This window comes from Leptospira perdikensis (assembly GCF_004769575.1).
GTDB lineage: Bacteria > Spirochaetota > Leptospiria > Leptospirales > Leptospiraceae > Leptospira_A > Leptospira_A perdikensis.
On record NZ_RQGA01000014.1, the window covers coordinates 57,672 to 111,723 of the forward strand.

A 54,052-nucleotide genomic window follows, 5' to 3' on the forward strand; every position below is an offset into this window, starting at 1 on the left:
ATTTAACACACTCAGCAGGATTTCCAAAAACAGTGAAGGAAGAGCTTATTTCCTGGAGTGATGAACTCATGATCTCTTCCTGGAATGATCCCTCGGGCCAAATCGATTTTTCGATGATAGGACTCCGAACCGGACCTAAGGCTGGGAAACTTTATCCTGTTTATGGGGGTTCGGCCAAAACGGGGGAGGGTGTTCGGGAGCTTTTGGATTTGGTGCTTTGGACAGAACCCAAAGATCCGAAAGAACTCACATCTTCCTCCTGTCCTCTCCTTGTCCTATCTCGTCGGACAGACCCATCCATCGGACGATATGCGGTAGTCTATCCCACGAAAGACCTGGACCAAGCGGACCTCTCCAAGGTCTCCCGAGTCTTGAACAAAGCCGATGCCGATCGAACAAATACAGATCCACCACTCCAATTTCTTAATCCCGACACAGAAGAGGAAATCTCGGAATTGCAAAAAGGAAAACTTGTCCTCCTTAAAAACAACGAAGGTTTGATTTTGCTTCCGGGAGGACCAGTGAGTTCACTGCTCCATTTCGAGTCGGAAGGGGAAAACCTTTCGGCGGATCGTTCCCCGAGTCCTTTTTCCGTTGTGATGGAGCCGGAAGAATCAATAGATAAAGAGTTTTGGTTATGTCGCTTGGAAGGGCTTGTTTGGGAAGATCCAGGTTACAAACTAACAAACAAAGAGGATACCGGACAGATGGTACTCCTGGGGCGAGGCGAGCTCCATTTGGAAATTGGGATTCGAAGGGTCATGGAGAGAACGGAAAAAAAACTCCGGTTTAGTTCGATAAACATTGCCAAAATAGAGCTTCTTAAAAAAATGTCTCATAAGGTTGCCCTAGAGCATCGTGCCTTTGAAGACCAAAAATCAAGCGGCGCGCTCATCGCAGTCCTGGAAGATACTGCCGACTTTTCGAAGCAAATTGCCTTCGAGGTAAGTCTTCCGGAAGAAGTAAAAAATTCGATAGAAACATCCTTTTTGGAAGCCTGCTTACACGGGTTTTACGGTGAGGAAGTTACAGGTCTCAAACTTAGAGTTCTCTCCTATGAGATGCCTAAGGGAGATTCAGTAATCACTTTAACGCTTTTGAAAGTAGCAATACTTGCGGGCGTAAAGGAATTGTTTGCTTCAAACACATACTTGGTCGGACCCCTCACGGAAGTAGAAGTGATGGTGGACGCAGACCACTTAGGTGTAGTTCTTTCTGATCTAAGTCGCAGAAGCGCTAAGGTGGTATCCATCGAGGAAGCTGTGGCAGGGAAGAGTCACTTAAAAGCCAATGCACCGGCCCAAAACCTGCTTGGCTTTTCAGGGGCTCTTAGAAACATGACCAAAGGGATTGGCATTTCTTGGGAAAGGACTGCTTTTACCTATGAATTTCATGCAGTTTTAAAGGAGTAAAGAACCGAGGATCGGGTCTTGCACCACGATTGAGGAGTAGATTCTAACAATGGCTAAAGAAAAATTTGACCGTTCAAAACCACACTTAAACATCGGAACAATTGGTCACGTTGACCACGGTAAAACAACCCTAACAGCAGCGATCACAACAACGCTTGCGAAGTTAGTGGGTGGAAAAAACAAAGCGATTGCTTACGACCAAATCGACAACGCGCCCGAAGAAAAGGCTCGTGGGATTACTATTGCAACGTCTCACCAGGAGTATGAAACTCCTAACCGTCACTACGCACACGTAGATTGCCCGGGACACGCGGACTATGTTAAAAACATGATTACTGGTGCTGCTCAGATGGACGCTGCGATTCTCGTAGTATCTGCAACTGACGGTGCTATGCCACAAACTAAAGAACATATCCTTCTTGCTCGTCAAGTAGGGGTTCCTTACATCGTGGTTTACCTAAACAAAGCGGACATGCTCGCTGCTGATGAAAGAGACGATATGGTTGAGATGGTTAAAGAGGAAATCAAAGACCTTCTTAACAAATACAACTTTCCTGGTGATAAAACACCTTTCATCTCTGGTTCTGCATTAAAAGCTCTTGAAGGTGAAGATTCTGACCTAGGAATGAAATCCATTCTTAAACTTATGGAAGCTGTTGATACTTACGTTCCAAACCCTACACGTATTGTTGATAAACCTTTCCTTATGCCAGTTGAGGACGTATTCTCAATCACTGGTCGTGGAACTGTTGCAACTGGTCGTGTGGAGCAAGGTGTTCTTAAGATCAACGACGAGATCGAGATTGTTGGTATTCGTGATACTACAAAATCAGTTGTTACTGGTATTGAAATGTTCCGTAAACTACTCGATCAAGCAGAAGCTGGAGACAACATTGGTGCTCTTCTTCGTGGAACTAAAAAAGAAGACATCGAAAGAGGTCAAGTTCTTGCGAAACCGGGTACTATCACTCCACACAGAAAATTTAAAGCGGAAGTTTACGTTCTTACTAAAGACGAAGGTGGACGTCATACTCCATTCTTTAACAACTACCGTCCTCAGTTCTACTTCAGAACTACAGACATCACTGGTGTTTGTAACCTTCCTGGTGGAATGGAGATGGTTATGCCGGGAGATAACGTTACGATGTCAATCGAACTTATCCACCCAATTGCTATGGACCAAGGTTTGAAATTTGCTATCCGTGAGGGTGGACGAACTATCGGTTCTGGTGTTGTTGCGGAGATCGTTGAGTAATCGCAATGGCTGGACAAAGAATTCGCGTTAAGTTAAAAGCTTTCGATCATCGGTTGATTGACCAATCAACCTTTGAAATCGTTGCGACTGCGAAGAGGACCGGAGCTACTGTCTCCGGTCCAATCCCACTTCCAACGAAAAAAGAAATCTACACGGTATTACGTTCTCCGCACGTGAATAAAAAAGCTAGAGAACAATTTGAAATGAGAACTCACAAGAGACTCATCGATATTTTAAATACGAATGAAGATACGGTAGAAGCCCTGATGAAGCTTCAACTCCCTGCTGGAGTTTCCGTAGATATTAAATCCTAAGGATAGGATCCATGGCTAAAGGTTTAATCGGCGAAAAATTGGGCATGGCCCACATATTCAATAACGAAGGTAAAATGGTTACTGTAACTGTTTTACGCGTGGGTCCTTGTTTTGTGTCCCAGGTAAAAACATCTGCGAACGATGGCTATGAAGCTGTTCAGTTAGCATTTGGTGATGCCAAGGAAAAACACATGACGAAGGCCGAAGTTGGACACATTAAAAAAGCAAACATTGCCGCTCCTAAAAAAACTCTGATTGAATTCAAAGGTTTTGAAGATGTAGCAGTAGGTGCTGAGGTAAAACTCGCAGATGTGTTTGCTTTGAATGACACGGTGAAGGTAACCGGAACTTCTAAGGGTAAGGGAACTCAAGGTGTTGTGAAACGCCATGGTTTTGCTGGCGGTCCTGCTGGACACGGTTCCAGATTCCAAAGACACCCTGGTTCTATTGGTTCCAACACAACTCCTGGACGTGTGTTCAAGGGTTTGAAAATGGGCGGAAGAATGGGTTCTGAACAGAGCACTGTTCGAAACCTAAAAGTAGTAAAAATTGATGCAGACGCCAACTTGGTATTTGTATCCGGTCCGGTTCCAGGAAGAGAACGCGGTATCGTTACGATAGAAAAAATCGGATAGATAGGTAGAACATGAAAGCGCGTAAATACAATAAAGAAGGCGTATTCGTAAGCGAAGTTGAACTTCCGGCAGAATTATTTGCTACCGGCATTTCGCTTGGAGCCATCTATGATGCGGTTAAAGCTGAAAATGCGAACAATCGACAAGGAACACATTCTACTAAGGATCGTTCTGAAGTTCGCGGTGGGGGAATCAAACCTTGGGCTCAAAAAGGAACTGGTCGTGCAAGACAAGGATCCATCAGGGCACCTCATTTCGTTGGTGGTGGTATCATTCATGGACCAAAACCAAGAGATTATTCCTCTAACTTGTCACGCAGCGTAAAGAAAAAGGCTGTTCTCTCCATCCTTAACAAAAAGGCAGAAGAAAACAGAATCGCGATCATAGAAGACGTAGAACCTTCTTCTTACTCCACAAAGTCCATCTACAACATTTTGAAGAACATGGACATTGCAGAGAAGGGTAACGTGGGTTTTGTGGTAGCTGGTGAAAACCAATTCCTCAAAAAATCCACTCGCAATATAGAGAACCTCAAATATGTGAACAGCAAACGAGTCGTTTGCCGAGACATCCTCTATAATAACAATTTAGTAATCTCTGAAAGCGCTTTAAAAGAGCTTCAGGCTCAGTATTCTAAGAAAGGATAAGACAGTGAACCTAGAGAATGTAATCTTATCACCAGTTGTTACAGAAAAGTCGCAAGACCTTCAATCAATTGGAGAACGTATGGGAAAAAGAACTGTCAAGTATACGTTCAAAGTCCACCCGGATGCGAACAAAACTTTGATCAAACAAGCCCTGAAACAAATGTATAACGTAGTTCCAACAAATGTAAACGTAGCCGTTTACCGTGGGAAAATGAAACGTTTTAGAAACATGCCGTCCCCAAGACCTCACTACAAAAAAGCTGTAGTGACGTTTGCTGACGGAGCAAATTTGGATTTTGCTAAGGTTTAATTATGGGAATTAGAAAACTTAAACCCACAACACAATCTAGCCGGTATTATTCCGTTTTAGATTTCAAAGAAATCACTGAAGTGGTTCCTTACAAACCGCTCACTGCCAACATTTCTTATAAAGCTGGTCGTGACAACAAGGGACGTATCGCTGTTAGACGGAAAGGTGGACGTAACAAAAGAAAGTTCCGGATCATCGATTTCAAACGTAATAAATTTGGAATCCCTGCGACTGTAAAAACAATCGAATACGATCCAAACCGTTCTGCTTTTATTGCTCTCATCTGTTACGCAGATGGAGAATACCGTTACATTTTAGCTCCTAACGGACTAAAAGTTGGTGATAAAATTGAATCTGGTGCCAATGCAGAAATCAAACTAGGGAACACACTTCCTTTAGATAAAATCCCTGCTGGAACTAACGTTCACAACATTGAACTACATATCGGAAAAGGCGGTCAAATCGCTCGCACAGCAGGATCTTTTGCTGTGATCTCCGCTAAAGATGGTGACTATGTATCTCTCAAACTTCCTTCTTCGGAAATCCGTAAGGTTCGTAAAGAGTGCTTAGCAACGATCGGAGAACTTTCCAATAAAGACCACAACTTAGTGATCATTGGAAAAGCGGGACGTAACCGTTGGTTAGGAAAAAGACCGAAAGTAAGAGGGGTCGTTATGAACCCTGTGGACCACCCACTCGGTGGTGGTGAAGGTAGAACTTCCGGAGGTCGTCACCCTGTGACTCCTTGGGGTAAACCTACGAAAGGATTTAAAACACGTAAGACTAGACCGTCTGACCGTTTTATTGTCCAAAGACGTAAGAAAAACAGGAATAGGTAGGGTCTAGATAATCATGGCTAGAAGCTTAAAAAAAGGTCCGTTCATTGACGACCACCTCATGAAAAAAATTACCAAGTTGAACTCTGAAGGGAAAAAAACTCCCTTCAAGTCTTGGTCCAGAAGAAGTACCATTTATCCAGACATGATCGGTCACACCGTAATGATTCATAATGGCAAAGCGTTTGTTCCTGTTTATGTTAACGAAAACATGATCGGTCACAAACTCGGTGAATTTGCTCCCACTAGAACCTTCAAAGGTCATGGTGGAGACAAAAAAGTAGCGAAGAAATAGGTAGAGAGATGGAAGCAAAAGCAGTAGGAAAACACCTCAGAATTTCTGCCAGAAAAGCTCGCCTGGTTGCTGATGAAGTTCGTGGATACGATTATAAGGAAGCAATTGATATCTTGCGTTTTACAAACAAAGCAGCAAGTTCAATGATCATCAACCTTTTGAATTCGGCAGTGGCGAACGCAGTCCAAATGAACGAAAGTTTGGATCCAAGTTCACTTTATGTTAAAAAAATCTATGTGGATGACGGCCCTATCATGAAACGTTTCCGCCCAAGAGCACGAGGACGTGCCTCTAGGATCCGTAAACGCCTAAGCCACATCACTGTTGTCGTATCTGAAATCGAAAAGAAGGTTAGCTAAACTATGGGTCAGAAAGTAAATCCAATCGGACTACGAATCGGAATCACACGTAATTGGGATTCAGTTTGGTTTTCCAAACAAGATTACATTAAAAATCTTCACGAAGATATCAAGATCCGTAGATTCCTTCAGAAGAAATTCAAAAACGCTTCCGTTGTTAAAATCGTAATCGAAAGATTCCCTGAAAAAATCAACGTGAACCTCCATACTTCTAAACCAGGTATGGTGATTGGTCAAAAAGGCCAAAACATTGAAGCGGTAAAACAAGAACTAAAAAAATACGCTGATAAACCGATTGGGATGAACATCATCGAAGTGAAAAAACCGGAAGTGATTGCACAAGCAATTGCTGAAACGGTTGCCCTTCAAATCGAACAAAGGATGCCATTTCGTCGAGTGATGAAAGCAGAACTTCGTCGTGCGATGCGCGGTGGGGTAGAAGGCGTAAAAATCCAAATCTCCGGACGATTAAACGGAGCTGATATGGCAAGAACAGAAAAGTATATGGAAGGACGAGTTCCTCTTCATACTCTTCGTGCTAAAATCGACTTTGGATTCAAAGAAGCTCTCACGACTTTCGGACAAATCGGTGTGAAAGTATGGACTTATACAGGTGACTACTTCCCAACTAAGGAAGAGTCCGATGAAGATAAATACGCTGTAAAACGTAGAACTAGTTAAGAAGTACTAAAGAGAAACGATCATGTTAGCACCTAAACGAGTAAAATTTAGAAAACGCCAAAGAGGGCGCTTGAAAGGTAAGGACGAAAGAGGTTCTTACGTTGCGTTCGGTGAGTATGGTTTAAAAGCCATCTCTTCCGGTCGTATCACAGCGCGACAAATCGAAGCTGCAAGGATTACTATTAACCGCCAAGTAAAACGAGGTGGGAAATTGTGGATCAGGATCTTCCCTCATCTTCCTATCACTAAAAAACCTGCCGAAACTCGTATGGGTAAAGGTAAAGGTAACCCAGAATTCTGGATTGCTGAGATCCGTCCGGGCCGTGTTCTTTTTGAAATGGCTGGAATTGATGAAGAAACAGCAAGAAAAGCCCTTCATTTGGCGGCTTTCAAACTGCCAGTAGAAACTTCATTTGTTAAGAGGAACGTTCTATGAAAGACGATTTCAAATCACTATCTCCAGAAGATTTGAAGAAAGAAATTCTTTCCTCTTCCGAAGAAGTAAGAAAAGCAAGATTCCAGTTTGGTGTCACAAGATCTCTTGAGAACCCAAAACTAATCCGCAATCATAAGAAGAGAATTGCTCAAGCGTTAACTGTCCTTCGTGAGAAGGAACTAACCGCACAGGGCAAACTCAAACAAATCGCACCAAAAGCTGGTTCAGCTCCTAAAGCTGCCAAAACTAGCAAAGGTAAGAAGAAGTAGGTTATGGAAGATAAAAACTCTAAAAAGTCTTTAACCATTCAGGGTGTAGTAGTGAGCGATGCTATGGATAAAACTGTAGTGATCGAAATCATCACAAGAAAAGTGCACCCACGGTTTAAGAAGATTATGACCAGAACTTCTCGTGTGAAAATTCACGATGAGAAGAACGAGTGTCAAGTTGGTGATCGAGTCATCGCTGTGGAAACAAGACCACTTTCTAAACAGAAACACCATAAACTTGTAAAGGTAATTGAGAAGGCGAAATTAGTATGATCCAACAAGAAACTATTTTACAAGTAGCCGATAACTCGGGTGTGAAAAAAGTCATGTGCGTTAAAGTGCTTGGCGGTTCCAAAAAACGCTACGCTACGCTTGGTGACGAAATCATCGTCGCTGTTAAGGAAGCACAACCTGCCTACGGTCTTCGTGACGGGCAAGGTAAAAAAGTGCATAACAAAGCAGTTCAAAGAGCCGTTGTTGTGAGAACGAAAAAAGAAGTTCGTCGTCCAGATGGAACTTACATTCGTTTCGATGACAATGCCGTTGCCATCATTGATGACAAAGGGAATCCAAAAGGAACCAGGATCTTCGGACCTGTAGCTCGTGAACTTCGCGATAAAAAATACATGAAAATTATATCTCTCGCTCCGGAGGTTCTCTAGAATGGCAGCTAAATTAGCATATAGAGGCTCCGAGCCCACTAAATTCAAAAAAACGAAAATCAAAAAGGACGATGAAGTTCTTGTGATTTCCGGAAAAGAAAAAGGAAAAAAAGGGAAAGTTCTAGCAATCGACAAACGCAAAGATCGCGTTTATATCGAAGGTGTGAATAAGAGAAAAAGATTCGTGCGCCCAACCCAAGAGAACCCTCAAGGTGGAGCGATCGAAATCGAATTCCCAATCCATATTTCCAATGTGATGTTTCACGACGCAAAAGCAGAGAACAAAGCGAAGCCTAAGAAGAAAATTAAGGCTGTACGCTTGGGCTTTGCCAAGAAGGATGGTAAATCCGTACGAGTGACTCGACCTGAAGGGAAAGAAGTATAGTTATGGTACCTAGGCTTAAATCAAAATACGAGAAGGAAATTCGTCCTACACTCCAAAAGTCACTCGGCTTTCAAAGTGTGATGCGAGTTCCCAAACTAGAAAAAATCGTGATCAACGTTGGTATGGGTGAAGCCCACACAAACCCAAAAGCGATGGAAGCTTGTTTGGTAGAAATTGGCCAAATCACAGGCCAAAGACCGGTGAAAACATTCGCTAAGAAGTCCATTGCGGGTTTCAAAGTGAGAGAGGGAATGGTGCTTGGTTGCAAAGTTACCCTTCGTGGTCATCATATGTATGAGTTCCTTGACAGATTCATTAACGTGGCTCTTCCACGGGTTCGTGACTTTCGCGGTGTAAACCCCAAAGGTTTCGACGGTCGAGGAAATTATAACCTGTCCGTAAAAGAACAGATCATCTTCCCAGAGATTCATTTTGATAAAATCAATACTATCTACGGGATCAATATCACTTTCGTAACGAACACGGAAGTGGACAAAGAAGCGTTCGAATTATTCCAAGCCTTCGGTATGCCTTACCGAGCGGCAGGTAAGTAGGAGATTATTCATGGCGAAAAAATCAATGATGGAACGCCACGCCAAAGAGCAAAAATTCAAAGTGAGAGAGTACAATCGTTGCCCTCTTTGTGGTCGATCACGCGCTTATTTGCGCCGCTTTGATATGTGTCGTCTTTGCTTCCGGGACCTTGCTAGCAAGGCTCAGATCCCCGGTGTGAAAAAGTCCTCCTGGTAATTAGGTTAAGGTAAGTATGAGTCTTTCAGATCCAATAGCAGATATGCTAACAAGAATCAGAAACGCACAACAAGCGAAACATGAGCTTTGTGTGATTCCTGGTAGCAAAATCAAAAAGTCCATCCTAGATCTTCTTAAAGAAGAAGGTTTTGTAGATGATGTTCAAACAGTAAAAAACGGAAGTTTTGATGACTTCCAAGTGAAATTAAAATACGACACGGAAAAGAAACCGGTAATTCGTATGATCGAGAGAGTATCCACTCCAGGTCGTCGCGTTTATATCCAATCTGGTGAAATCCGACCGTTCCGAAATAACATCGGAACACTCATCCTTTCTACTTCGAAAGGTGTGATGACTGGTAAACGTGCTCGTAAACTCAGAGTAGGAGGGGAAGTTCTCTGTAAGGTATTCTAGAGAACGATATCACCATGTCTCGAGTTGGAAAAAGTATTATCAAATTGCCTGCAAAGGTAGAAGTGAAAGCAGAAGCTGAAGCCCTTACAATCAAAGGGCCTTTAGGGGAACTAAAAACTCCGCTTTACGAAGGTGTCAGCGCAAATGTTGAAAACGGCGAATTGGTTTTTACTCGTAAAAGTGAAGACCAAAAGACTGTGGCTCTCCACGGTCTCGTTCGTTCCCTTGCGATGAACTGCGTAAAAGGTGTGACAACTGGTTGGGAAAAAAACCTAGAAATTACTGGGGTTGGTTATCGTGCACAAAAACGCGGTAAGGATCTAGTAATGGCTCTTGGATATTCCCACGAAGTGGTTTTCCCTGAACCTACTGGTATCAAAATCGATGTTGCAGATCAGCTAAAAATCAAAGTATCGGGAATTGACCGACAACTGGTTGGACAAGTTGCGGCTGACATTCGTTCGAAAAGACCTCCTGAGCCTTACAAAGGTAAAGGAATCAAATATCAGAACGAATACATCCGTAGAAAGGCCGGAAAAACCGGTAAGAAGTAGAACGTCATGATCAATAAGACAGCTAAAAATACGAAAAGATTGAGACGAGCGGAACGAGTCAGATACAAACTCCGCTCTACATCGGAAAGACCTCGGTTGGTTTTTAATAAAACAAACCGTTACCTAACGGCACAAATCATTGATGATGCAAAAGGTGTAACGATTGTTTATGCAACCACTCTAGAGAAAAATTTTCCGAAACATGAAAATTCTAAGAAGAGTAAATCGGCTGCAACCGAACTCGGTAAAGTAGTCGCTGAGAAAGCGAAAAAAGCAGGAGTTTCCCAAGTGGTTCTCGATAGATCTGGAATGGTTTACCATGGAAAGATCGCTGCTTTTGCTGATTCTGCCCGTGAAGGTGGATTGGAGTTCTAAATGATGTTAGAAGAAGAAACAAAAGAATTTACTGAGAAGGTCGTAAAAATCGACCGAGTTGCCAAAGTAGTGAAGGGTGGACGTCGTTTCTCCTTTAATGCTCTTTCCGTTGTAGGTGACTCTAAAGGAAAAGTAGGGATTGGATTTGGAAAAGCAAATGAAGTTCCAGACGCCATCCGAAAGTCCATTGAATCGGCAAAAAAGAATTTAAAATCCATTCACTATATCGGTCATACCGTTCCTCACGATGTTGTGGGACAGTTTAAATCCGCTCGAGTGATTTTGAAGCCGGCTTCCCCGGGAACGGGAATCATCGCAGGAGCTTCTGTTCGTTCCGTTTTGGAAAGAGCAGGAATTCAAGATGTTTTAACAAAGTCATGGGGATCTTCAAACCCGATGAACATTGTGAAGGCGACTATGGATGCATTACAACAGTTGGAAACTCCGTCAATGGCGGTAAAACGACGTGGTGTTAGCCTCAAACACTTGTTTGGGCAAGATCTATAAGAAGGAATCTGGCTATGGAAGAAGTGATCGTAACGCAAGAAAAAAGTTCTATTGGTATCATTCCGGTACACAAAAAAACCCTAATTGCACTCGGCCTTAAAAAGAAAGGTCAATCCAAAAAACACAAAATGACTCCCCAATTGAAAGGGATGTTACGACAAGTAGGTTACTTGTTGAAAGTGGAAAAGGTATAATTGTATGGCACAAGATAGAATTGAACAAGGTCGTGGATTTGGGGCAAAACGTCCCAAAAAATCCACATCCCTCGGCAACAAAAACTTGGTTCCAGTTCCGGAAGGGGCAAAAACTTCTCCGAAACGGGTGGGTCAAGGTCCAGGATCGGGAATGGGAAAAACTTCCACTCGTGGTTCCAAAGGACAAAGAGCACGGGCCGCTTCGATGAGACGTGGATTCGAAGGTGGACAGTTGCCTCTCCACAGACGTTTGCCAAAACGTGGATTTACAAATATTTTCTCTGTTGAGTTCCAACCAGTAAACTTGATCTCTTTGACAAAAGCAGGTCTTTCTGGGGAAGTAACTCCTGCCATTCTCAAAGCCAAGTCATTGATTAAGTCAGTAGAAGGACCAATCAAATTACTCGGAACTGGAGAAGTGACTGCTGCCATCACCATTACGGTAGATGCTTTTTCTGCCTCTGCAAAAGAGAAAATTGAAAAAGCGGGTGGAAAAGTCATCATTAGAGAAAAGAAAAAAGAAGAGAAAAAAAACTAGATAACCTATGTTTCAAACCATCGCTAACATCTTTCGAATCCCGGAATTAAGATCTAAAATCCTATTTACGATAGGTATGTTGTTACTTTTCAGAATGGGAACTCATGTAACCATTCCGGGTATCAATAGTTTGATTGTAACGGGCATTACTGCCGATCCGAGTGAAGGTTTCCTTGGAATGGTAGATTTGTTTGCTGGTGGTGCTCTTTTAAAATTTTCTATTTTTGCACTAGGGATTATGCCTTATATCTCTTCTTCCATCATCATGCAGTTAGTAATGGTTCTCATTCCTAGTTTGCAAAAGATGCAAAAAGAAGGGGAAGAGGGTAGAAAGAAGATCCAACAGTACACTAAGTACGGAACTCTTATCCTTTGTGCGATCCAATCACTTGCTGTGATCCAACTTGCAAATTCTTGGTCTACTGGATCGGGAACAGCGCAGGCGAAATACCCGGGACTCATCAACCCATCTGTGGAAGGTTACTTCCTACCGATTGCGATGCTCTCCATCACTACGGGAACAGTGCTCCTCATTTGGCTTGGGGAACAGATCACAGAACGCGGAATCGGTAACGGTATCTCTCTCATTATTTTTGCCGGGATCATTGGTCGTATGCCAGAAGCACTCATTGCTATGTTTACTTCTGATACTTCTGACGCTCTTAGTATCCTTATCCTTATCATCATCTTTATTGTTTTGATTTCCCTTACGGTGATTTTAACCCAAGGGGTTCGACGTGTTCCGTTAAATTACGGAAAACAAATGGTGGGAAGAAAGATGGTTCAGGCTCGTAGCCAATCCATTCCTTTCAAAGTGAATAGTGCAAACGTAATGCCAATTATCTTTGCATCTTCACTCATTCTTTTCCCGCAAACAATTGTTCAGTGGTTATCCTCTAAGGGTGGTCAGTGGGCAGGTTGGGCAGTGATTATGGACTATTTCAATCCATTTTCACAAATTTGGTACCATGCCCTTTTTTACTATGTGATTTATACATCTCTAATCATTTTCTTTGCTTATTTTTATACGGCAATCCAGTTCAACCCACAAGAGTTAGCTGATAACCTAAAAAAATACGGTGGGTTTATTCCGGGAGTTCGTCCAGGAAGCCAAACAAAAGATATGATCGAGAAAATCTTGAATCGAATCACCCTACCGGGTGCTCTTTTCCTTGCTGGTCTTGCTCTTGCTCCGTATCTCATCATTAAGTTTTTAAACCTCGGTTCTAACACCGGTGGTGGAACTTTAGTGTATACGTTCGGAGGAACTTCACTTCTCATTATGGTGGGTGTGGCGCTAGAAACGTTGAAACAAATCGAAGCCCAACTCCTGATGAGAAATTACGAAGGATTCATGAAGAAGACTAAAATCAAGGGAAGAGTGTAACGAATGAAGAGACTCATTTTTATGGGGCCCCCAGGTGCTGGAAAAGGGACCCAAGCTGACATCATCAAAGAGAAATACCAAATTCCACAGATCTCTACCGGAGACATCCTCCGTGCTGCCGTAAAAAACGGAACCCCCATGGGAATTGAAGCAAAAAAATATATGGACGCTGGAGACCTTGTTCCAGATGCTGTCGTTATAGGCATAATTCGCGACCGATTGGTCGAAGCTGATTGTGCAAATGGATTCATACTGGATGGATTTCCTAGGACGGTGGAGCAAGCAAAGGCTCTCTCGGAAATCCTCAAAGAGCTCCGCATGGAACTCGACTCCGTTGTCAACCTAGACGTTCCTGACGAAGAACTCGTCAAACGGTTGCTAGGTAGAGCGATCAAAGAAGGACGCTCGGATGACAACGAAGAGACCATCAAAAACCGTCTGCATACTTACAACACCAAGACGTTGCCCCTGATAGACTTTTATAAAGGCTCTGGGATCCTTCGGCAAATCAATGGTTTGGGAAGTATGGAAGAAATCACTAACACTATTTTAAAATCGATCCAGTAGGAGATAGACCCTGGCTAAGGAAGAAGCAATAACTATTGACGGAACCGTTTTAGAACCGTTACCGAACGCTATGTTCCGTGTGGAACTAGAGAATGGTCACAAAGTTCTAGCACATATTTCGGGAAAAATGCGTATGCATTATATCCGTATTTTACCCGGCGATAAAGTTACTGTAGAACTTTCTCCTTATGACCTTACCAAGGGCCGTATCACTTACAGAAAGAAATAGGGAACTATAATGAAAGTTAGAGCATCAGTAAAAAAAATCTGTCCAGAGTGCAAAGTCATTCGCAGAAAAGGTGTAATCCGAGTGATTTGCACGAACCCAAAACACAAACAAAGGCAAAGATAGAAAGATATGGCACGTATCGCGGGTGTTGATTTACCATCAAACAAAAGAATATTGATCGGTCTTACATACGTATTTGGTATTGGTAAGACGTCCTCTCAAAATATCCTGAAAAAAGCAGGAATTGACGAATCTATCCGGGTGAAGGACCTTTCGGACGAACAAGAAGCCGCGATCCGACGAGTCATTGAAGAATCATACCAGGTAGAAGGGGATCTTCGTTCCGAAGTCAACCTTAACATCAAACGATTGATGGACGTAGGCTGTTACAGAGGTTTTCGCCACAGACGCGGGCTTCCTGTTAACGGACAAAGAACAAGAACCAATGCAAGAACTCGCAAGGGTGTCAAGAAAACTGTAGCCAACAAGAAAAAGGCTACGAAGTAGAGGACTTAATCCATGGCTGAAAAAGACGCAAAGAATAAAAAAGATACCAAAAAGGTTAAGAAAAAAGAGAAGAAGAACGTTCCACGGGGTAAGGTTTATATCCAAGCTTCGTTTAACAATACAATCGTATCGATTACAGATATGGCTGGAAACGTTCTTTCTTGGTCTTCCTCTGGAATGATGGGATTTCGTGGATCCAAAAAATCCACTCCGTATGCAGCTCAAGTAGCGGCTACGAATGCAGCAGAAAAAGCTATCGAAGCCGCTGGTCTTTCTGAAGTAGATGTAATGGTTTCTGGTCCTGGAATTGGACGTGAATCAGCCATTCGTTCTTTAACTACGAAAGGCATTGCGATCAAGCTCATTAAAGACGTAACTCCGCTCCCTCACAATGGGTGCCGACCACGAAAAAGAAGAAGGGTGTAGGAATTAGATATGGCACGTTACCGAGGTCCAGTTGTTAAATTGATGAGAAGAGAGGGACTCAACCTCTTTCTCAAAAATAGTCATACTTTACATAAAGAAAAATCTTCCCTAGAAAAGAGAAAGTACCCACCAGGTCTTCCTCCTAAGAAAAAAGGAAAGATTACTGAATACGGAGCTCAGCTTCGTGAAAAACAAAAAGTGAAACGCGCTTACGGTGTTTTAGAAAAACAATTCCGTAGATACTTTGAAGAAGCTTCTCATACTCCAGGAATTCCTGGTGAGAATTTACTCCAATTCCTAGAAAGAAGATTGGATAACGTTCTCTATCGTATGGGTTTTGCTGTAACTCGAAGACAAGCTCGTAACTTTGTAGCACATAGACACATTCTTGTGAATGGCCACCGAGTGGACATTTGTTCTTATCGTGTGAATGTTGGTGATAAAATCGAAATCCGTGAGAAATTCCAAAAATCTGCGTTTATCGAAGAAAATATCAAACTAGCTCAAGCAATCAATCGCACTGCTTCTTGGGTGAGTGTGGATTATACCAAGTTCTCCGGAGAAGTGTTATCACTTCCAACAAGAGAGCATATTGATATCCCTGTGAAAGAACAGGTAATCGTAGAGTTGTACTCGAAGTAAGAATTTAGAGAAGAAGGATACGACATTGTCTCCAAAGAATTTATTAAAAGGTTTTAAAAGACCCAAAAAAATCGAATTCACAACCGATGTGAATACACCAAACTACGGTAAGTTTGTTGCAGAACCTTTCGAAAGAGGAATTGGTACTACGATCGGTAACTCCCTTCGTCGTACGCTCATGTCTTCTATTGAAGGCGCGGCAATTTCCGCAATTCGGATTGAAGGAGTCTCTCACGAGTTCTCTTATATTGAAGGTGTAGCAGAAGACGTAACTCGTATCATTCTTAACTTAAAACAAGTTCGAATTAAATACGAGCCTGAAGACAAAGAAGCAAGCAAAGTAATCCACCTAGAATTAAAAGGTGCCGGTTATTTTCGTGCAGCTGATTTAGCTGTTGATTCTTCTATTGAAATCATGAACCCAGACCTTCATATTGCAACCCTCAACGAGGATGCAAATTTGATTATGGATTTGGAAATTCAAAGGGGACGTGGTTATGTTCCTGCTGAAGACAAAAAGAAAGATATCGAAGTTTTGGGAACTATCCCAATCGATTCTATTTTTTCACCAATTCAAAAAGTATTGTTTGAAGTATCGGAAACTCGTGTTGCACAACGTTCTGATTATGAAAAACTTACTATGGAAGTTTGGACTGACGGTTCTGTTTCTCCAGAAGATGCAGTAGCACAAGCAGCAAAAATTCTAAAAGATCACCTGACTGTTTTCATTAACTTTGAAGAAGAAATTGAAGAAGAAGAAGAAGAGTTGGATGAAGCTGACGAAAAATTAAAAGCAGCTTTATCTAAACACGTAGAAGAATTAGAACTATCTGTTCGTTCTACAAACGTTCTTCGCAGTTTGGAAATTGACTTCATTGGTGAACTCGTTAAGAGATCAGAAGACGAAATGACTAAATCAAAACATTTCAGCGAACAAAGTTTACAAGAGTTGAAAGCAAAACTTTCCTCTATGGGACTTTCGTTCGGTATGAGAGATTTTTAAGATGAATAAACGTAATAAAGTTAAACAACTCAACAGATCCGCAGATCATAGAAAAGCTATGATCCAAAATATGGTAATCTCTTTACTTCGTCATGAAAGAATTGAATCTTCTGTTGCGAAGTTGAAGGTGGCACGTTCTTACGCAGAACGAATCATCACTAGAGCAAAACGCAACTTAGATGCTAACTTAGCAAATTTGGACGAACAAAAGAAAAATGCAGCGATTCTGCACAATACACGATATCTTTATAGCCACCTTGGTGACCAAGAGATCGTAACAAAACTTTTAAAAGACCTTGCTAACCGTTATGCGGAAAGAGTCGGCGGATACACAAGAATCATTCGTTTAGTAAACCGTCCTTCTGACAACACGGCAATGGGAATTTTGGAGCTTGTCGATCGCAAAACTCAAGATGAGTTAAAAGCGGAAGTAAGAGCCAAACGCGAAGAAAAAAAACCGGCTAAAAAGGAAGAAAAACCTAAAAAAGCCAAAAAAGAAAAAGCAGCAGCGAAATAAGCGAAAACTTTTTCCTGGTTTGAAACGAAGCCTACTCGTTCTTGAGTAGGCTTTTTTTTTATTGCAATCGTTTTGCTATCTGATCATATTCTACATTCAAAACGAATGACTCCCTCCCTTTCCATATCTGATTCCATTTGGCATACTGCCTTCAGTTCTAGTCCTATTGGGATGGCGATCACTGATATGCAAACGGGTTTGTATGTTGATGTCAACGATGTATATTGTTCTTGGCTTGGTCGGACAAAGGAAGAGGTGATTGGCAAATCGACTCTTGATTTAGGGATTTATTCTAATTCTGATGACCGGGAGTTTATTTTAGCTGGTTTAAAGAAAGACGGACATGTTCTCAATTTAGAAGTTCCTCTGATCACAAAAACTGGATCTACTGTAACGATTCTTTTCAGCGGTCGTATTGTAGAGAACGGAAAGTATCTTTTATCAGCAGGGCAGAATGTAACTGCATTTAAAGAAAAAGAATACCTCGCTCGTGTTTTACAAAGTGAACTTGTTATCAGTAAGGAACTTTTTGAAAGTGTATTTCGTCTCAATCCTGCTGCCGTGAGTTTATCTAATGCAGAAACAGGTAGGTATGACGACATCAACGAAGCTTATTGCCGGTTAATTGGATACGAACGAGAGGAGATTATCGGAAAAACTTCTCATGAATTAAATATTTGGATCACCAAGTTGGACCGCGCTCGCCTTTTGGAGGAAGTCCAAAGAAAAGGTTGGAGTACGGGGATGGAAGCCAGTGTTCGTATGAAAACCGGTGAAATTCGCCATGTGGTTTCGGGAAATACCATTATCAATAATCATGGAAGACCTACCTTACTTGCGATCCTCATTGATATTACGGAATCAAAACAAAATAAAGAAGCATTAGAATTTGCAGTTAAAGAAAGAACAAAAGAATTAAATCGAATTTTAGAAGATCTACAAAAAACCCAGGATCAATTGATTCTCTCTGAAAAAATGGCCACCTTGGGGCAGTTAGTTGCTAGTGTGGCACATGAAATTAATAATCCACTTGCTGCTATTTCCGCTTTTAGTGAACAAATTTACAACCGTATGGGAAATTTTGGAAGCCGGTTGTTCCAAATTAAAGAATGTTTTTCAAAATATTCAGACAATGAAATCAATGAAGTTATTTCCTTTGTTATCGAATTATTTACAATCAAACCAAAAACCTATGCGTTTGCGGAATCCAGGAAGGCCAAAAAACACTTAGAAGGAGTTTTTGTTGGGCTTGGAATTGATTCTGCTTATGATTTGGCCGATCGTATTGTTGATTTGGGAGTTCCCGATTATTTTCTCGAAAATGAAAGTTTTTTAAGAAATTTTAAATCATCCCCCTTACTTGACTTAGTTCTCTCTGAGTTAAATACCTTAAGAAGTATTGAATCGATTCGATTGGCTGTAGAGAGGACCTCCAAAATTGTATATAGTTTACGGAGTTACGGACGTTATGACCGAAACCAAGCAAAAACAGAAATCAATTTAGTTGATACAATTGAAACGGTCCTGACTCTCTATCAGAATAAAATGAAATCGGGGGTAGAATGTGTTCGGTTGTATAATGCGAAACCATCTATTTCTGGTTATCCGGATGAACTCATTCAAATTTGGACTAATTTGATTTACAATGCTTTACAAGCGATGGCATTTAAAGGAACTCTCACCGTCCAAGTGGACGAATTAGAAACAGAAGTTACCGTACGGATTATAGACAACGGGCCTGGGATTCCTCCTTCTATCCAGAAACGGATTTTTGAACCGTTTTATACTACGAAGGAAAAAGGGGAAGGGACTGGACTTGGCCTTGGGATTGTGAAACAGTCAGTAGAAGAAAGGCACCATGGCCGGATCCAATTCCAATCGGAACCCGGCAATACTGAGTTTATCGTCTTCCTTCCTAAATCCTAGCAAGTTGCATCTGCAGTTTTTCAGCCACTAAATCAAAGTCTTCATTCTGGATTACCGTTCGATAGGCCGCTGTGACTATGGGATGACGTTTTTCGTCTAGTTGGATGAGGTTAGGTAAGACCTTTAATCCATAAAATCCATTCGTAATTTTTTCGGGTCTTGTCCCATTTGCCAGATCATAACCATACTTTCTATCTCTTGTATCCGATCCAAAACAAGCCAACATAAAGTCTGTCATTCCTGACAGTCCATTAAATGTTGTTGGATCTCCACCGAGTAAAACTCCTATCGATACCATTTCATTGAAAAAACGATTGCTCAAATGGAATAGAGTATTATCAACATTGCCACCTAACTCTCGTTTAAAGTAACCTTCCACAAGACCCATTGCTAGAGCATAAATGGTTTTTAAAGCTCCTCCAAGTTGGACACCTTTGGTATCTCTGGAATTAATCGCTGTTCTTGTGAATACGTAATTATTAGAGAGGAGTTCTTGCAATTTGGGAATCAGAGAGTCCTCAAAAGCAGAGATTTCGAATCCGGAAATTTTACGTTCCATAATTTGGTCGGGGTAACAAGCACCGGAGACTACGGCGAGACGGTCTCGTTCAATGAGTAACAATTCATTTAGATCTTCTAGAATGAGTCCTTTTTTGGAACCGGTAAATCCTTTGATTACGTTTACCATGGGCGACTTGTTTTTTTGGAGATAAGTTCTGATTTTTGAATAAATGTTATCAAATTCCCAAGGATTTGTCCCTTGGATGAAAAGAGTTGCCGATTCCATAATTTCCGGCTTATCCGAGAATTCAATGTTTGGTGGTAATTTGTAAATGGGATAATGGAGAATATCTCTTTTTTCTTCATTACATTGTTTTACCATTTCCGAATCGGGACTGTAAATGGTTACTTTTACGTTTTTATTTGCCATCACACAGGCAAAGGCTACAGACATATTGGATGAACCAATGATAACCACATGTTCATCTGGTTTTTTAGGAAAAGAAATGAGTTGGTTTGTTTCTCTTATATCTCCTTTGTAAAGGTTACGGTAAGTTCCATGTTTGTGTTTGTTTAAATTACTTCCAACGAGAAGTGCTAAATTATCGATGATGAACTGTTTTTTGTCACCTGTTCCTGGAAATGAAATTTGTTCAATATGAGACGGAAAGGTTTGCATTTCCTTCTTCGTGAGTTCTCCCACAAGTACTGGTTTGCCGATGACAAGTTTACCAACCGCTTGGTTGAAGAGTAAACCTTCTATGGGTAGAATTTTTTCGGTACCTTCCAGTGAGATAGGCAAAATGACTTTGTTGGCAACGTAATGGTACACTGTGTCCACAAAAGGCATAAGTCGTCCATCACGAGATCTGGTTCCTTCAGGGAAAATGGAGATTACTTTTCCATCCGCTTGTAATTTCTGTGAGTTACGGAAGGCCCTCATATTGATTTTGGTCATTACATCAGAAAGAGAAGGATTGTCGGCCATATCCTTTTTAGAACAAACAAGAAGGGTTCCAAACATATAGAGACCGAGTCTAGTAAAGTCTGGTTCAAATGCCAATCGTCCTGCAATGAAAACTAAGGATTCGGCAATCTTTCTTCCTTCAGGGCCAGAGTTGTAAAGTAGGGTAAAGATGGCAGGGGCATCTAAATGGCTAAGGTGGTTTGAAATTAAAGTCACAGGGTATTTGCCGATGACCCCATCTAGTAGTTTTAAGTTCTCGGTTCCCTCTACCTTAAATTTTTTCATAATGGGATCGAGGAACTTTAACATAAAGTCCCGAGGCTCTGGGCGAATGTCAGTATAGACCCCGATTTCTTCCAAACGTTCTGGTTCTTGGAAGATTTCCATGACCTTCGGTTTGGGTGTGCTTTGTGAAAGAACTAAAAACTCTTCTAAAATAGACTTTGCTTCGGATTCGGTGAGACCCGATTTTACAAATAGGTGAATGTTCTCAAAAAATTCTTTATGCCAGCGTCCCAAAGTGGCTTCTTTTTCTGTCATGTATGCCTCTAAACCGACATTAAATTACTGAAAACTTTCGATTTGTCTATTCGATTTTTACAATTGATTGCGTAAATCCAGGATTTCTCTAAGCTGACTTCTTGGGTGATCGAGATCCCGGTATGAATCAAAAAAACAAATCAATTTCCTCGGAACAAAAATGGATTCCCGATGGATTTCATTTTTTAGGCCCCGAAGAAAGCAAAAACCGGCGGATTTTACTACAAACATTTTCGGAACTCTTTGAAAGAGAAGGGTATTCTGAAATCAGCCTTCCTTCCTTTGACTATTCGAATTCGTTTCGTTCCCATTTGGATCACGGAGTAGAAAGTTTGCTTGTGGCAAAAGACTGGGATGGGAATGAACTTTCTCCTGGTGTTGACCTAACACTACAAGTTGTGAAGGGAATGGCCGCAAGATCCCATTGGGAAGAGAATCAAAATGTATTTTACTTTGCTCGTAAAATTCGTGATCACAAAAAACGCAACGCATCCAGAAGAGAGATCTTACAAATTGGAGTGGAATCTTTAGGAAAAAGCGATACGAACCAAATTGTTTCCCAAATCCAAATATTAAAAAAACTTTGGATGTTATCAGTACCCAAAGTTCCTTTCACCATTGTTTTTGGTCATTCATCATTTTTTAGAACGGTTTTGGAAATCCTCGGATGGAATGAAGAACAAACAAAAGTTTTGCGCCAGTTTTTATACACAAAAAACGTACAAGAACTTATTTCTTTAGCAGCTAGAGAAAATACAAAAGAATCTCATATGCAGATGATCCAACTTTTGCTGCGACCAATTCCAGTGGTCGAAATTGCTAAATTCAAAGAATCCCTCCATCAGATTTTGGAACCTGGGGAATGGGAAAAACTGAAAGGGGATTTAGAATCCATCACTAACTTTTTTACAGAATGGGGAAAGGGGGCTGATGGTGTTCCGAGCATTTGGGATCCGTCGCTTGTTCGAGATCTTTCTTATTATACCGGGTTTATGTTTCAAGGTTATGTAGCGGGAGATCCCGAACCGGTATTTGCCGGTGGCGTTTACAATGAATTGTATGAGAGTTTTACTGGAATTGGCAAGGATGCCTGTGGTTTTGCCCTGCACCTGGATTCCATAGAAGAATTAATAAATAAAGTTAAATGAGGGAATTATGCCTGCAAATTTAGTTGTCGGAGCACAATGGGGTGATGAGGGAAAGGCAAAGGTAATCGATTACCTTTCTAAAGATACAGATATCATTGTTCGATACCAAGGTGGTGCGAACGCAGGTCATACTGTGGTAGTAGGCGGAAAAAAATATATTTTTCATTTAGTACCTTCTGGAATCATCTATGACAATACTACTTGTGTGATTGGAAATGGAGTGGTTCTTGATCCTGAGTATTTCCTAAAGGAATGTGCCGATTTGGAGTCTCATGGATTTCGGGTGAAGGAGAAAGTTCTTATCAGTGATTCTTGTCATATTCTTTTGCCATATCATCGTTTGATTGATGAAGCAAGAGAAGCCGGTTCCTCTCCAGAAAGGAAGATTGGAACGACTAAAAAAGGAATTGGAATGTGTTACGCAGACAAAATGTTACGTAACGGAGTCCGCGCAGGTGACCTTTTAGACAAAGACCTTCTCAAACGAAAACTCACTCATATTTTGGAAGTCAAAAACCAAGAACTCGTAAAATACTATGATTTAGAGCCAGTTAACATCACTGAAATGTATGATTTCCTTTTGGACTTCGCGGATAAAATGGGAAAAAACATTGTGAACACAGTGTACTACCTAAATTCGGAATTACAAAAAGGAAAACGAGTGCTTTTGGAAGGTGCACAAGGTACTGGACTTGATATCGATTTTGGAACTTATCCTTATGTAACAAGCTCTAATCCGACAACTGGCGGAGCTCTTGCCGGCTCCGGGGTAAGTTTCAGATACTTACAGGACGTAATTGGAATTACCAAAGCCTATGCTACAAGAGTGGGAGAAGGTCCTTTTCCGTCTGAGATTTTGGGTGAAGCTGGCGACGTCTTGCGCAAGTTAGGTGGCGAGTATGGTTCGACCACGGGAAGACCTAGGCGATGTGGTTGGTTTGATGTACAAATGATCAAACATGCTGTCACAGTTAACGGTATCAACTCTCTTGTTCTTACCAAAATTGATGTACTCAGTCATTATGAGTCCATTCCCGTTGTTGTTGGTTATGAATACAAAGGTAAGAAGTTAGATTTTTTCCCATCTCAAGGATTAGAGGACGTCAAACCGTTGTTTGCTGAGTTCAAAGGTTGGAAGGATGATATTTCTGGGATCAATTCATTCTCTAAATTACCACCACTTTGCCAGTCGTACATTAAGTCCTTACAGGAATTGGTACATACTAAGATTGGTATTGTGTCGACGGGACCGGATCGTGAACATACGATCATCATGGACTAAAAAAAATAAGGAACTCTGGACCTTTTTTTTAAGTAGTTGTTGACCGAGAAAGGTGGTTCGATATTCTTGGCTACAGAACGAGTCGTTAGCTCAGCTGGTAGAGCAATTCCCTTTTAAGGAATGGGTCCGGGGTTCGAATCCCCGACGACTCACATAAGAGTTTCAATCACTCTTAAAACGTTCTTCTCAATCGGTGCCATCGTCTAATGGTTAGGACACAAGGTTTTCATCCTTGCAATCGGGGTTCAATTCCCCGTGGCACTACCAAACAAACCTCATTCAAATAACAATTTTCACAAACACCTTTCTGATACTCTGCTTTGCATTTTTCAATGATTCCCACTCTCGTTAAATAAAAGTCATATAACAACGGATCGTCGGGATTTAGTTTCAGAAAAAAATCTTTTATGAGATAAGCCTCTTTTGATCCAAAACTTTTACGTGTTGTGATTCCTAAAATTTGAATTAACTTTTGAATATGAACATCCAAAGGAAAAGGAATCTGGTTTGGTTTTATCTTTTGATAAATTCCAAAATCAGGATAGGAGGATCGCACCATCCATCTCAAAAATAGAGAGAGTCGTTTTTTGGGAGACTTTGAGGTGGACTTACCGATTAAAAATTGAAGGCCGTAGGTGAGGGTCTTATTTCCATTCGTTTTCTTTAGTTCCATTTCCCAAAAACTTTGAAACCTTTGGAGGGAGATTACTTCCTGGAATTCACCCTGATTCGGATCTAAAAATTTCGATTCGAGGAGTGGGGACTTGGGCTCCATTTCATTGAGAACTCGTGCTAAGGTTTGAAAGAAAACTTGGTTGTCCTTTTTAGTTTGAAAACGATAGACATTTAATCCTTTCAGAAAGGTTTGAAATAATTCCCCGGATTCTTTCAAAGTTTGAAAAGGAGAGGGTCCAAGTCCGGCAAATATCGGTTTTAAAAACCCTTGGATACTTTTGACATTCCCATAGGCATAAAGACAGGAGATAAAAGAAATGATCTCGATATCCAATGGGTTTTTGTATTGTTTGGGAAAACAAATGGGATCGGTATCGAGATAGGTAATCTTTTGGTATTTTTTTTTAAGGTCTTCTAGTTTTGAATGGAGGAGTTTTGAATCAATCGGCATTTTTCATTGCGATATAAGTTCTTGAGGAAAGTTTTCTTCCAATCCTTTCTTCCATAAACCGACTAGCTTCGATTAGAGAGTCGAGTTGGATTCCCGTTGTATAACCTTCTTTGTGAAGAAAATAAACTAAATCTTCCGTGGCTACATTACCTGCTGCACCTTTGGCGTAAGGACAACCTCCGAGCCCACCAGAAGAACTATCAAAGCTACGAATTCCCATAGTGAGAGCTTGTTTGATATTGGCGATCGCCATACCGTAGGTATCATGGAAATGACCTGCTAGGTAAACCTTTGGAATTTTTTTGAGTAGAACATTCAAAAGTGATTCAACCTCTGTGGGTACGGCAACGCCAATCGTTTCACCCAAAGAGATTTCGTAAACCCCTGCATCTAACAATCGTTCGGCGATCTCTAGCGTTCGTTCTGGTTTGATTTTACCTTCATAGGGACAGGATATCACCGTTGAGATATAACCTCTTACTTTGATTCCATCGGATTTTGCTTCCGTGAAGATAGGTTTAAAAAAATCCAAACTCTCTTCGATGGACATATTGATATTTTTTTTCGTGAATGTTTCTGAGGTTGCCGTAAATACTGCAACTTCCGTAAATCCAGATTCTTTCGCTCCTTCATACCCTTTGGTATTCGGAGTCAGGCAAGAAAATTGGACTTGGCTCTGGAATTTAGGAAGGACGAGGCCTGCAAGTTCGATGGCATCAGCCATTTGCGGAATACGATCCTTTCTGACAAAAGAAGTGAGTTCTATATGTTGGAGGCCGCTTTCTACTAGACGAGATACGAATTCGAATTTATCCTGAGTGGAGAGAATGGTTTTTTCGTTTTGTAGTCCATCTCTTGGTCCCACTTCCGTGATTTTAATTTGTTCCAATTCCCAAGTCTCCTTACCTTTCAGCTTCCCTTTGGAAATAAGAAACGCAATGATTTTATGGAGTGAATCTGATGTTTACTCTTAAAAATATTTCTGTCAAAATCGGCACTCGTTCTTTGTTAAAGGATATCAATCTCTCCGCCGAGTCTAAACAAATTACTGGCCTTGTAGGTAAATCAGGTTCTGGAAAGTCCACCTTGTTCCGATTGGCATTGGGGCTTTTGGATCCCGCGGATGGATATGAATGGGCTGGGTCGCTTTTATGGAATGGGGAACAACTACCAGCAAAACAAAATCCCAAAGTCCAACCGGTTTTCCAGGATCCTTTTGCCAGTTTTTCTCACTTAGGGACTATGTTCGAATTGTTACTAGAACCTGCGCGTATCAAACATCAGTATTTTTTGAGTAATCAAACAAAACAAAATGAATGGGAAAAAATTGGAACTTTTTGTGAAAGATTAGATCTTTCTAAAGATTTATTAAAAAAAACAAAACAAGAGTTAAGTGGTGGTCAGCTGCAGCGTTTTGCAATCTTGCGAGCGTTACTTACAAAGCCAGAGTATTTACTTTTGGATGAACCTGTTACTGCTTTGGACGTGCTTGTTCAAAAAAAAATTGCTGAAGAACTGAAACAAATCAACAAAACTGAAAATCTAGGAATGTTCATTGTATCTCATGATTTAGGTTTTTTATCTTATATGTGTGATCAGATTTTTGTTTTGGATGAGGGTCAGATTGTAGAGTCTGGTGAACCTGAAAAAGTTTTAGCTCATCCGAAATCGCAATTATTAAAAAGTTTACTCGCAGCAAGAGATCATTCGTTTGGCGGAGTTGTTTCTTCTTCTGAATCATCTAACTGAGTTCGTTTGGCCTCAGCAAATTTTTTAGCGATGTCTCGCCTTCTTGTTATCACTTTGGAAGAGACTGTAGCAAAGAAGGGGTCATTGGTGAAACTTAACATCTTTGTGTATTCTTCTTCTGCCGTTTCATAGTCTGTTACTTTGGACGCTGTTTCTGCAAAATAATAATGAAATTTTTTATCGTAAGGTTTTGGTTTTCCTTCCGCAGTTGAGAGTGTTGTTCGATTGAAGATTTTGTAAGCAATGTGGAAATTTCCCTTTTCCATTTCAAGCCTTGCAAATCCTAATTTGACATTCGGACTTTCTTCTTCAATGGTGAGGGCTTTGTTTAAATAAAGAAGGGCGCGGTTTTTGAGTCCTGTAGCCAGATAATGATCAGCAAGACGAATGAGAGCTTCCGTATCATAGGGATTTTTTTCCACTGCCAGTTTGTAATTCATAATCGCATAATAAACTTGCCTTGTGATTTCGGATAGGATTGCGATGTGTAAGTAGGTCTTAAAATACTCAGGCATTTCCGCTTTAGCGTATTCAAATTCCACGAGAGCTTTTTCATACTTCATCTCCAGTGAATACAATCTTCCCAAATTATAACGGAAGGGGAAAAATTGGGGATCAAAACGAATCCCAGCTTCTAGACGTTTGATGACCTCTGCTCGAACATTTGGTTTTCCATTCAGTAAAATTTCAATGGTATCGTTATTCCATTTCCCTGAATTGGTGATGGTTTCTGTTCCATAACTAAAACTTCCATTGGATTTAGGTGGGTCCCCCTGGAAGAGTTTTCCTCGAGCCAAAATGAAGTCTTCTTTGTGATAGATAAAAGAACCGTTTGGAAAATCGGATGTATCAAACTCCTGGTCTTTACCCCATAGGATCTCAGGATATTCCTGGTTTCCTATGAGTTTTTGTCCCCAAATGATTGTGGGAAATAAAAACAGAAGTGCGAGACTGAAGCTACGGAAGAACATGGTGTAGAATGAACCAAACCCTTTTGGAAACAAAAGCGCTTACTATAAATGTCGGCGAAAAGGTCTTACTGAGAGAGATCAATCTTTCTTTTTTTCAGACCGGACTTGTCGCAGTGCTTGGAGAAAATGGAGCAGGGAAGTCCACTCTCCTTAAAGAAATTTACCACCATTCTCCGTCTTCTGCAAAATGGAAATGGAATCAGGGCAAAAAAAAACTCGCTTACCTTGGTCATGAACTTGGATTTTATTCCTCGCTCAGTTTAGAAGAAAATTTGGACTATTTCGCTAAGTTAGATGAGAAGGCACCCGATCTGGAGAAACAGACCAAAATTTTAGAAGCATTCCGATTGCAGAAACGAATTTGGGATCCCATTCATACTTTTTCTCGTGGTATGAAACAAAAGGCAGCCATCCTTCGAGTTTTACTTTCGTCTGCTGATATCATTCTTTTTGATGAACCTTATACGGGCCTTGATGCCGACTCTTCAAAAATCTTCACTGAACTTTTGAATCTCGAATCAAAATCCAGACTCATTCTAATTGTACTTCATTCCATACCGGAGGGATTGCAGTGTACCTCCCAGTTGAAGATGGAAAAGGGAGGTGTTTTTGTTACTCACCTTACTTAAAAAAGAATTTTATCTGATTGGTCGTTCTCTTGGGGGAATTGTTTCCCTTCTCACTTTGAGTATCTCCGTGGTTTTTATTTTTTATACCTCAATCGAAGTGAACGAGATGTTATCTGAACGGAGCATTCGCGGAGTCAAATGGGCCATTATTTTTTTGCTCAACTTTGTGATTGTAAGCCAAAGCCTTTGGGAAGAACGCGAGTCCATGGGATGGGAAGCAAGTCTTTCGTTTGTGAGCCCCATTTCTCTTTATTTAGCAAAATCACTCGCCATTTGGTTTTGTACGATTTTAGTGAACGCGTGCCTTGTTCTCGTCCTTTCTGTTTTTTTTCAAAACATGACTGTGGACCGGTACTTCGGGGAGTGGTTATTTGCTAATTTGGGGAGTGGTTGTTTGGTTTTTCTTGGAGTCTCTCTTGGCCTCATTGCTTTCGAAAGCCGCCTAAAAGAAATCATCATTCCTTTGTTGCAACTTCCCTTTTCCATCCCACTTTTCCTTTTTGGATTGGAGGCAGAACATAGGTATTGGCTGGAACCAGGGTTTTACCTACCTTCCGTAGGTTTACTTTTGTTTTTTATGTTATTTTATGCAACTCTTGGTTCGGTGATGATTGAGATTCTAAGGAATGAGCGTTAAGCCCTTGTTTTCTCCTCGAATTTCTGCCAATCTTTGAAAATCTGGAAAAAAATGGAACGTAAGATTCGGATATTCCACCCTGTTTTCGACATCGGTTTTTATCTTGTTGTATGTACGTCACTTGTCTTTGCCGTGATCGTTTCGTTAGTTTATCCGAACGTCATTTTAGAGCAAGGCCTAAGCCACAGAATTTTTTATTTGCATGTGCCTGTCGCCTGGGTTGCGTTATATGGCCCAATTCTATCCTTTCTTTTTTCATTGGTATTTCTTTTTACACGAAATATGCTTTGGGATAGGCTTGCTTTCACTGCAAACCAACTTGCTTTTTTATTTGCCCTCGGTGTTTTATTTTCTGGACCCATTTGGGCATACAGTGCTTGGGGAGTGCCTTGGGATAAAACAGACGCTAGGTTGCAGTCTTTTTTTATTCTTTGTATTTCACTTGTGAGTTATTTTATTTTTCGTTATTTAGTTCCTTCAAAGTCCAAAAAAGCCATCCTTTCTGCTTACCTTTCTGTCCTTTGTGCGGTGAGTGCCATCCTTACCTGGGGTGCCATTCGTTGGATTGAAAACCCAGGAAACCACCCGGGTAGTGTTCTTGGAAAAGGTGGGATGGATTCAGATATGAAACAAAGTATGTGGCTCGGGGTCATCGCCTTCCACTTTCTGTTCCTTTTCCTTTTTCTTGTTTCCAACCGTAGCGAAAAAATCCAAGATATCAGATCCAAGCTGAAATCGGAACTGGACTAATTCATGGCAGAAGTTGAATCCATTCATACCATCTTGATTGTGGATGATGTTCCCGAAAATGTGGAACTTTTGAAATACCTCTTACAACAAGAAGGATTCAAGACTTATACGGCTTATTCAGCGGAAGAGGCGCGACTTGTTCTTTTAAACACTGCAATTGATACACTTCTGTTAGATGTCAACATGCCCGTTCAGGATGGTTTTTCTTTTTGTCGCGAACTTCGGACTATGGATCAGTTCAAACTTCTTCCTATTCTTTTCATCACCTCCATCGAAAGAGAAGTTGGTTTCCAGGAAGCGATGAAAAACGGCGGGGATGATTTTATCAACAAACCATTCAATAAAAGAGAATTAGTTGCTAAAATCCATTCCGTCATCCGTTTGAAAGACTTACAAGACGAGTTGTACAGACAAAAAAGTAAATACGAAAAAGAATTACAAACAGCAAGACGGGTTCAAGACCAACTCATTCCTGAAAAAAGTTTTATTTGGAATGGAATCAAAGCACAAACCTTGTTCCATCCTTATTTACAAATTGGTGGTGACTTTGTTGATTCCTGGATTGAGGAAAAAAAACTTCATATAGTCATCGCTGATTGTTCAGGACATGGACCAAGTGCAGCACTCATCGGTGCGATGTTTAAAATGCAATTATTCAACTTGGTAGCGACTATGGGTTTACGGGAACGAGTAGAACATTTACGAAAAAACATGGAGTTAGTACTTCCAGAAGACTATGCCATTACTTTTTGTTATGCGATTATTGATCAGGAACTAAAACTTTCTTATATCAATGGGGGGCATCCTGCACCTATTGTTTATATCGACGGTGAAACCAAGTTTTTAAAAGGTATGAGTCCTATGATTATGGGGATCAACTTCACCGCAAACGATGAAGTACAAACCGTACAACTAAAAAGTGGGTCGTTGTTTTTTATGTACACGGACGGCGCTAGTGAAGCGATGAATTCCCAATCCGAATACATTACGGAAGAGGGAATGAAAGAAATCTTTCATGAGTCTGTAAAGTCGGGAACGGATATTTTGCAGGCAGTTCAAAGTAAAATTTTAGAATTCTGCGGGGCTTCGACTCCGAGTGATGATATGGCTATGGTGTGTATACAGTTATGATTCCGGTTCCTACTTATAAAGGTAAAGTTCGAGATGTTTATGATTTGGGGGATTCACTTCTCCTTGTAGCGACAGATCGAATCTCTGCATTTGATGTCGTTTTTGAAGAACCAGTTTTGGATAAGGGCAAAATCCTAACTCGAATCTCCACTGCTTGGTTTCGTTTTTTTCCTGAAATTCAAAACCATTTGATCACAGACGATGTTTCTAAATTTCCAAGCCCCTTTCAAAATGAAGAATCCCTTCGCGGTCGTTCGGTTCTTGTAAAAAAGGCCAAACGAATTGATTTTGAATGTGTGGTTCGGGGATACTTAACCGGATCTGCTTGGAAGGAATACAAAACGGATGGAACCATCGCCCAAGTCAAATATCCCCAAGGAATCCTTGAGTCTTACAAGTTTGAAACTCCCATCTTTACACCGGCCAGGAAAAATGATTCCGGCCATGATGAAAATGTGAGTGAAGGCACAATGGAAGCGGAAGTTGGCGAAGAACTGTTTTCCCAGCTAAAAAATCTTTCCTTGCAACTCTACAACAAAGCCCACGACCTTATGGCCAAACAAGGAATCCTCCTTTGTGATACAAAATTTGAATTTGGACTAATTGACGGAAAACCCATCTTAATTGATGAAATCCTGACCCCGGATTCTTCCCGGTATTGGGACGGCAGCACCTACGAACTCGGAAAAACGCCTGCCAGTTTTGATAAACAAATTCTCAGGAATTGGCTCGAATCCACGGATTGGGACAAAAATCCTCCCGCTCCCGCTTTGCCCGAATCCTTGATCCTAGAACTACGTAAAAAATACTTGGAATTGGAAGATAAAATCACGCTATGTTTGTCGCAAAAATAAACGTTACCCTCAAAGAATCGGTTCTTGACCCACAAGGCCAGACCGTTCTCCGCACCCTTCATGACCAAGGGAAAACTTCTATCTCTGATCTAAGAGTGGGAAAATACATCGAAATGAAAATTACTGCCAGTTCCCAATCGGATGCAGAAACCTCTGCCAAAGAAATTTGTGAATCCTTACTTGTGAACCAAGTGATTGAGACTTACCGGTTGGTTGTGGAGAAGGTATGAAGGTTCGAGTGATTACCTTTCCTGGATCCAACTGTGATAAGGATGTGGGATCTGTTCTCGAATCTGAATTTGGAGCCAAGGTAGATTACACTTGGTATAAAGAATCTTTTTCCGACAGTCCTGATCTTGTGGTTTTACCAGGTGGATTTTCCTTTGGAGATTATTTACGATGTGGGGCTATGGCAAAATTTTCCAATGCTATGGAATCCGTTGTGAGTTATGCAAACAAAGGAGGAAAGGTATTAGGAGTTTGTAATGGATTTCAAATCCTTACGGAGTCGGGACTCCTTCCTGGTGCTTTACTCCATAACAGAACTTTAAAGTATATTTGTAAAGATGTGGATCTCATTCCTGTTTCTGAAAACAAAATTGCCCAAGGGATCAAAGGAACACTATCCATTCCGATTGCTCATGGGGAAGGTGCTTACTTTGCTGATGCGAATACTTTAGAACGATTAGAAAAAAATGGCCAAGTGGTTTTTCGTTACAAACAAAACCCTAATGGATCTTTAAATGATATCGCAGGGATTTGTAATGAAGCTGGAAACGTTCTAGGAATGATGCCCCATCCAGAACGCGCCATAAATCCTTATACAGGAAAGATGGACGGAAAACAAATTTTAGAAGTTCTATTAAAAAAATAGAAATCTTTTTAACCTTTTCTTGCTTTTTCGTCCAATTGAATTACAAGGGAAGGTATGCGATTTCAAGAAGACTCTATTGATTGTGTAGACTTCATTCTCAAAAAAGATGAAGTTTTGACCATCATCTTAGGTGGAGGAAAAGGAACTCGTTTATTACCTCTTACAGAAAAAAGATCGAAACCCGCCGTGAGTTTCGGTGGTAAATACCGCCTCATAGACATTCCTATTTCTAATTCACTGAATAGTGGGTTTGAAAAAATTTTTATCTTAACCCAGTTTAACTCATATTCTCTAAATCGTCATATTAACCGAACTTATGCGACCAATAATATCCACCAAAAGAGTTTTGTGGAAATCATTGCTGCCGAACAAACGGTATCCAGTGCCAATTGGTTTGAAGGCACAGCTGACGCCGTAAGAAAAGTTTTGCCCTATATCCGAGAACAAAAACCCAAATATGTTCTTATTCTTTCTGGTGATCAGTTATACAATATGGATCTTTCTGATTTTATGCAGAGCCATTTGATGGATCCCGAAACAGAAATCTCTGTTGCCACCAATGCCATTTCCGAAGATCAAATTTATGGACTAGGAATTGTAAAGGCAGGAGTGGGTGGGTTCATCCAGGAATTCATTGAAAAACCCCAAGACATCTCTCAGGTAGAATCCTGTCGCACAAAGAACGGTAATTTCCTCGCCAATATGGGAATTTATATTTTTAATACATCCACACTCATCGATGTATTGGAAGATCGCAATATGGCTGACTTTGGAAAAGAAATATTACCAAAGGCCATTCGCGAACGAAAAGTAAAAGCTTATACTTACGACGGTTATTGGGAAGACATTGGAACCATCAAAGCTTTTTACGAAGCCAACTTGATGTTAACTGACCATATCCCTAAGTTCAACCTTTACTTGGAAAAAACTCCCATCTACACTAGGGCAAGGGCCCTTCCACCCTCTAAGATCAATCAGGCGGTGGTGAACCAAGCTCTCATTTCAGAAGGAACCATCCTCAACCAATGTGAAGTGCACCGTTCCATCATTGGGGTGCGTCAACTCATTGCTTCTGGTACCAAAATTTACGATTCCATTATCATGGGACTCGACCATTACGGATACTTTGACCGGAAGTCAGGAAAGATACCCATTGGGATTGGACCTAACTGTGAAATACGACGGACAATTGTCGACAAAGACTGCGCGATTGGAGCCAACGTTCGGCTGTTAAACGAACAGAACCTCCAAGAATATGAAGACGAATACGTGCGGATTCGGGAGGGGATTATCGTGGTTCCGCGTCATACAGCAGTCCCTGATGGGTACACCATCTAGGAAATATTGACATATTTAAGTCAAAATTAAGGCAAAATTCCTTTAGATTGTCTCAAATTTGGGGATTTTGACTTGTCAGTTTTGAACTTAGTTCTAAGGTGGACGAAAGGGAACCATGTTCACAACGGAATCAACGGAAGGAAACCAGTTTTGGAACGAGACATACTTTGTCCCTCATTTCCAACCCATAGTCAACGCAATCAATCGCTCGATTTCAGCCTACGAAGTACTCGGAAGGCAGTTCAATCCGAAAGAGAACACTTATGAATCTTTGGGAAGTCTCTTTCATAATAGGGACCAAGACCCAGTTCCGGTCTATAATATTGACCGCATCCTTCGGGAAAAGGCGGTCAAAACCTTAAAAGAGAGCAACCTCCGCACCAAACTCTTTTTCAATATGATGCCGAACTTCCTATCAAGGGTTCATCATACGGATCTTTTTGCTGAAAACTTTCATATCATCCAACTCATTGAAAAATATGGAATCGATCGCAACCAAGTGGTCATCGAAATCACGGAAGACGAGTTTGACGGGTCTATTGACCGTCTCATCCAAATCGTACAGATCTTTCGCGATTATGGGCTTAAAATTGCCATCGATGATTTGGGAACCGGTTTTTCCAACTTAGAAAGAATTGGTTATTTGCATCCTGACATTATGAAGGTCGACATTCGCATCATGAGAGAGAGTTTGAATAAAAATTCCTTCAAACAAGTTCTCGGTGCCATTTCGGAAATGTCTCAAAAGCTCGGAAGCCAACTTCTTTTTGAGGGGATTGAAACCGAAGAAGAGGTGAATCTTGCCCTTTCTATGGGAGCCAACCTTCTGCAAGGATTCTATTTTTCGACTCCGAATCCGCATTTTCTGAACCGAAATACTTTCTCTGATAAAATGAAAACTGTCCTCGAAAACTTCTCCAGTGTTCGTTCCAAAGAACTCCGAGAAAAGGGGGTTCGGGAGCAAAGGATCATTGACCAACTCCAAGACCTGTTTTATGAACTTTCCGATGTCAAAGAGGAGGATTTTTCCTACCGGTTTGGGCAAATCCTAAGTTCTTTACCAAGAGAAATCCTTAAGGTCTTCGTTTGTGATGCAGAAGGCTACCAAATCACTCCTACTTACGATTTGGATCGGATGAACGGAGGGTATTTGGAACGGTCACGCCAAATTGGAAACAACTATGCTTGGAAACCATACTTTTTAAAACACAAAGAGGAGTCGGAACGGTTTCGCAAAAAATGGGGGGTTACTTACCCACTTTATGATATTTCCAACCAAAACCAATATGTGATTTTCACCTTCTCTCTTATGAATGGAAAGATCCTGATTGCACAGGTAGGTTGGTCGGAATAGAATCTTGTTTTTTTTGAGTGGTGCATTTTCCTGGTAGAAGGGATTCGTCTAAAATATAGAATCATTCTAAATATATACAAAACAGGAAACCACCTTGTCCGCTATTCTCGAAATTAAATCTCTACACGCTAATGTAGGGGACAAAACGATCCTCCGAGGGGTCAATCTCTCCATCGGGGCCGGTGAAGTTCATGCCATTATGGGTCCCAATGGATCGGGAAAGAGTACACTTTCCAATGTAATTCTTGGCCACCCAAAATATACGATTACTTCTGGAGATATCCTCTTTCGAGGAGAATCCATTTTAAATAAAACAACTGATGAAAGGGCAAGACTCGGACTCTTTTTGTCCTTCCAATACCCAACGGCACTGCCTGGTGTTACAATTGGAAACTTTCTAAAGTCCATCCTCAAAGCACATCGTGGGAAAGATGTTCCAGTTAAGGAATTTAAACAAGAATTAAAACAATCAATGGATCTTTTGGACGTTCCTCAGTCGTTTATTGGTCGTTATGTGAATGATGGCTTTTCTGGTGGTGAAAAAAAACGCGCTGAAATTTTGCAAATGAGTTTATTAAAACCGATTCTATCTATTTTAGATGAAACAGATTCGGGACTTGATATTGATGCATTACGAATTGTATCAGAAGGAATCAATTCCAACAGAAATCCAGAACGTTCCATTTTACTCATCACTCACTACCAAAGGATGTTGAATTATATTGTTCCTGATTTTGTTCACGTATTTGCAGACGGCCGCATATTAGAAACAGGTGGCAAAGACCTTTCCTTAAAACTAGAAGAAGTCGGTTATGATTGGATTTTGGAGAGAGAAGGAGTCAAATGAATTCTTCACTTACACGTAATCGTTTTGTTCTCTCGAAAGAACGAACCGAAGTGTTTCGTAAATCTCTGTATGAAGTTTGGAACCAATTAGAAATTCCTTCCGATTCAGATGAGGCATGGAGAAAGTTCCCTGTGGGTTCTGTTGATTGGAAAGAGTTACAGTTTGATCCCAAATCCATTTCTTTAGAAATCAAAGAGGACTGGGACACTGAACATTCATTACCTGAAGAAACTATTAACGAAATTCTTTCCGATATTATTAAATTCACACCTAAGGATTATTTTGCTTTTCTTAGTTTGATTGCTACTCCACGGATTGAAGTGATTCTTTTGGATGAAGGAGAAAGTGAATTTGATTTTGAAGAGTTTGGTGATGGGCCTAAGTTTTCTGTTCGAATTTTCTATTTACAATCGGGTCGTACTGCCAAAACCCAAGTCCGAATGGAAAGTATCCACGAAACAGAAGTCCTTCATATGTCCTCTTCCCTTGATTTCTATGTTGCGGGAGAATCATCTTATTTAGAAATCTTAGATAAAGAAACCAGCGATTTAGATTTGTACCGCTTCCGCAATATTTGTATCCTTGGTCGCAATGACTCACATGTAAAATACCATCTTTATCCGACCGGTGGGTTCCGTTCCAAATTATTTTTACATGCTCACTTACTTGGTAAAGGTGCTGAAGTCACTGTGGATGGTGTGTCTGCTCTTGGAGGACGGAATCTAAAAGATTTGGATATGGGAATGTATCACCATGCAGACCATACCACAAGTAAAATTAGTTATAAAGCCATAGTCACGGATAAGTCCCACCATATTTTTACAGGAAATTTGATTATCCCACCAAACTTAAAAAAGGTGACAGCCCACCAAGAATCCTTCAATCTTTCTTTAAACAAAAAAGCAAGAGCGGAAGCAAACCCCAAATTAGAAGTTTTAGCAGAAGATGTATCTTGTACACATGGTGCCACTGTTGGTGATATTGACGAAGAACAGTTTTTTTATCTCCTCTCTCGAGGTCTGACACCGGCAGAATCTAAGTCCTTACTTGTGACTGCATTTTATGGAGAAACCATCCATTCCATTGGGTTTTCGGAAGAAGTCAAATTGTCTTTGGAATCGAGAATCAAAGAGATTCTTTTGGGAGGCAAATGATGGCCTTTAAAAAATTGATATCTGTTTCAGAAGTAACAGAAGGTAGTCTGGTCGTTGTGAAAACTCGTCATTTTAACGTGGTGGTAACACGAGTCGAAGGTGACTATTTTGCTTTTGAAGATTCTTGTACTCATGACGGGGAGGAGATATCTTGCGGAAAATTAGAAGGTTCTGTCATTACTTGCCCCAGACATTTTGCTAAATTTGATGTTCGCAACGGAAAGGTTTTGGCTCTTCCTGCAACCGAACCTCTCGTGATTTTTCCGGTTCGAGTGAATGGTGCAGATTTGGAAGTGGATTTGGAGGCGGTATGAGTTTAGATCCTTACCAAATCAGAAAAGACTTTCCTATATTGTCTCGGATTTTGCCAAACGGAAAACCACTTGTCTATCTAGACAATGGAGCTTCCTCACAAAAACCAAAGTCTGTGATTGATGCCACTAATGAGTATTATTCGAATGATAATGCTAATATTCATAGAGGGGTATATTATTTATCCCAACATGCAACCGAACTATTTGAACGCACTAGAATCAAAACCTCTCATTTTTTTCAGGCACAGTGTGCGAAGGCCATTATCTTCACTCGGGGAACAACAGATGCGATCAATTTAGTCGCACAGACCTGGGGCAGAACCAATATCAGTGAAGGGGATGAGATTGTTTTATCGGTTCAGGAACACCATTCCAATTTAGTTCCGTGGCAGATGTTGGCTTTGGAAAAAAAAGCTTTTTTGAAATTCATTCCTATCAAAGAAGATACCACTTACGATTTATCCAACCTAAATGAAATCATTACCAAAAGAACGAAATTAGTTGCGATCAGTCAAATGTCCAATGTGACAGGTACGATTCATGATTTAACAAAGATTATCGATCGTGTTCGCCAAGTAGGGGCTAAGATTTTAGTCGATGGGGCACAGGCGGCTTGCCATATGCCCATTCACTTAGTGGATATGGATGTAGACTTTTATGCGTTTTCAGGTCATAAGATGCTTGGGCCTACAGGAGTGGGAGTTCTTTTTGGTAAGGAAGAAATTCTAGAAGCTATGCCACCTTGGCTTGGCGGTGGTGACATGATTGAATCGGTGGAACTCGAAAGTTCTACCTATGCGGCCCTTCCTGCCAAACTCGAAGCGGGAACTCCAAATATTGCTGGTGTTATTGGATTTAGTCATGCTTTGGATTATTTACAAAAAGTGGGAATGAAGAATATCAAAGAACATGAGCGCATGTTAGTTGAATATGCCTTGGAACGATTGAATCGGATTGGTGGTCTTCAGATTTATGGAACGGAGGATTTAGACAAAAGGGGAGGAGTTGTTTCTTTCACTATGGAGGGAATCCATCCTCATGATGTCGGTTCTATTTTGGATGAAGAGGGTGTTGCCATTCGTGTGGGCCACCACTGCTGCCAACCATTAATGAAACAATTATCCATTCCGGGAACTTGTAGGGCTTCATTTTATCTCTACAATACAAAAGAAGATATAGATGCTCTTGTCCATTCCATTGACAAAGTAAAATCAATATTCGGTCGTGTCGCAAGAAAGTAACTTTGAAGATTTCCTTCGTTGGAAATCCTTTGCTGTTTGGGAAAAACCATTGATCGACCACCAAGTGGTCAAAGGTTTAAACCCTCTTTGTGGTGATGAAATTTTTATCTACTACCATAAGGATAAAAACCATTCAATCCAAATTTTAGGACTTGGTGGTGAGTCTTGTTCTATTTGTTCTGCAGCAGCAGGTCTTCTTTTTCGAAATAAATCGACACTGCAGCGAAAAGATTTTCAGTCATATCTATTAGAAAGGAAAAATTTTTTGGAAGGGGCGGATTCTGGCTTGTTTCAAGATCCAGAAGAGATATCCTTTTTTAGAACCCTTCGAACACATCCTGGTCGTTATCGTTGTGGACTTTTGCCATGGCAAACCTTAGTGAAATTGAGTGAGGAAATGAAATGATTCGTGATCCTGAAACAGAGAAAGAATGGGAAGTATTCCATAGTGTTCGTATGGTAGAAGATCCAGAAATTGGAATTTCGCTCATCGAACTTGGTTTGATTTATGATATCAAAGTGGAAGGGGAAAAGGCGGACATCACCATGACCTATACTTCTCTTGCTTGCCCTGCCGGTCCACAAATGAAACAAGACATTGAAAACCATGCCCTTCGTGTGGATGGGATTAATGAAGCCGTTGTACATGTTGTTTGGAATCCGAAATGGGAACCTCGCGCTATGGCAAGCGAAGAAGCTAAAATGCAAATGGGGATCTTCGATTGAGTTTTTCCTATCGAACCACGTTTTTATTTCTAGTTTTATTTTTAATTAACAGTTGTGAGACGATTCCCTTTCTTCAGGATTCATTCCGAGGAAAACTTGAGAATCCCACAACCATTCCGCAAATTGAAGGCTCAGCTGACAAACGAAGTCGTTATGAATTTTCGGGAAAAGAAATTATCATTTCATCCGACCATCCTTTAGCCTCCCAAGCCGGAATGGAAGTTTGGAAACAAGGTGGGAATGTGGTGGATGTTTTTACTGCTTCCAGTTTTGCCATCTCTGTCCTTCGCCCTCATTCTACGGGCTTATTAGGTGGAGGATTTGCGGTCATTCATTTGCCAGCAAAAGGAAAATGGGCTTATGACTTTCGGGAACGTTCTCCCAAAATGGGAACTTCTTCTTTTTACTTAAATCCGGATGGCTCGGTAATTTCAGGTAAAACTTTAAAAGGTGCTTATAGTGCCGGGGTTCCTGGAACCGTTCAAGGAGTTTTACAAATCCAGAAACAACATGGAAAATTACCTTTAAATACTGTCATTGCACCTGCACTCCGTTATGCGAGGAGTGGATTTTCTGTTTATAATGATTTAGCGGGGGCCATTTCTAAAACTTGGCCAGAAATGAATCCGGCTATGAAAAAGGTTTTTGGGATTGATAACCGGGCGATACGAGAAGGGGAACTTCTCATCCAAGAAGATTTTGCTAAAACTTTGGAGAGGATCATTGAAAACGCAGAGAAAGAGTTTTTGGATGGAGAAACCATCCAACTTCTTTCCAAGTATTATTCAGACTATGAAAACTTTATGACGGTTGAGGATTTTAAAAATTACCAAGTGAAAATCAGTGATCCTCTGATTAGTTCTTCTTGGGGACATACCATTCTCACCATGCCACCTCCTAGCTCTGGAGTTCATCTTGTCACTATGATGAATTTGTATTCGGAAATGCAGAAACGAAATACTTTTCCTAAAGGAAACATTGGTGAAGTCATTCGCATTACGGAAGCTATGCGAGTAGCTTACAGGGACCGGGCAGAACTTGGAGGAGATCCTTTATTCACAACTGTCCCTGTATCCAGACTTTTATCTTCTGGTTATACCAAAGAGGAAGTAAACGAAATTGAAAAAAAGGTAGTCTCAGGAAGTTGGCCCGTTTTGAAAGACGAAGGTAAAAAACCGGAATCATACAATACCACACATATTTCGATTATGGATAAGGATGGAAATGCAGTCTCCACAACCCAATCGGTAAATGGAATTTTTGGAGCCGTCCAAATGGTCCCAGGTACTGGCCTTGTTTTAAACAATACCATGGACGACTTTGCTGTAGCACCTGGAGTTCCCAATCTTTATGGACTTGTGGGCTCCAAGGCCAATGCCATTGAACCCGGGAAAACTCCACTTTCCAGTATGAGTCCGACTATCCTTCTAGATGAGGCTGGTAAAACGAAAATGGTGATTGGAGCGCCCGGCGGTTCCCAAATCCCAACCTCAATTTTTAATACGCTTTATCGGTATTTGGTCCAGAAAGAAAACCTCTACGAAAGTGTAGCTTATCCTAGGATCCACCACCAATTCCAACCCGATCGGATTTTTTTAGATCCAGAAATAAAAGACTCCTTTCCCCAATCGGAATTACCATTTTATCAAGTCCAATATATTAGGCATCGTGCGAAAGTATTTGCCGTGACGAGAGAGGGAGACCGCCTGATCGGCGTGTCAGATCCCAAAGGGGAAGGAGTCCCTTTAGGTTTTTAAACCATGAAACGAAAGTTATTAACATCGACTAAAAAAAATTCAACACGTACATTATTATCAGAAGAATACAGAGCTTGTTTGCTAAGCGCCAAACATGGATTAGAGAGAGAAAGTGCCAGGGTCGATGGAAAGTCGCAACTAGCATCCACTCCTCATCCCAAATCACTCGGAGCAAGTCTTACCCATCCACTCATTAAAACCGATTTTGCCGAAGCACAAATTGAATATGCCACCAATGTACATAAATCCATTCCTGATGCTCTCCGAGAACTCACTGAGTTACATGCCTTTACGGCTAGTCGGTTGGGTTCTGAATACCTTTGGCCTTTTAGTATGCCGCCGGTTTTGCCAACAGAAAACAAAATTGAAGTCGGAAACTATGGAACTTCCGTTGAGGGTCGAAAAAAAACCATCTATCGGAATGGACTCGGTCACCGGTATGGAAAGAAGATGCAAACCATTTCGGGAGTCCATTACAATGTTTCCTTCGACACCTGTATGTTGTCGGTGGTCTCTGAAAAACGTTTTAAAAAACCTTTAACACCAGCGACTAAATCACAAATTTATTTTGATACCATTCGTAACTTTTATAGAATTTCCCCTGCGTTATTGTATCTATTTGGATCATCTAGTCTAACGGATGTTACTTTTACGGATGAATCCAAACAAATCAAAAAAAGAGATTCCAAAACTCTAAAATCCGATTTTGCCACAACCCTTCGCCTTTCTAGTATTGGTTATACCAGTAAAGTACAAGGAAAATATCCGATCTCAGTAAATTCGTTAGAAGAGTATGCGAGTGATATGTGTCAGGTGGTTTCCAAATCCTACAATCCTTACAAAGCGTTCAATGGAAAACCAACCAATCAATTGAATGATCATATTTTACAATTGGAAAACGAATACTATTCTCTTGTTCGACCAAAACAAGTTCCAAAAGGAGACGAACGTGTTGTGGATGCTCTCGTGGAACGTGGTGTGGAGTATTTAGAAATTAGACTTCTTGATTTGGATCCATTTTCTGCCATTGGTGTCGAAGAAAACAGACTCTATTTTTTACATATGGTTCTTCTTTATTGTATGTTGAATGAATCACCTAAATCTGATTTGGTGGAGATGGCTGATTGGAGAAAAAACCAAGAGGTCACCACTTGGTTCGGACGAAAAGAAGATACTAAAATTAAGTTTCTAGGGGAAGAGATGAATCTTCGGGATTTGACCTACCAACTTTTTGTCGAAATCCAACCCATTGCTGATCTTTTGGATGAAAATGATGCAAATGGCCCTTATAGCAAAGCCTGGGAAAGTCTTTGGGAAAAATGGAACGATCCTAGCCAACTTGGTTCCACAATGTCAGAACTTGATTTAGAAATCCATAAATCAACTTTTAGAGAGTTTGGGTTAACCCTTGCTAAATTGCATAAAGAAGAACTTCTAAATTACCCACTTCCGCCGAACCTGGTGAAATATTATGAAGATTTAAGTGTTCAATCCATTTACGAACAACAAAAGATAGAAAATTTAGAAGGCAGTCATTTAAAGAAAAATCAAAAACCCATTCAAATCAAACCCTTAAAACTTTGTAGTGGGGTTTGAAGTGACAGATACAAAACCATTACCTTCTGGATTTGAAGATTTAGAAATTTCCACACAAATCATCATTCGAGATGCCCTAACTCGTGGGATCAAAATTGAGATGGTAGACAGAAAGGAAAATTTCCTTCGTCTCGTACAAGGAAGTCACTCTGAGTTTGTCAAAGAGGCAAGTAAAACTAGATTGGATAGTTTGATGACTTACCTTGTTATGGAGAATAAAATCGCCTCTAAACTTGTGTTAGAGGAAAATGGAATTCGTGTTCCTGTGGGTCGAAATTATTCGAATTTGGAAACAGCACTTTCTGACTATACTTTCTTTTTAGATAAAAAGAAAGTGATCAAACCTGTAACAACCAACTTTGGACTAGGAATCGGAATCTCCGATCCAGGAGATCGTTTAGATAAGTTTACATCATTTGTCAAAATTGCTCTTGGACTTTCTAACTCCATCATCATTGAAGAATTCATCGAAGGGCCTGAGTATCGATTTTTAGTTCTTGGAGAGGAAGTGATCGCTGTTTGTAACCGGGTGCCTGCAAACGTTTTGGGCGATGGAAAAAGTTCAATTCGGGATTTGATTTTAAAAAAGAATGAAGACCCGAGACGGGGAGAAGGCCATAAAACTGCGTTGGAAAAAATTCAAATGTCAGAAGTGGAATTACAAATTCTAAAAGACCAAGGCCTTAATTTTGAATCGGTTCCTGAAATAGGAAAACAGGTTTTCCTCAGAAAGAACTCCAATATTTCTACCGGTGGGGATTCACTTGATGTTACTGATAATGTACATCCGGATTTTAAATCCATTGCTGTCTCCGCAGCCAAAGCGGCTGGGGCTGTGATTTGTGGAATCGATATCATCTCTTCTCAGATTGAATCAAAACCGGATACAAAAACCTACGCGATTCTAGAAATCAATTTCAATCCAGTACTCTATATCCATGAGTTTCCATACTCCGGCAAACCGAGGTTTGTTGGTGATAAAATTTTGGATTTACTTGGGTTTGATTGATTTGTTTATCAATCGAAAGATTTAAGAGTATTTTGTTCTTAGGTATGCGATGATGTCTGTTGATTCATACATCTGGACATTCCCATCCACAAGGAATGGAACTTGGGACTGTCCTCCGAGCCTGACTACTTCTGCTCGACCAGGAGTTCCTTGAAAAGCCTCTACGTATTCTATATCTTTTCCCACGACAAGCCCAAGAGATTCTGCAGCGCGAATCACTCTTTGGCAGTAGGGGCAAGTATCATATTGGTAGAGGCGAATCATTAGAAATTATCCTGCTTTTTTTGTCAGTTCACCGGACTGAGCCATTTGGATGGTGATGTCATGACCACCCACAAATTCACCTTTGATGTAGAGTTGTGGAATGGTAGGCCAGTTTGTGAATTCTTTGATTCCTTCTCTGATTTTCATATCAGAAAGAACATTAAAGGATCCAAAAGGGATTCCGAGTTGTTTGAGAGTGGTGACAACTCCCGCAGAAAATCCACATTGTGGCATTTCCGGTGTTCCTTTCATAAATAGAAACACGTTTTCTGATTTGATTAAGGATTCAATTTTATCCTTTAACTCTTGTTCCATGGTTATTCGCTCCTAGTTTCCAATGCCAATGCATGGATTTCTTCTTTTAATTCATCTTTCAAAGTGGCATACACCATACGGTGTTGTTCAATGAGACCTTTGCCGGAAAAACCAGAAAAGGTAACCACAGCCTTGATATGGACTCCGTCCCGATAGGGATCAAGAATTTCCACTTTAGAGCCGGGTAGGCCATCTTCAATTTTCTTTTGGATTTCTGGGATTGTCATCCTATAGTATTCCTCCCATCCACGAATGGTGGGCTTTGATAAATTCAAGATATTCTTTAGGCACTTCTGGTAAAACAGAATTCTTTACCGAAGGCAGTGAAAGTAGAGTTTCACTCCATTTCGTAATTTTAGGAAAATCTTTTAATAGGTAGAGTTCCGGTTTGTGATCTGCCAAAAATTGTAACCTCATGAAAAATGGGGCAAAAGCAGTATCCACTAAATGCATTTTCTCTCCGGCAAAATAGAGTGTTTTGCTTTCCAACTCCGGCAAACCAGTTTCTAGAATTTTGAATTTGGAAAGGAGCTCTTCCCGTTTTTTATCGGAGTCCGATTTTTCTTTGGCCATAGTCCAACCGTATTGGTCCACAAGAAGGGCACTTGCAAATTCTGTCCAGGAGCGATGTTTTGCTTTTTGGATGGGGTCTTTGGGATGAAGGGCAGGAGCACTTGTTTCATCTAGGTATTCATTGATGACTGCGGATTCGAAAATGACATCGTCTCCTACTTGTAAGACGGGAACTTTTCCAAAAGGAGAAATCTTTAAAAACCAATCGGGTTTGTTTGCGAGGTCAATGTATTTGATATCGTAATCCACTTTCTTTTCCAGAAGGTTGATGACGGAACGTTGGACAAAAGGGCAAAGTTTAAAACTGATGAGAACTGGTTTGGTCATATTTATTAGACTCAACCTGGGGCAGAAAGGTCCATTTCCAAAGCATGGAGTCCTTTCTTAAATTCTTCTCCCAGTTCGGCGTAGACCAATCGGTGGTTTTCTACTGTGGATTTTCCTGAAAATAACGAGGAAACCATTTGCAAACGGAAATGGGTTTCCTTCGAATCTTTAGTCATTCCGGGATGACCCGCATGTTCGAGGGAAACATCCCGAAGGGAAAACGAGACAGGTTGAAATTTTTGCGAAAGGATTTTTTCCATCCGACTGAGTCTTGATTCTTTAGTTTCTGATTCCATAACCAATTTTCATTAACCTCACATTGATCCAAAATAGTACTCCCGATAGTAGAGTGATAAATCCAAAAGAAAAGTATAAATTGACATCGGTAACACCAATAAACCCATACCGAAATAAGTTTACCATATATAGAATTGGATTACAATAAGAAACGGTTTGCCAAAATCCAGGTAAGTTCTTTACCGAATAAAACACACCACCAAGGTAAGTGAGAGGGGTTAAGATAAAAGTAGGGATGATGGTCACATCATCAAACTTTTTTGCAAAAAGGGCGTTGGCAAACCCACCAAGAGAAAACAAAATTGATGTCATTAGAATGGTAATGATGATCACAAAAGGATTATGGAATCTAAGGTTCGTAAAAAACAGGGAAGTCAAGGTGACTAAAATTCCCACAAAGATACCACGAACCACTCCGCCAAACGTATAACCAACGACGATTGTATAAGGTGATGTAGGGGATACGAGTAACTCTTCAATGTTTCTTTGGAATTTACTAGAGAAAAAAGACGATACTACATTGTTATAGGAATTTGTGATGACACTCATCATAATGAGTCCAGGCACAATGAATTCAATATAAGTGAACTCTCCAATTTTTCCAATTTGGCGTCCGACGAGTTCGCCAAAGATCAAAAAATACAAGGCCATTGTAATGACAGGTGGGATGAGAGTTTGTACCCAAATCCGGATGATTCGAATCCATTCTCTTCTCACAATGGTATGTAAGGCTGTGAAGTTTTGTTTCCACATAATTAGTTTTTTCCTGTTAATGATAAGAATAGTTCTTCCAAACGATTGGATTTGTTTCTAAGACTCAAAACTTCTAAGTTTAGTTTTGTCAGTTCCGTAAACAATTGGTTTACCGATTCTTTTTTATCCAATTGTACTTCTAAACTGTGATCGTCTAACCATTCCCAGTTGAATTTTTTGGACATAGGTTTGGATTTGATGGATTTTTTCAAATCGATGATAAAGGTTTCTTTGTCCAACCGGTGGAGGAGTTTTTTCATCGATGTATTTTCGACAATTTCTCCCTTATCAATGATGGCTATGTTTTTACAAAGAGATTCAGCCTCTTCTAGGTAATGGGTTGTGAGGATGATGGTTTTTCCGGCTTGGTTCAGTTCCTTTAAAAAATCCCACATGGATCTACGGATTTCTATGTCTACACCTGCTGTAGGTTCATCCAAAATGAGAAGTTTGGGATCGTGGACAAGGGCACGTGCGATCATAAGCCTTCGTTTCATTCCTCCACTGAGTTGACCAGCAGCTGACTTTCGTTTGTCTATGAGGGAAAGTTTTTCTAAATAGTATTCTACTTTTGCTTTGGCTTCTTTGTAAGGGATTCCATAAAAACCAGCTTGGTTGATAAGAATCTGCTCTACTGCCTCAAAAATTCCAAAATTAAATTCTTGGGGAACAATTCCGAGAAAGGTTTTGGCAAGGTCGGGTTGTGTGTCAATGTCAGTTCCGAAGATTTTGACTTTCCCACCTGATTTGTTGATAAGAGAACTTAAAATTCCAATGCTTGTGGATTTTCCGGCACCATTCGGTCCGAGTAGGGCAAAAAAATCTCCAGCTTCTACTTTCAAATCGATGGAACGAAGGGCTCTTACTCCATTCGGATAGGTTTTTTCTAAACCTTCGAGTTCTATTGCATATTTTTGCATTTATTTTCCTACTAGTTTTCTTGTTAGGTGGTGTGTTGGATACTTTTTGTTTTTAATATTTTCTTTTCTTAGGTTTTTTTGTGTTTCTTCAGGAAGTAAAATTATATTTTTACACTCTTCAGAACAACAACCTAGAAGTTCTTTGGAACAGTCCTTACATTGGATGAGAAGGACATGGCATCCGAGGTTTGCGCAGTTGGTATGGCGGTCACTCGGTTTTCCACAGACATAACAAACCGTAAGGATATCATCAGTGACCCTTTCTCCAAGGCGATCATCAAAAACAAAATTTTTACCTTTGAATTTGGAAGGGACACCTGCATCCAGAACTGCTTTTGCGTAATTGATGATCCCACCTTGTAATTGGTGCACTTTCGAATAACCTTTATACTTTAAGTAAGCACTTGCCTTTTCACAGCGAATTCCACCAGTGCAGTAGAGTAGGATTTTTTTGTCCTTATCCTCTTTTAATAGATCTTCGACAAGGGGTAGTTCTTCTCTAAATGTTCCAACATCTGGTAAAATAGCATTTTCGAAATGTCCCACTTCGGATTCATAGTTGTTCCGAAGATCCACAACAATGACTCCAGGTTCTGCGAGCGCCTCATGAAACTCCAATGGTGTTAGGTGGGTTCCTACATCGGAGGGATCAAACTGGGAATCATCCAATCCATCTGCGACAATTTTTTTCCGAACCTTGATGGCCAGTTTGATAAAACTTTCCTTTCTATCCTCAACTGCATCGTTAAAATAAATTTGTTTTAGTTCGGGAATTGAATCTACTGCCGTCCGAAGAAGGTCGTAGTTTTCCGTAGGAATCGAAAATTGGGCATTGATTCCTTCTTTTGCTAGGTAAATTCTTCCTAGGATTCCTAAATCCTCGAAGGCATCATAAAGTTGATCTCGAAATTGAAGAGGGTCTTCGATTTTTACATATCGGTAGAAGGAAATGACTCGGCGTTCCCTTGTATCACTTTCCACACGTTTTTTTAAGGTTTCTTTGTCGTAACGATTGAATAAAAACTTTTTCATTTTGCCCCTTTTAGTTTTTCTTCTTTTACTTTACGGAATGCATTTCTAGTAATTTCCGAAATGGCGGGATGGATGTAGATCATTCCTAAATAATCATCCAACTTTGCCTTTAGATACATGCCAAGAAGGATTTGGTGGATGAGGTTTGCCGCTTCGTCCCCTATGATATGGGCACCTATCACTTGTTCGGTTTCTTTCGAAACTAGAACTTTCACAAGACCAGAATCAGACATTCTCGCCATTCCCGTGGCACTGGAAGAATAGGGGTTCACTCCTTTGTAATAAGGAATTTGTTTTTGGATGAGTTCTTCTTCTGTAAAACCTACACTAGCAATTTGCGGATGAGTGAAAACCGCTTCTGGCATCGGTGGGTACTGGATGGGAAGATTCGTTTTTGTTCCATACAAATGGTCAAAGAGATACTCTCCTTCAAAGTTGGCACTATGCCTGAAAAAATAACGACCGATCACATCACCAAAGGCATAAATTCCAGGTTCTGTGGTTTCTAAGGTATCACTTACTTGGATATACCCACTGGCGTTTGTTTGGATCTTTGTATGTTCTAAACCTAAGTCATCGGTGTTTGGTCTGATGCCTGTTGCTACTAGCAGTTGTTCTGCGGAATGGACGCTTGTTTTTCCTTCCGCGTTCGTTCCTGTTACGATAAACAACCCATCTTTGTGTTCTACCGTTTTGATTTGGTAATGGGATTCTATCGGGAAAGGCAAATGTTTGTTTAATTCTTTTTTAATCTCTCCGTCGGCTGATCGCAATATGTCTGTTCGCGTGAGACCTGTCACTTGGCAACCGTATGCCTTGTAGGCAGCTCCGAGTTCCAAAGAAATAAATCCGGCTCCGATGATAATCAGTGATTTCGGAAACTTGTCCGGTGATAGAGCTTCTCTAGATGTCCAGAAGGGAGTAGCTTTTAATCCAGGGATTTCTGGGATATTGGGTCTTGTCCCTGTAACAATGAATATATGTTTGGCGGTATATGTTTCTTCTCCATCGGTAAGAATGCGTTTGTCTATAAATCGAACTTGTTTGGGGTAATAATCAATATTTGGATTTTTGTCGTAGGCTAAAGGAATGGAATCGGAATCTTGTTTTACCGTTTCATTCACGCGTTTGAAAATTTGGGTCACATCGGCACTAGGTTTTTCTTTGAAAAATACAGGAAACTTTTCCGTATCCGATGCCATACGAATGAGTTCAGAAGGGTAAATCACCATTTTCGAGGGGATACAACCTCTGTTGAGACAAGTCCCACCAGGCGTTTCCTTTTCAAACACAGCCACTCGTTTTCCAATTTTGGAGGGTGGGGTGACAAGTTTGGTTCCCGCACCCGCACCAATGACAATGATGTCATATTCTTTCATACAGGTTCCAGCATCGAAATTCGGCGGTTTTCTGTAAATGAAGCAAAATCTCTTTTCCTAAATTTAGAAAGAACTGCCGTCTCTCTTTCCTTTTTAAATCGATTTATAAACCCCACCATCTGCTCTCACGGAGGCTCCATTGATCATGGAAGCCAGGTCACTTGCCAAAAAAACAATTACATTTGCGATCTCTTCTGGTTTTGCAAATCTTCCCGCAAGAGACGAGGGTCTATTTTCACGAATGAAATCCCTTGCCATCTCTTCATTTGATTTTCCCTTTTCTTTCGCCAGGGCTTGGATGAATTCTTCAACTCCTTCGGAAAGTGTGGGACCTGGTAATACAGAATTGACGGTAACATTGGTTCCCTTACAAACTTCAGCACTCCCCCTAGAGATAGAAAGTTGTGCGGTTTTACTCATCCCATAATGCACCATCTCTACCGGAATGTTGAGAGCCGATTCACTCGAAACAAAAACAATCCGCCCGTAGTTTCTTTTTAACATTCCTTTCAAATAATTTTGTGTGAGTTCCGCCCCACTAAGAACATTGGTCTCATACATTTTTTTCCAATCCTCTCTTGAAATTTCGAAAAAAGGTTTTGGTTCGAAGTAACCGGCATTGTTGATTAGTACATCAAGCTCTGGGATTTGTTTGGTTAGTTTTTGAATTCCTTCTTCTGCTGCCAAATCAGCGAATACACCGCCTAACTTTGCATTGGGTAGGATGGATTTGATTTCGGCTTTGGCCGTTTCCACCGCACTGTCTGACCGGCCATGGAGGAAAACTTCTGCTCCTTCTTTTGCAAAACTGAGGGCGGTTTGAAATCCGATCCCCTTTGTAGATCCTGTCACTAATACTTTTTTATCTTTTAAACCTGTATTCATTTTCTCATTCCTCCGAGTACAATTTTACCGATTGTTTTTCCTGTTTGTAAAAGTTCGTGTGCTTTGTTTAGACTCTCTTCTGTCATCTCACCCAAATCCAATTGATTGGTAGGAATGATTTTTCCTTTTTCCACTAGTCCTGCAATTTCTTCTAACAATTGTTTTTGTCTGATACGATCTTCTGTTTGGAACATTGACCTTGTAAACATAAACTCATTCAAATACCCGTTACTTTTGGATTTAAGAAGATTCATATTGAGAGGAGAGGCCGATTCTACAATGGAACAAATATTTCCAAAGGGAAGAAGCACCTTTGCCAAATTTTCAAAATGGTCCTTTGGATCGCTAAAGAGGAGGACTTCGTTTACGCCACCATCTCCAAAAGTTTGGATTTGTTCCAGGTAATCTTTGTTTGGATTCACGACTAAATCAGCACCGAGGGATTTGACCCAAGCCACTGATTCTTCCCTTGAAGCTGTGGCGATGACCTTGGCCTTGGTCATTTGTTTTAGGATTTGGATGGCGATACTTCCCACACCACCCGCGCCGGCAACGACAAGCACATTCTTTTTTGCCAAAGGGTCCAACTTTAGTTTATCAAATATGGATTCGTAGGCTGTAATCGTTGTTAATGGAAGAGAGGCCGCTTCTTTAAAATTTAAGTTTTTTGGTTTTTTCCCTACGATCCACTCGTCGACAACTTGAAATTCGGCGTTACTCCCTGGTCGTTTGATGTCCCCCGCATAATAGACTTCCTCTCCTAGTTTCAAACTGGAAACTTTCGCACCTAACTCCGTAACCACACCTGCTGCATCCCATCCTAAAATCCTAGGCCCAGGATTTTCTTTTTGGATCGAATTTCTGACTTTATAGTCAACCGGATTGACAGAGACTGCCATTACCTGGACACGAACATCATGATCCCCCAATGGCTCCATAGGAATCTCTAACGACCGTAATACGGATTTGTTTTCTTTGGGATCATAAACAGAAACAATTGCTTTCATAATGTTCGGTCTCTAAGGTGTGTGGATTTTTGTAAATAAAAAAGATCCAATGTGCTTCCTACTTGACTAATTGTATATTTTTGGTTTACAATAGATGTATGATTCCTTCCGTTCGTGACCTCGATGATCTAAAAACCTTTGTTTTGGTAGTACAAGAACGAAGTTTTACCCAAGTGGCTTCCCGGATGGGAGTGACGAAGGCAGCTGTCGCCAAACGAATCCAAGGGTTAGAGAAAGTTTGGAACACCCAGTTGTTCTACCGGAACACAAGAAAAGTGATCCCTACAAGAGATGCCGACCTAATTTTCCAGAAAGTAATCACAGTCCTTGAAAACGTAAAGGATTTGGAAAACTCGATCACCAAAAAGGATGAGTTAGAAGGAACCCTTCGAGTCACTTGTGTGAGTTCTATGTCTCACAATTTTGTTTCCGAAATCATAGAGAAGTTTCAAAAACAGAATCCTAAAATTACGATCCAACTCATCGTCACTGATAGTTTGTTAGATCTTATGGAAGAATCCATTGATATCGGAATTCGTGTGGGAATGGAAGTTCCTTCTGGGTTACTGGGAACGGAACTATTTAAAAATCGAATCTCTATTGTAGCTAGTCCTTCCTATATCAAAGCTCATAAACCAATCCTTTCACCAAAAGATTTAGAAACCCATAATCTTTTGTATTTGGATTTACATAAGGTGCTTCGTTTTTCCGGGACCAATCTTAGTTTGAATGATGTGAGTCGGAAAAGAAATTTTTTATCAAACGATGCAGCAAGTTTGGTGCAAATGGGTATCAAGGGGAAGGGGGTTCTTATCAGATCTTTTTGGGATATAGAGGAGGCAATACAAAGTGGAAAACTAATTCCCATTCTTGGTTTGTTTCCTTTGGAAAATTTTGGTAGTGTTTGGGTGGTTCATCCGAACAATCGAACGCCTTCTCGAAGGATGATGGTTTTTCGTAATTTTTTAGAATCGGAGTGTAGTTTCAAATTCAATCAATGAATGGGTTTTTTACTTTTTGGATTTTTTCGATGATTTCATTTTTCCTAATTTCAAATGTATCGGGTGGGTCTAGTTTGTCCCAGGACTCATAGAGTTTTCTTCTCGTTTCAGGAACTGCAATTCCATATTTCCATTCCATATAAAAATAGGTTCGGGCAATGTCTCCGCGAATGTTTGGTTTTGGTTCTGCTGTTTGGTTTTTGAAATTGATTTCAAAATCACAAAGACCATACACCCTTTCTTCCCCTTCAATTTCTCCATAAGAAAAGATTCCCCGGTCCGCATTGATTTCACCAGGGACAGGAACAATATTGTGTAAATCTGCTTCCATTTTGTTAAACTCAGGATCGGTTCCTTGGCAACATTTACGTCCCCGCACCAGTTTTCCATTGGATTCACAATCTTTTTTAGTCCAACATTCGCGGGTATTTCCAAAACTATGAGCTGGGACTATATGTTCCCATTCAATCCATGTTTGGCGGTGGTTGTCTTTTCGGCTACTGAGACCACAGGATTCAAAGTCAATTTTCAGTCTTCCTTGCACTTCTGAATCTTCGGAAAACTTACAACCACAGTAAAAATCAGTTCCTACTTTTTTATAAAATCGTTTCAAAACACGTTTGGCTTTTTGAAAATCAAAATCTCTTTCTGGTTTCGATTCCCCGGTATACTTTTCTTCTGAATCAGAATACAAATAAACACTAACAAAGGATAATAACAAAATACTGGTTGTTACGAGTAGGACATTCTTCCAAAAAGATCTAGAGATTGGAAATTTTTCTTCAGACATAGGGCTTACCAGTTGTCTCTTAACTTTCGTAAGGTTAAAAATACCGAACGATCATTGGGTGTTTTTATTTGCAATTCTTCGAGTCTGTTTTTGACAGAACTGGTCGTCCTTCTAAAAAATGGATTCAGTTTCTTTTCTATCCCCATTTCTGAAACCTGATAGGGTTGTAATGATTCTTTAAATTCTTCGCGAAACTTGTTTTCAGGGTCTACATGTTCTGCAAATTTCAAATTGTTTTCCCAATAATCATGTCCGGGATACAGTAAACAAGAATCGGGTAGGGTTTCATAACGATCTTGTATCGTATCATACAAAACGTTAGGATCTCCGCCGCGAAAACAATTTCCTACTCCCACATTAAATAAAGTATCACCTGAAAAAATACCTAAAACAATTTTTGGGTTTTTGCGAACAAAACTTAGGTGAGAAAATGTATGACCCGGTGTGTCCCAAACTACTAGAGATTCTTCTTCTACAGAAAATACAATATCACCTTCCGCTAAAATTTGATCCATCCCTGGAATTTTATGTTTGGCATCTTTATGTCCGTAAATGATTGCATTTGTTGCTTCTTTTAATTCCAGATTCCCTTGCGTATGGTCCCCATGTTCGTGAGTATTTAAAATTCCTTTGATTTTGACTCCTAACTTTTTGGCATATGTAAGGACTCCCTTTGCATCAAAGGGATCAATACAATAAGCCTCGCCTGTTCTGTTGGAATAAACGAGGTAACTAAAGTTTCTAAGAGGAGAGTTTGTAAAAATGGGAAGGATTTCTATCATTTGGATGTATCCTTCCCAAGTTCTAATACAGGATTCGAGTTCGAATGGAGTGTTTATGGGCTTTGATTTTATCTTTCAATTCATTACCCAAGTTTTTGTCTATTTCCATACTCAAATAACCAATGTTTGCTGAGGTGCTTAAGTTTTGAGTCAGGATATTTCCACCCATATCAGAAATGATTGAGTTGATATCTCTTAA

Annotated in this window: 73 protein-coding genes and 2 tRNA genes (2 of these 75 only partly in view); 57 read left to right on the top strand and 18 right to left on the bottom strand. The window is 40.5% G+C overall.

Going from position 1 to position 54,052, the window contains the following annotated elements; translation table 11 throughout:
• The 33 genes from EHQ49_RS12985 to EHQ49_RS13145 form a co-directional block, all read left to right on the top strand.
• Positions 1–1,412: the 3' portion of an elongation factor G-like protein gene (locus EHQ49_RS12985; RefSeq protein WP_135580126.1), read on the top strand. It extends 511 nt beyond the left edge of the window; the window shows 1,412 of its 1,923 coding nt (coding positions 512–1,923); the start codon falls outside the window, past its left edge; the stop codon is at positions 1,410–1,412.
• Between the two features lie 49 nt (positions 1,413–1,461).
• Positions 1,462–2,667 (top strand): elongation factor Tu, encoded by a 1,206-nt coding sequence (tuf, locus tag EHQ49_RS12990; protein WP_012388941.1) that lies wholly within the window; start codon positions 1,462–1,464, stop codon positions 2,665–2,667.
• 5 nt (positions 2,668–2,672) lie between these two features.
• Positions 2,673–2,981, top strand: coding sequence for a 30S ribosomal protein S10 (gene rpsJ, locus EHQ49_RS12995; RefSeq protein ID WP_002974412.1), 309 nt, complete (start codon positions 2,673–2,675; stop codon positions 2,979–2,981).
• A gap of 11 nt (positions 2,982–2,992) precedes the next feature.
• A complete protein-coding gene (rplC, locus tag EHQ49_RS13000; protein WP_002974191.1) occupies positions 2,993–3,616 on the top strand; it encodes a 50S ribosomal protein L3 in 624 nt (207 codons plus the stop codon).
• 11 nt (positions 3,617–3,627) lie between these two features.
• Positions 3,628–4,263: a 50S ribosomal protein L4 gene (gene rplD / locus EHQ49_RS13005; protein ID WP_012388939.1), complete on the top strand. Its 636-nt coding sequence runs from the start codon at positions 3,628–3,630 to the stop codon at positions 4,261–4,263.
• A gap of 4 nt (positions 4,264–4,267) precedes the next feature.
• A complete protein-coding gene (locus EHQ49_RS13010; RefSeq protein WP_135580127.1) occupies positions 4,268–4,573 on the top strand; it encodes a 50S ribosomal protein L23 in 306 nt (101 codons plus the stop codon).
• Between the two features lie 2 nt (positions 4,574–4,575).
• Positions 4,576–5,412, top strand: coding sequence for a 50S ribosomal protein L2 (gene rplB, locus EHQ49_RS13015; protein WP_100721553.1), 837 nt, complete (start codon positions 4,576–4,578; stop codon positions 5,410–5,412).
• Between the two features lie 13 nt (positions 5,413–5,425).
• On the top strand, positions 5,426–5,704 hold the full coding sequence (gene rpsS, locus EHQ49_RS13020; RefSeq protein ID WP_002974021.1) for a 30S ribosomal protein S19: 279 nt from the start codon (positions 5,426–5,428) through the stop codon (positions 5,702–5,704).
• 8 nt (positions 5,705–5,712) lie between these two features.
• Positions 5,713–6,063, top strand: a complete 351-nt coding sequence (gene rplV, locus EHQ49_RS13025) for a 50S ribosomal protein L22 (RefSeq protein WP_004783773.1) — start codon at positions 5,713–5,715, stop codon at positions 6,061–6,063.
• A gap of 3 nt (positions 6,064–6,066) precedes the next feature.
• Entirely contained in the window at positions 6,067–6,744 is a 678-nt protein-coding gene (rpsC, locus tag EHQ49_RS13030) for a 30S ribosomal protein S3 (protein ID WP_100790762.1), read from the top strand.
• A 22-nt stretch (positions 6,745–6,766) separates the two neighbouring features.
• On the top strand, positions 6,767–7,180 hold the full coding sequence (rplP, locus tag EHQ49_RS13035; protein ID WP_002974545.1) for a 50S ribosomal protein L16: 414 nt from the start codon (positions 6,767–6,769) through the stop codon (positions 7,178–7,180).
• A complete protein-coding gene (gene rpmC / locus EHQ49_RS13040) occupies positions 7,177–7,449 on the top strand; it encodes a 50S ribosomal protein L29 (RefSeq protein ID WP_004783533.1) in 273 nt (90 codons plus the stop codon). Before rplP ends, rpmC begins: the two co-directional genes overlap by 4 nt.
• 3 nt (positions 7,450–7,452) lie before the next feature.
• Positions 7,453–7,722, top strand: a complete 270-nt coding sequence (gene rpsQ, locus EHQ49_RS13045) for a 30S ribosomal protein S17 (RefSeq protein WP_012388932.1) — start codon at positions 7,453–7,455, stop codon at positions 7,720–7,722.
• Positions 7,719–8,111, top strand: coding sequence for a 50S ribosomal protein L14 (rplN, locus tag EHQ49_RS13050; protein ID WP_002974152.1), 393 nt, complete (start codon positions 7,719–7,721; stop codon positions 8,109–8,111). The genes rpsQ and rplN overlap by 4 nt, the downstream gene beginning before the upstream one ends.
• A 1-nt stretch (position 8,112) precedes the next feature.
• The gene (gene rplX, locus EHQ49_RS13055; RefSeq protein WP_004783817.1) at positions 8,113–8,496 is read left to right on the top strand and encodes a 50S ribosomal protein L24; all 384 of its coding nucleotides are present in this window, start codon (positions 8,113–8,115) and stop codon (positions 8,494–8,496) included.
• Positions 8,497–8,498: 2 nt separating this feature from the next.
• Positions 8,499–9,050: a 50S ribosomal protein L5 gene (rplE, locus tag EHQ49_RS13060; RefSeq protein ID WP_004783730.1), complete on the top strand. Its 552-nt coding sequence runs from the start codon at positions 8,499–8,501 to the stop codon at positions 9,048–9,050.
• A gap of 10 nt (positions 9,051–9,060) precedes the next feature.
• Entirely contained in the window at positions 9,061–9,246 is a 186-nt protein-coding gene (locus tag EHQ49_RS13065; protein ID WP_012476296.1) for a type Z 30S ribosomal protein S14, read from the top strand.
• A gap of 16 nt (positions 9,247–9,262) precedes the next feature.
• Positions 9,263–9,661 carry a 30S ribosomal protein S8 gene (gene rpsH, locus EHQ49_RS13070; RefSeq protein WP_002973604.1) on the top strand — a complete coding sequence of 133 codons (399 nt, stop codon included), beginning with the start codon at positions 9,263–9,265 and terminating at the stop codon, positions 9,659–9,661.
• A gap of 14 nt (positions 9,662–9,675) precedes the next feature.
• Positions 9,676–10,215, top strand: a complete 540-nt coding sequence (gene rplF / locus EHQ49_RS13075) for a 50S ribosomal protein L6 (protein ID WP_002973724.1) — start codon at positions 9,676–9,678, stop codon at positions 10,213–10,215.
• Between the two features lie 6 nt (positions 10,216–10,221).
• On the top strand, positions 10,222–10,590 hold the full coding sequence (gene rplR / locus EHQ49_RS13080) for a 50S ribosomal protein L18 (protein WP_135580128.1): 369 nt from the start codon (positions 10,222–10,224) through the stop codon (positions 10,588–10,590).
• Positions 10,591–10,593: 3 nt separating this feature from the next.
• On the top strand, positions 10,594–11,097 hold the full coding sequence (gene rpsE / locus EHQ49_RS13085) for a 30S ribosomal protein S5 (RefSeq protein ID WP_002973816.1): 504 nt from the start codon (positions 10,594–10,596) through the stop codon (positions 11,095–11,097).
• A 14-nt stretch (positions 11,098–11,111) separates the two neighbouring features.
• Entirely contained in the window at positions 11,112–11,291 is a 180-nt protein-coding gene (gene rpmD / locus EHQ49_RS13090; protein WP_100721649.1) for a 50S ribosomal protein L30, read from the top strand.
• A gap of 4 nt (positions 11,292–11,295) precedes the next feature.
• Positions 11,296–11,829 (top strand): 50S ribosomal protein L15, encoded by a 534-nt coding sequence (rplO, locus tag EHQ49_RS13095; protein ID WP_135580129.1) that lies wholly within the window; start codon positions 11,296–11,298, stop codon positions 11,827–11,829.
• A 7-nt stretch (positions 11,830–11,836) separates the two neighbouring features.
• On the top strand, positions 11,837–13,216 hold the full coding sequence (gene secY, locus EHQ49_RS13100) for a preprotein translocase subunit SecY (RefSeq protein WP_002974039.1): 1,380 nt from the start codon (positions 11,837–11,839) through the stop codon (positions 13,214–13,216).
• A 3-nt stretch (positions 13,217–13,219) separates the two neighbouring features.
• A complete protein-coding gene (locus EHQ49_RS13105) occupies positions 13,220–13,783 on the top strand; it encodes an adenylate kinase (protein WP_004783833.1) in 564 nt (187 codons plus the stop codon).
• Positions 13,784–13,793: 10 nt separating this feature from the next.
• Complete coding sequence (gene infA, locus EHQ49_RS13110) at positions 13,794–14,012, top strand: translation initiation factor IF-1 (protein ID WP_012476295.1); 219 nt, start codon at positions 13,794–13,796, stop codon at positions 14,010–14,012.
• A 9-nt stretch (positions 14,013–14,021) separates the two neighbouring features.
• Complete coding sequence (gene rpmJ, locus EHQ49_RS13115; RefSeq protein WP_002974084.1) at positions 14,022–14,135, top strand: 50S ribosomal protein L36; 114 nt, start codon at positions 14,022–14,024, stop codon at positions 14,133–14,135.
• 6 nt (positions 14,136–14,141) lie between these two features.
• Entirely contained in the window at positions 14,142–14,519 is a 378-nt protein-coding gene (gene rpsM / locus EHQ49_RS13120; RefSeq protein ID WP_100790756.1) for a 30S ribosomal protein S13, read from the top strand.
• 12 nt (positions 14,520–14,531) lie between these two features.
• Positions 14,532–14,945, top strand: coding sequence for a 30S ribosomal protein S11 (gene rpsK, locus EHQ49_RS13125; RefSeq protein WP_004783964.1), 414 nt, complete (start codon positions 14,532–14,534; stop codon positions 14,943–14,945).
• A 9-nt stretch (positions 14,946–14,954) separates the two neighbouring features.
• A complete protein-coding gene (gene rpsD / locus EHQ49_RS13130) occupies positions 14,955–15,587 on the top strand; it encodes a 30S ribosomal protein S4 (protein ID WP_135580130.1) in 633 nt (210 codons plus the stop codon).
• Positions 15,588–15,612: 25 nt separating this feature from the next.
• The gene (locus tag EHQ49_RS13135; protein ID WP_002974165.1) at positions 15,613–16,590 is read left to right on the top strand and encodes a DNA-directed RNA polymerase subunit alpha; all 978 of its coding nucleotides are present in this window, start codon (positions 15,613–15,615) and stop codon (positions 16,588–16,590) included.
• A gap of 1 nt (position 16,591) precedes the next feature.
• Positions 16,592–17,107: a 50S ribosomal protein L17 gene (rplQ, locus tag EHQ49_RS13140; RefSeq protein WP_135580131.1), complete on the top strand. Its 516-nt coding sequence runs from the start codon at positions 16,592–16,594 to the stop codon at positions 17,105–17,107.
• A gap of 105 nt (positions 17,108–17,212) precedes the next feature.
• Complete coding sequence (locus EHQ49_RS13145; RefSeq protein WP_135580132.1) at positions 17,213–19,033, top strand: PAS domain-containing sensor histidine kinase; 1,821 nt, start codon at positions 17,213–17,215, stop codon at positions 19,031–19,033.
• On the opposite strand, the gene EHQ49_RS13150 is transcribed toward EHQ49_RS13145, so the two are convergent.
• A complete protein-coding gene (locus EHQ49_RS13150) occupies positions 19,023–21,041 on the bottom strand; it encodes a 1-acyl-sn-glycerol-3-phosphate acyltransferase (RefSeq protein WP_135580133.1) in 2,019 nt (672 codons plus the stop codon). The two genes, EHQ49_RS13145 and EHQ49_RS13150, sit on opposite strands and share 11 nt — an antisense overlap.
• A 122-nt stretch (positions 21,042–21,163) precedes the next feature.
• Here EHQ49_RS13150 and EHQ49_RS13155 point away from each other — a divergent pair, with 122 nt between their 5' ends.
• The 4 genes from EHQ49_RS13155 to EHQ49_RS13170 all read left to right on the top strand — a co-directional run bounded on the left by EHQ49_RS13155 (position 21,164) and on the right by EHQ49_RS13170 (position 23,738).
• Positions 21,164–22,189, top strand: coding sequence for an ATP phosphoribosyltransferase regulatory subunit (locus EHQ49_RS13155; protein WP_135580134.1), 1,026 nt, complete (start codon positions 21,164–21,166; stop codon positions 22,187–22,189).
• A 7-nt stretch (positions 22,190–22,196) separates the two neighbouring features.
• Complete coding sequence (locus tag EHQ49_RS13160) at positions 22,197–23,471, top strand: adenylosuccinate synthase (RefSeq protein WP_135580135.1); 1,275 nt, start codon at positions 22,197–22,199, stop codon at positions 23,469–23,471.
• A gap of 79 nt (positions 23,472–23,550) precedes the next feature.
• Positions 23,551–23,623, top strand: a tRNA-Lys gene (locus EHQ49_RS13165).
• 40 nt (positions 23,624–23,663) lie between these two features.
• Positions 23,664–23,738: transfer RNA gene (locus EHQ49_RS13170), tRNA-Glu, on the top strand.
• Here the strand turns inward: EHQ49_RS13170 and EHQ49_RS13175 are convergent.
• Positions 23,698–24,597 (bottom strand): TIGR02757 family protein, encoded by a 900-nt coding sequence (locus EHQ49_RS13175; RefSeq protein WP_135580737.1) that lies wholly within the window; start codon positions 24,595–24,597, stop codon positions 23,698–23,700. The two genes, EHQ49_RS13170 and EHQ49_RS13175, sit on opposite strands and share 41 nt — an antisense overlap.
• Positions 24,587–25,486 carry a hydroxymethylglutaryl-CoA lyase gene (locus tag EHQ49_RS13180; protein ID WP_135580136.1) on the bottom strand — a complete coding sequence of 300 codons (900 nt, stop codon included), beginning with the start codon at positions 25,484–25,486 and terminating at the stop codon, positions 24,587–24,589. Before EHQ49_RS13180 ends, EHQ49_RS13175 begins: the two co-directional genes overlap by 11 nt.
• A 71-nt stretch (positions 25,487–25,557) precedes the next feature.
• On the opposite strand from EHQ49_RS13180, the gene EHQ49_RS13185 reads away from it, so the two are divergent.
• Positions 25,558–26,346: an ABC transporter ATP-binding protein gene (locus EHQ49_RS13185; RefSeq protein ID WP_135580137.1), complete on the top strand. Its 789-nt coding sequence runs from the start codon at positions 25,558–25,560 to the stop codon at positions 26,344–26,346.
• Here EHQ49_RS13185 and EHQ49_RS13190 read toward each other — a convergent pair.
• Positions 26,301–27,317 carry a tetratricopeptide repeat protein gene (locus tag EHQ49_RS13190; protein ID WP_135580138.1) on the bottom strand — a complete coding sequence of 339 codons (1,017 nt, stop codon included), beginning with the start codon at positions 27,315–27,317 and terminating at the stop codon, positions 26,301–26,303. The two genes, EHQ49_RS13185 and EHQ49_RS13190, sit on opposite strands and share 46 nt — an antisense overlap.
• Positions 27,318–27,325: 8 nt before the next feature.
• Here EHQ49_RS13190 and EHQ49_RS13195 point away from each other — a divergent pair, with 8 nt between their 5' ends.
• The 18 genes from EHQ49_RS13195 to gshAB all read left to right on the top strand — a co-directional run bounded on the left by EHQ49_RS13195 (position 27,326) and on the right by gshAB (position 43,528).
• Positions 27,326–27,946, top strand: coding sequence for an ABC transporter ATP-binding protein (locus EHQ49_RS13195; protein WP_135580139.1), 621 nt, complete (start codon positions 27,326–27,328; stop codon positions 27,944–27,946).
• The gene (locus tag EHQ49_RS13200) at positions 27,927–28,583 is read left to right on the top strand and encodes a heme exporter protein CcmB (protein ID WP_135580140.1); all 657 of its coding nucleotides are present in this window, start codon (positions 27,927–27,929) and stop codon (positions 28,581–28,583) included. The genes EHQ49_RS13195 and EHQ49_RS13200 overlap by 20 nt, the downstream gene beginning before the upstream one ends.
• Positions 28,584–28,634: 51 nt before the next feature.
• On the top strand, positions 28,635–29,333 hold the full coding sequence (ccsA, locus tag EHQ49_RS13205; protein WP_135580141.1) for a cytochrome c biogenesis protein CcsA: 699 nt from the start codon (positions 28,635–28,637) through the stop codon (positions 29,331–29,333).
• Between the two features lie 3 nt (positions 29,334–29,336).
• Complete coding sequence (locus tag EHQ49_RS13210) at positions 29,337–30,464, top strand: PP2C family protein-serine/threonine phosphatase (RefSeq protein WP_135580142.1); 1,128 nt, start codon at positions 29,337–29,339, stop codon at positions 30,462–30,464.
• A complete protein-coding gene (locus tag EHQ49_RS13215; RefSeq protein ID WP_135580143.1) occupies positions 30,461–31,318 on the top strand; it encodes a phosphoribosylaminoimidazolesuccinocarboxamide synthase in 858 nt (285 codons plus the stop codon). Before EHQ49_RS13210 ends, EHQ49_RS13215 begins: the two co-directional genes overlap by 4 nt.
• Positions 31,300–31,548, top strand: a complete 249-nt coding sequence (purS, locus tag EHQ49_RS13220; RefSeq protein WP_135580144.1) for a phosphoribosylformylglycinamidine synthase subunit PurS — start codon at positions 31,300–31,302, stop codon at positions 31,546–31,548. The genes EHQ49_RS13215 and purS overlap by 19 nt, the downstream gene beginning before the upstream one ends.
• Positions 31,545–32,192: a phosphoribosylformylglycinamidine synthase subunit PurQ gene (gene purQ / locus EHQ49_RS13225; RefSeq protein ID WP_135580145.1), complete on the top strand. Its 648-nt coding sequence runs from the start codon at positions 31,545–31,547 to the stop codon at positions 32,190–32,192. The genes purS and purQ overlap by 4 nt, the downstream gene beginning before the upstream one ends.
• Before the next feature lie 54 nt (positions 32,193–32,246).
• Positions 32,247–33,530 carry a sugar phosphate nucleotidyltransferase gene (locus tag EHQ49_RS13230; RefSeq protein WP_135580146.1) on the top strand — a complete coding sequence of 428 codons (1,284 nt, stop codon included), beginning with the start codon at positions 32,247–32,249 and terminating at the stop codon, positions 33,528–33,530.
• A 115-nt stretch (positions 33,531–33,645) separates the two neighbouring features.
• Positions 33,646–34,884, top strand: coding sequence for an EAL domain-containing protein (locus EHQ49_RS13235; RefSeq protein ID WP_135580147.1), 1,239 nt, complete (start codon positions 33,646–33,648; stop codon positions 34,882–34,884).
• Positions 34,885–34,978: 94 nt separating this feature from the next.
• Positions 34,979–35,731: a Fe-S cluster assembly ATPase SufC gene (gene sufC / locus EHQ49_RS13240; RefSeq protein ID WP_135580148.1), complete on the top strand. Its 753-nt coding sequence runs from the start codon at positions 34,979–34,981 to the stop codon at positions 35,729–35,731.
• Positions 35,728–36,885, top strand: coding sequence for a SufB/SufD family protein (locus EHQ49_RS13245; RefSeq protein WP_135580149.1), 1,158 nt, complete (start codon positions 35,728–35,730; stop codon positions 36,883–36,885). Before sufC ends, EHQ49_RS13245 begins: the two co-directional genes overlap by 4 nt.
• Positions 36,885–37,199, top strand: coding sequence for a Rieske (2Fe-2S) protein (locus EHQ49_RS13250; RefSeq protein ID WP_135580738.1), 315 nt, complete (start codon positions 36,885–36,887; stop codon positions 37,197–37,199). Before EHQ49_RS13245 ends, EHQ49_RS13250 begins: the two co-directional genes overlap by 1 nt.
• A complete protein-coding gene (locus tag EHQ49_RS13255) occupies positions 37,196–38,440 on the top strand; it encodes a cysteine desulfurase (protein ID WP_135580150.1) in 1,245 nt (414 codons plus the stop codon). Before EHQ49_RS13250 ends, EHQ49_RS13255 begins: the two co-directional genes overlap by 4 nt.
• A complete protein-coding gene (locus EHQ49_RS13260) occupies positions 38,424–38,846 on the top strand; it encodes an iron-sulfur cluster assembly scaffold protein (protein ID WP_135580151.1) in 423 nt (140 codons plus the stop codon). Before EHQ49_RS13255 ends, EHQ49_RS13260 begins: the two co-directional genes overlap by 17 nt.
• Positions 38,843–39,166: a metal-sulfur cluster assembly factor gene (locus EHQ49_RS13265; protein ID WP_135580152.1), complete on the top strand. Its 324-nt coding sequence runs from the start codon at positions 38,843–38,845 to the stop codon at positions 39,164–39,166. The genes EHQ49_RS13260 and EHQ49_RS13265 overlap by 4 nt, the downstream gene beginning before the upstream one ends.
• Complete coding sequence (gene ggt, locus EHQ49_RS13270) at positions 39,163–40,923, top strand: gamma-glutamyltransferase (protein WP_135580153.1); 1,761 nt, start codon at positions 39,163–39,165, stop codon at positions 40,921–40,923. The genes EHQ49_RS13265 and ggt overlap by 4 nt, the downstream gene beginning before the upstream one ends.
• A gap of 3 nt (positions 40,924–40,926) precedes the next feature.
• Entirely contained in the window at positions 40,927–42,519 is a 1,593-nt protein-coding gene (gene gshA / locus EHQ49_RS13275) for a glutamate--cysteine ligase (RefSeq protein ID WP_135580154.1), read from the top strand.
• Position 42,520: 1 nt separating this feature from the next.
• Entirely contained in the window at positions 42,521–43,528 is a 1,008-nt protein-coding gene (gene gshAB / locus EHQ49_RS13280) for a bifunctional glutamate--cysteine ligase GshA/glutathione synthetase GshB (protein ID WP_135580155.1), read from the top strand.
• 21 nt (positions 43,529–43,549) lie between these two features.
• Here the strand turns inward: gshAB and EHQ49_RS13285 are convergent, their stop codons facing one another.
• The 11 genes from EHQ49_RS13285 to EHQ49_RS13335 form a co-directional block, all read right to left on the bottom strand.
• Positions 43,550–43,792 carry a glutathione S-transferase N-terminal domain-containing protein gene (locus EHQ49_RS13285; protein ID WP_135580156.1) on the bottom strand — a complete coding sequence of 81 codons (243 nt, stop codon included), beginning with the start codon at positions 43,790–43,792 and terminating at the stop codon, positions 43,550–43,552.
• A 6-nt stretch (positions 43,793–43,798) separates the two neighbouring features.
• A complete protein-coding gene (grxD, locus tag EHQ49_RS13290) occupies positions 43,799–44,107 on the bottom strand; it encodes a Grx4 family monothiol glutaredoxin (RefSeq protein ID WP_002982746.1) in 309 nt (102 codons plus the stop codon).
• A gap of 2 nt (positions 44,108–44,109) precedes the next feature.
• A complete protein-coding gene (locus EHQ49_RS13295; protein WP_100743087.1) occupies positions 44,110–44,334 on the bottom strand; it encodes a BolA/IbaG family iron-sulfur metabolism protein in 225 nt (74 codons plus the stop codon).
• 1 nt (position 44,335) lies between these two features.
• Positions 44,336–45,007, bottom strand: a complete 672-nt coding sequence (locus tag EHQ49_RS13300) for a glutathione S-transferase family protein (RefSeq protein WP_135580157.1) — start codon at positions 45,005–45,007, stop codon at positions 44,336–44,338.
• An 11-nt stretch (positions 45,008–45,018) separates the two neighbouring features.
• A complete protein-coding gene (locus EHQ49_RS13305; RefSeq protein WP_135580158.1) occupies positions 45,019–45,303 on the bottom strand; it encodes a BolA family protein in 285 nt (94 codons plus the stop codon).
• Positions 45,287–46,057 carry an ABC transporter permease gene (locus tag EHQ49_RS13310; protein ID WP_135580159.1) on the bottom strand — a complete coding sequence of 257 codons (771 nt, stop codon included), beginning with the start codon at positions 46,055–46,057 and terminating at the stop codon, positions 45,287–45,289. The genes EHQ49_RS13305 and EHQ49_RS13310 overlap by 17 nt, the downstream gene beginning before the upstream one ends.
• A 2-nt stretch (positions 46,058–46,059) precedes the next feature.
• Positions 46,060–46,977, bottom strand: a complete 918-nt coding sequence (locus tag EHQ49_RS13315) for an ABC transporter ATP-binding protein (protein ID WP_135580160.1) — start codon at positions 46,975–46,977, stop codon at positions 46,060–46,062.
• Positions 46,978–48,009, bottom strand: a complete 1,032-nt coding sequence (gene trhO / locus EHQ49_RS13320; RefSeq protein WP_135580161.1) for an oxygen-dependent tRNA uridine(34) hydroxylase TrhO — start codon at positions 48,007–48,009, stop codon at positions 46,978–46,980.
• Positions 48,006–49,388 carry a dihydrolipoyl dehydrogenase gene (locus EHQ49_RS13325; protein WP_135580162.1) on the bottom strand — a complete coding sequence of 461 codons (1,383 nt, stop codon included), beginning with the start codon at positions 49,386–49,388 and terminating at the stop codon, positions 48,006–48,008. The genes trhO and EHQ49_RS13325 overlap by 4 nt, the downstream gene beginning before the upstream one ends.
• A gap of 93 nt (positions 49,389–49,481) precedes the next feature.
• On the bottom strand, positions 49,482–50,273 hold the full coding sequence (locus EHQ49_RS13330) for an SDR family NAD(P)-dependent oxidoreductase (RefSeq protein ID WP_135580163.1): 792 nt from the start codon (positions 50,271–50,273) through the stop codon (positions 49,482–49,484).
• Entirely contained in the window at positions 50,270–51,280 is a 1,011-nt protein-coding gene (locus EHQ49_RS13335) for a zinc-binding alcohol dehydrogenase family protein (RefSeq protein WP_135580164.1), read from the bottom strand. Before EHQ49_RS13335 ends, EHQ49_RS13330 begins: the two co-directional genes overlap by 4 nt.
• A 98-nt stretch (positions 51,281–51,378) precedes the next feature.
• Between EHQ49_RS13335 and EHQ49_RS13340 the strand changes: the two genes are divergently transcribed.
• Positions 51,379–52,281, top strand: coding sequence for a LysR family transcriptional regulator (locus tag EHQ49_RS13340; RefSeq protein WP_135580165.1), 903 nt, complete (start codon positions 51,379–51,381; stop codon positions 52,279–52,281).
• Here the strand turns inward: EHQ49_RS13340 and EHQ49_RS13345 are convergent.
• The 3 genes in view from EHQ49_RS13345 to serA are tightly spaced (at most 22 nt apart) and all read right to left on the bottom strand, a layout consistent with a single transcriptional unit that may run on beyond the window.
• Entirely contained in the window at positions 52,271–53,071 is an 801-nt protein-coding gene (locus tag EHQ49_RS13345; RefSeq protein ID WP_135580166.1) for an endonuclease, read from the bottom strand. The two genes, EHQ49_RS13340 and EHQ49_RS13345, sit on opposite strands and share 11 nt — an antisense overlap.
• A 5-nt stretch (positions 53,072–53,076) precedes the next feature.
• Entirely contained in the window at positions 53,077–53,853 is a 777-nt protein-coding gene (locus EHQ49_RS13350; protein ID WP_135580167.1) for a hydroxyacylglutathione hydrolase, read from the bottom strand.
• Between the two features lie 22 nt (positions 53,854–53,875).
• Positions 53,876–54,052 carry the 3' end of a phosphoglycerate dehydrogenase gene (gene serA / locus EHQ49_RS13355; RefSeq protein WP_135580168.1) on the bottom strand. Its footprint extends 1,047 nt past the window's final position, so only the last 177 of its 1,224 coding nucleotides appear in the window; its start codon lies off the right edge, out of view; its stop codon occupies positions 53,876–53,878.

What these genes read in the sequence shown, in the direction of transcription:
- EHQ49_RS13145 (WP_135580132.1), top strand. Translation starts at nt 17,213, where the DNA reads ATGACTCCCTCCCTTTCCATATCTGATTCCATTTGGCATACTGCCTTC.
- EHQ49_RS13255 (WP_135580150.1), top strand. Translation starts at nt 37,196, where the DNA reads ATGAGTTTAGATCCTTACCAAATCAGAAAAGACTTTCCTATATTGTCT.
- rplQ (WP_135580131.1), top strand. Translation starts at nt 16,592, where the DNA reads ATGAATAAACGTAATAAAGTTAAACAACTCAACAGATCCGCAGATCAT.
- EHQ49_RS13340 (WP_135580165.1), top strand. Translation starts at nt 51,379, where the DNA reads ATGATTCCTTCCGTTCGTGACCTCGATGATCTAAAAACCTTTGTTTTG.
- ccsA (WP_135580141.1), top strand. Translation starts at nt 28,635, where the DNA reads ATGGAACGTAAGATTCGGATATTCCACCCTGTTTTCGACATCGGTTTT.
- EHQ49_RS13210 (WP_135580142.1), top strand. Translation starts at nt 29,337, where the DNA reads ATGGCAGAAGTTGAATCCATTCATACCATCTTGATTGTGGATGATGTT.
- rplB (WP_100721553.1), top strand. Translation starts at nt 4,576, where the DNA reads ATGGGAATTAGAAAACTTAAACCCACAACACAATCTAGCCGGTATTAT.
- EHQ49_RS13195 (WP_135580139.1), top strand. Translation starts at nt 27,326, where the DNA reads ATGAACCAAACCCTTTTGGAAACAAAAGCGCTTACTATAAATGTCGGC.
- EHQ49_RS13235 (WP_135580147.1), top strand. Translation starts at nt 33,646, where the DNA reads ATGTTCACAACGGAATCAACGGAAGGAAACCAGTTTTGGAACGAGACA.
- EHQ49_RS13325 (WP_135580162.1), bottom strand. Translation starts at nt 49,388, where the DNA reads ATGAAAGAATATGACATCATTGTCATTGGTGCGGGTGCGGGAACCAAA.
- EHQ49_RS13285 (WP_135580156.1), bottom strand. Translation starts at nt 43,792, where the DNA reads ATGATTCGCCTCTACCAATATGATACTTGCCCCTACTGCCAAAGAGTG.
- rplE (WP_004783730.1), top strand. Translation starts at nt 8,499, where the DNA reads ATGGTACCTAGGCTTAAATCAAAATACGAGAAGGAAATTCGTCCTACA.
- rplO (WP_135580129.1), top strand. Translation starts at nt 11,296, where the DNA reads ATGGCACAAGATAGAATTGAACAAGGTCGTGGATTTGGGGCAAAACGT.
- rpsE (WP_002973816.1), top strand. Translation starts at nt 10,594, where the DNA reads ATGTTAGAAGAAGAAACAAAAGAATTTACTGAGAAGGTCGTAAAAATC.
- trhO (WP_135580161.1), bottom strand. Translation starts at nt 48,009, where the DNA reads ATGAAAAAGTTTTTATTCAATCGTTACGACAAAGAAACCTTAAAAAAA.
- EHQ49_RS13295 (WP_100743087.1), bottom strand. Translation starts at nt 44,334, where the DNA reads ATGACAATCCCAGAAATCCAAAAGAAAATTGAAGATGGCCTACCCGGC.
- rpsS (WP_002974021.1), top strand. Translation starts at nt 5,426, where the DNA reads ATGGCTAGAAGCTTAAAAAAAGGTCCGTTCATTGACGACCACCTCATG.
- rplV (WP_004783773.1), top strand. Translation starts at nt 5,713, where the DNA reads ATGGAAGCAAAAGCAGTAGGAAAACACCTCAGAATTTCTGCCAGAAAA.
- EHQ49_RS13335 (WP_135580164.1), bottom strand. Translation starts at nt 51,280, where the DNA reads ATGAAAGCAATTGTTTCTGTTTATGATCCCAAAGAAAACAAATCCGTA.
- rpsK (WP_004783964.1), top strand. Translation starts at nt 14,532, where the DNA reads ATGGCTGAAAAAGACGCAAAGAATAAAAAAGATACCAAAAAGGTTAAG.
- EHQ49_RS13250 (WP_135580738.1), top strand. Translation starts at nt 36,885, where the DNA reads ATGGCCTTTAAAAAATTGATATCTGTTTCAGAAGTAACAGAAGGTAGT.
- EHQ49_RS13305 (WP_135580158.1), bottom strand. Translation starts at nt 45,303, where the DNA reads ATGGAATCAGAAACTAAAGAATCAAGACTCAGTCGGATGGAAAAAATC.
- rplN (WP_002974152.1), top strand. Translation starts at nt 7,719, where the DNA reads ATGATCCAACAAGAAACTATTTTACAAGTAGCCGATAACTCGGGTGTG.
- EHQ49_RS13105 (WP_004783833.1), top strand. Translation starts at nt 13,220, where the DNA reads ATGAAGAGACTCATTTTTATGGGGCCCCCAGGTGCTGGAAAAGGGACC.
- EHQ49_RS13160 (WP_135580135.1), top strand. Translation starts at nt 22,197, where the DNA reads ATGCCTGCAAATTTAGTTGTCGGAGCACAATGGGGTGATGAGGGAAAG.
- EHQ49_RS13350 (WP_135580167.1), bottom strand. Translation starts at nt 53,853, where the DNA reads ATGATAGAAATCCTTCCCATTTTTACAAACTCTCCTCTTAGAAACTTT.
- EHQ49_RS13315 (WP_135580160.1), bottom strand. Translation starts at nt 46,977, where the DNA reads ATGCAAAAATATGCAATAGAACTCGAAGGTTTAGAAAAAACCTATCCG.
- EHQ49_RS13310 (WP_135580159.1), bottom strand. Translation starts at nt 46,057, where the DNA reads ATGTGGAAACAAAACTTCACAGCCTTACATACCATTGTGAGAAGAGAA.
- EHQ49_RS13265 (WP_135580152.1), top strand. Translation starts at nt 38,843, where the DNA reads ATGATTCGTGATCCTGAAACAGAGAAAGAATGGGAAGTATTCCATAGT.
- rpsH (WP_002973604.1), top strand. Translation starts at nt 9,263, where the DNA reads ATGAGTCTTTCAGATCCAATAGCAGATATGCTAACAAGAATCAGAAAC.
- rpmD (WP_100721649.1), top strand. Translation starts at nt 11,112, where the DNA reads ATGGAAGAAGTGATCGTAACGCAAGAAAAAAGTTCTATTGGTATCATT.
- EHQ49_RS13190 (WP_135580138.1), bottom strand. Translation starts at nt 27,317, where the DNA reads ATGTTCTTCCGTAGCTTCAGTCTCGCACTTCTGTTTTTATTTCCCACA.
- rpsJ (WP_002974412.1), top strand. Translation starts at nt 2,673, where the DNA reads ATGGCTGGACAAAGAATTCGCGTTAAGTTAAAAGCTTTCGATCATCGG.
- rpmJ (WP_002974084.1), top strand. Translation starts at nt 14,022, where the DNA reads ATGAAAGTTAGAGCATCAGTAAAAAAAATCTGTCCAGAGTGCAAAGTC.
- rplP (WP_002974545.1), top strand. Translation starts at nt 6,767, where the DNA reads ATGTTAGCACCTAAACGAGTAAAATTTAGAAAACGCCAAAGAGGGCGC.
- rplD (WP_012388939.1), top strand. Translation starts at nt 3,628, where the DNA reads ATGAAAGCGCGTAAATACAATAAAGAAGGCGTATTCGTAAGCGAAGTT.
- purQ (WP_135580145.1), top strand. Translation starts at nt 31,545, where the DNA reads ATGAAGGTTCGAGTGATTACCTTTCCTGGATCCAACTGTGATAAGGAT.
- rpsM (WP_100790756.1), top strand. Translation starts at nt 14,142, where the DNA reads ATGGCACGTATCGCGGGTGTTGATTTACCATCAAACAAAAGAATATTG.
- EHQ49_RS13230 (WP_135580146.1), top strand. Translation starts at nt 32,247, where the DNA reads ATGCGATTTCAAGAAGACTCTATTGATTGTGTAGACTTCATTCTCAAA.
- rplC (WP_002974191.1), top strand. Translation starts at nt 2,993, where the DNA reads ATGGCTAAAGGTTTAATCGGCGAAAAATTGGGCATGGCCCACATATTC.
- purS (WP_135580144.1), top strand. Translation starts at nt 31,300, where the DNA reads ATGTTTGTCGCAAAAATAAACGTTACCCTCAAAGAATCGGTTCTTGAC.
- rplX (WP_004783817.1), top strand. Translation starts at nt 8,113, where the DNA reads ATGGCAGCTAAATTAGCATATAGAGGCTCCGAGCCCACTAAATTCAAA.
- EHQ49_RS13330 (WP_135580163.1), bottom strand. Translation starts at nt 50,273, where the DNA reads ATGAATACAGGTTTAAAAGATAAAAAAGTATTAGTGACAGGATCTACA.
- rplF (WP_002973724.1), top strand. Translation starts at nt 9,676, where the DNA reads ATGTCTCGAGTTGGAAAAAGTATTATCAAATTGCCTGCAAAGGTAGAA.
- EHQ49_RS13345 (WP_135580166.1), bottom strand. Translation starts at nt 53,071, where the DNA reads ATGTCTGAAGAAAAATTTCCAATCTCTAGATCTTTTTGGAAGAATGTC.
- EHQ49_RS13185 (WP_135580137.1), top strand. Translation starts at nt 25,558, where the DNA reads ATGTTTACTCTTAAAAATATTTCTGTCAAAATCGGCACTCGTTCTTTG.
- EHQ49_RS13300 (WP_135580157.1), bottom strand. Translation starts at nt 45,007, where the DNA reads ATGACCAAACCAGTTCTCATCAGTTTTAAACTTTGCCCTTTTGTCCAA.
- secY (WP_002974039.1), top strand. Translation starts at nt 11,837, where the DNA reads ATGTTTCAAACCATCGCTAACATCTTTCGAATCCCGGAATTAAGATCT.
- EHQ49_RS13065 (WP_012476296.1), top strand. Translation starts at nt 9,061, where the DNA reads ATGGCGAAAAAATCAATGATGGAACGCCACGCCAAAGAGCAAAAATTC.
- EHQ49_RS13175 (WP_135580737.1), bottom strand. Translation starts at nt 24,597, where the DNA reads ATGCCGATTGATTCAAAACTCCTCCATTCAAAACTAGAAGACCTTAAA.
- grxD (WP_002982746.1), bottom strand. Translation starts at nt 44,107, where the DNA reads ATGGAACAAGAGTTAAAGGATAAAATTGAATCCTTAATCAAATCAGAA.
- EHQ49_RS13215 (WP_135580143.1), top strand. Translation starts at nt 30,461, where the DNA reads ATGATTCCGGTTCCTACTTATAAAGGTAAAGTTCGAGATGTTTATGAT.
- EHQ49_RS13155 (WP_135580134.1), top strand. Translation starts at nt 21,164, where the DNA reads ATGAATCAAAAAAACAAATCAATTTCCTCGGAACAAAAATGGATTCCC.
- EHQ49_RS13150 (WP_135580133.1), bottom strand. Translation starts at nt 21,041, where the DNA reads ATGACAGAAAAAGAAGCCACTTTGGGACGCTGGCATAAAGAATTTTTT.
- rpmC (WP_004783533.1), top strand. Translation starts at nt 7,177, where the DNA reads ATGAAAGACGATTTCAAATCACTATCTCCAGAAGATTTGAAGAAAGAA.
- rplR (WP_135580128.1), top strand. Translation starts at nt 10,222, where the DNA reads ATGATCAATAAGACAGCTAAAAATACGAAAAGATTGAGACGAGCGGAA.
- rpsD (WP_135580130.1), top strand. Translation starts at nt 14,955, where the DNA reads ATGGCACGTTACCGAGGTCCAGTTGTTAAATTGATGAGAAGAGAGGGA.
- rpsQ (WP_012388932.1), top strand. Translation starts at nt 7,453, where the DNA reads ATGGAAGATAAAAACTCTAAAAAGTCTTTAACCATTCAGGGTGTAGTA.
- EHQ49_RS13245 (WP_135580149.1), top strand. Translation starts at nt 35,728, where the DNA reads ATGAATTCTTCACTTACACGTAATCGTTTTGTTCTCTCGAAAGAACGA.
- gshA (WP_135580154.1), top strand. Translation starts at nt 40,927, where the DNA reads ATGAAACGAAAGTTATTAACATCGACTAAAAAAAATTCAACACGTACA.
- rpsC (WP_100790762.1), top strand. Translation starts at nt 6,067, where the DNA reads ATGGGTCAGAAAGTAAATCCAATCGGACTACGAATCGGAATCACACGT.
- tuf (WP_012388941.1), top strand. Translation starts at nt 1,462, where the DNA reads ATGGCTAAAGAAAAATTTGACCGTTCAAAACCACACTTAAACATCGGA.